The 48,216-nt window shown below is 41.0% G+C and carries 58 protein-coding genes, 1 rRNA gene, 2 pseudogenes and 2 other annotated features (1 of these 63 only partly in view); all 61 genes and pseudogenes read left to right on the top strand.

The window, feature by feature from the left end; translation table 11 throughout:
* Positions 1–104 (top strand): 5S ribosomal RNA (rrf, locus tag ACQKKK_RS22595); the annotation flags it as partial.
* 298 nt (positions 105–402) lie between these two features.
* On the top strand, positions 403–864 hold the full coding sequence (locus ACQKKK_RS22600) for a CtsR family transcriptional regulator (protein WP_061440355.1): 462 nt from the start codon (positions 403–405) through the stop codon (positions 862–864).
* Positions 865–885: 21 nt separating this feature from the next.
* Positions 886–1,434 (top strand): UvrB/UvrC motif-containing protein, encoded by a 549-nt coding sequence (locus ACQKKK_RS22605; RefSeq protein ID WP_427619288.1) that lies wholly within the window; start codon positions 886–888, stop codon positions 1,432–1,434.
* Positions 1,431–2,507: a protein arginine kinase gene (locus tag ACQKKK_RS22610; RefSeq protein ID WP_427619290.1), complete on the top strand. Its 1,077-nt coding sequence runs from the start codon at positions 1,431–1,433 to the stop codon at positions 2,505–2,507. The genes ACQKKK_RS22605 and ACQKKK_RS22610 overlap by 4 nt, the downstream gene beginning before the upstream one ends.
* Before the next feature lie 129 nt (positions 2,508–2,636).
* Positions 2,637–5,078 carry an ATP-dependent protease ATP-binding subunit ClpC gene (gene clpC / locus ACQKKK_RS22615; RefSeq protein ID WP_427619292.1) on the top strand — a complete coding sequence of 814 codons (2,442 nt, stop codon included), beginning with the start codon at positions 2,637–2,639 and terminating at the stop codon, positions 5,076–5,078.
* A 199-nt stretch (positions 5,079–5,277) separates the two neighbouring features.
* Positions 5,278–6,660 (top strand): DNA repair protein RadA, encoded by a 1,383-nt coding sequence (gene radA / locus ACQKKK_RS22620; protein WP_427619293.1) that lies wholly within the window; start codon positions 5,278–5,280, stop codon positions 6,658–6,660.
* Between the two features lie 2 nt (positions 6,661–6,662).
* Complete coding sequence (disA, locus tag ACQKKK_RS22625) at positions 6,663–7,736, top strand: DNA integrity scanning diadenylate cyclase DisA (protein ID WP_427619295.1); 1,074 nt, start codon at positions 6,663–6,665, stop codon at positions 7,734–7,736.
* Positions 7,737–7,961: 225 nt separating this feature from the next.
* Entirely contained in the window at positions 7,962–9,041 is a 1,080-nt protein-coding gene (locus tag ACQKKK_RS22630; protein ID WP_427619297.1) for a PIN/TRAM domain-containing protein, read from the top strand.
* Positions 9,042–9,062: 21 nt separating this feature from the next.
* The gene (gene ispD, locus ACQKKK_RS22635; protein ID WP_427619299.1) at positions 9,063–9,749 is read left to right on the top strand and encodes a 2-C-methyl-D-erythritol 4-phosphate cytidylyltransferase; all 687 of its coding nucleotides are present in this window, start codon (positions 9,063–9,065) and stop codon (positions 9,747–9,749) included.
* Positions 9,750–9,763: 14 nt separating this feature from the next.
* Positions 9,764–10,243, top strand: coding sequence for a 2-C-methyl-D-erythritol 2,4-cyclodiphosphate synthase (gene ispF, locus ACQKKK_RS22640; RefSeq protein ID WP_427619301.1), 480 nt, complete (start codon positions 9,764–9,766; stop codon positions 10,241–10,243).
* Between the two features lie 91 nt (positions 10,244–10,334).
* Positions 10,335–11,792 (top strand): glutamate--tRNA ligase, encoded by a 1,458-nt coding sequence (gene gltX, locus ACQKKK_RS22645; protein ID WP_427619303.1) that lies wholly within the window; start codon positions 10,335–10,337, stop codon positions 11,790–11,792.
* 42 nt (positions 11,793–11,834) lie between these two features.
* Positions 11,835–12,083: a binding site (T-box leader), on the top strand.
* A gap of 81 nt (positions 12,084–12,164) precedes the next feature.
* Positions 12,165–12,815: a serine O-acetyltransferase gene (gene cysE, locus ACQKKK_RS22650; RefSeq protein ID WP_427619305.1), complete on the top strand. Its 651-nt coding sequence runs from the start codon at positions 12,165–12,167 to the stop codon at positions 12,813–12,815.
* Between the two features lies 1 nt (position 12,816).
* Positions 12,817–14,214: a cysteine--tRNA ligase gene (gene cysS, locus ACQKKK_RS22655; RefSeq protein ID WP_427619306.1), complete on the top strand. Its 1,398-nt coding sequence runs from the start codon at positions 12,817–12,819 to the stop codon at positions 14,212–14,214.
* Between the two features lie 3 nt (positions 14,215–14,217).
* On the top strand, positions 14,218–14,640 hold the full coding sequence (locus tag ACQKKK_RS22660; RefSeq protein ID WP_427619308.1) for a Mini-ribonuclease 3: 423 nt from the start codon (positions 14,218–14,220) through the stop codon (positions 14,638–14,640).
* A complete protein-coding gene (gene rlmB, locus ACQKKK_RS22665) occupies positions 14,637–15,380 on the top strand; it encodes a 23S rRNA (guanosine(2251)-2'-O)-methyltransferase RlmB (protein ID WP_427619310.1) in 744 nt (247 codons plus the stop codon). The genes ACQKKK_RS22660 and rlmB overlap by 4 nt, the downstream gene beginning before the upstream one ends.
* Before the next feature lie 4 nt (positions 15,381–15,384).
* Positions 15,385–15,894 (top strand): NYN domain-containing protein, encoded by a 510-nt coding sequence (locus ACQKKK_RS22670; protein ID WP_427619311.1) that lies wholly within the window; start codon positions 15,385–15,387, stop codon positions 15,892–15,894.
* Positions 15,895–15,979: 85 nt separating this feature from the next.
* Positions 15,980–16,612, top strand: a complete 633-nt coding sequence (sigH, locus tag ACQKKK_RS22675; protein ID WP_094246690.1) for an RNA polymerase sporulation sigma factor SigH — start codon at positions 15,980–15,982, stop codon at positions 16,610–16,612.
* A gap of 186 nt (positions 16,613–16,798) precedes the next feature.
* Entirely contained in the window at positions 16,799–16,948 is a 150-nt protein-coding gene (gene rpmG / locus ACQKKK_RS22680; RefSeq protein WP_081108654.1) for a 50S ribosomal protein L33, read from the top strand.
* A 50-nt stretch (positions 16,949–16,998) separates the two neighbouring features.
* The gene (secE, locus tag ACQKKK_RS22685; protein ID WP_061440373.1) at positions 16,999–17,181 is read left to right on the top strand and encodes a preprotein translocase subunit SecE; all 183 of its coding nucleotides are present in this window, start codon (positions 16,999–17,001) and stop codon (positions 17,179–17,181) included.
* Between the two features lie 258 nt (positions 17,182–17,439).
* Complete coding sequence (gene nusG, locus ACQKKK_RS22690) at positions 17,440–17,973, top strand: transcription termination/antitermination protein NusG (protein WP_427619312.1); 534 nt, start codon at positions 17,440–17,442, stop codon at positions 17,971–17,973.
* Positions 17,974–18,147: 174 nt separating this feature from the next.
* Entirely contained in the window at positions 18,148–18,573 is a 426-nt protein-coding gene (rplK, locus tag ACQKKK_RS22695) for a 50S ribosomal protein L11 (RefSeq protein WP_053349074.1), read from the top strand.
* A gap of 104 nt (positions 18,574–18,677) precedes the next feature.
* Positions 18,678–19,373, top strand: a complete 696-nt coding sequence (rplA, locus tag ACQKKK_RS22700) for a 50S ribosomal protein L1 (RefSeq protein WP_061440375.1) — start codon at positions 18,678–18,680, stop codon at positions 19,371–19,373.
* A 46-nt stretch (positions 19,374–19,419) separates the two neighbouring features.
* Positions 19,420–19,570 (top strand) — a sequence feature (ribosomal protein L10 leader region).
* A 39-nt stretch (positions 19,571–19,609) separates the two neighbouring features.
* Entirely contained in the window at positions 19,610–20,110 is a 501-nt protein-coding gene (rplJ, locus tag ACQKKK_RS22705; RefSeq protein WP_427619314.1) for a 50S ribosomal protein L10, read from the top strand.
* A 63-nt stretch (positions 20,111–20,173) separates the two neighbouring features.
* On the top strand, positions 20,174–20,533 hold the full coding sequence (rplL, locus tag ACQKKK_RS22710) for a 50S ribosomal protein L7/L12 (protein WP_427590306.1): 360 nt from the start codon (positions 20,174–20,176) through the stop codon (positions 20,531–20,533).
* A 195-nt stretch (positions 20,534–20,728) separates the two neighbouring features.
* The gene (locus tag ACQKKK_RS22715; protein ID WP_427619361.1) at positions 20,729–21,334 is read left to right on the top strand and encodes a class I SAM-dependent methyltransferase; all 606 of its coding nucleotides are present in this window, start codon (positions 20,729–20,731) and stop codon (positions 21,332–21,334) included.
* A gap of 238 nt (positions 21,335–21,572) precedes the next feature.
* Positions 21,573–25,142, top strand: coding sequence for a DNA-directed RNA polymerase subunit beta (gene rpoB / locus ACQKKK_RS22720; RefSeq protein ID WP_427619315.1), 3,570 nt, complete (start codon positions 21,573–21,575; stop codon positions 25,140–25,142).
* A 184-nt stretch (positions 25,143–25,326) separates the two neighbouring features.
* Positions 25,327–28,926: a DNA-directed RNA polymerase subunit beta' gene (gene rpoC, locus ACQKKK_RS22725; protein WP_427619317.1), complete on the top strand. Its 3,600-nt coding sequence runs from the start codon at positions 25,327–25,329 to the stop codon at positions 28,924–28,926.
* Between the two features lie 286 nt (positions 28,927–29,212).
* Positions 29,213–29,461: a 50S ribosomal protein L7ae-like protein gene (locus tag ACQKKK_RS22730; RefSeq protein ID WP_034305040.1), complete on the top strand. Its 249-nt coding sequence runs from the start codon at positions 29,213–29,215 to the stop codon at positions 29,459–29,461.
* Positions 29,462–29,565: 104 nt separating this feature from the next.
* Entirely contained in the window at positions 29,566–29,988 is a 423-nt protein-coding gene (gene rpsL / locus ACQKKK_RS22735; protein ID WP_061440379.1) for a 30S ribosomal protein S12, read from the top strand.
* A 41-nt stretch (positions 29,989–30,029) separates the two neighbouring features.
* Positions 30,030–30,500: a 30S ribosomal protein S7 gene (gene rpsG / locus ACQKKK_RS22740; RefSeq protein ID WP_048677878.1), complete on the top strand. Its 471-nt coding sequence runs from the start codon at positions 30,030–30,032 to the stop codon at positions 30,498–30,500.
* 44 nt (positions 30,501–30,544) lie between these two features.
* Positions 30,545–32,623, top strand: coding sequence for an elongation factor G (gene fusA / locus ACQKKK_RS22745; protein WP_427619320.1), 2,079 nt, complete (start codon positions 30,545–30,547; stop codon positions 32,621–32,623).
* 121 nt (positions 32,624–32,744) lie between these two features.
* On the top strand, positions 32,745–33,932 hold the full coding sequence (tuf, locus tag ACQKKK_RS22750) for an elongation factor Tu (RefSeq protein ID WP_427619322.1): 1,188 nt from the start codon (positions 32,745–32,747) through the stop codon (positions 33,930–33,932).
* 418 nt (positions 33,933–34,350) lie between these two features.
* On the top strand, positions 34,351–34,659 hold the full coding sequence (rpsJ, locus tag ACQKKK_RS22755) for a 30S ribosomal protein S10 (RefSeq protein ID WP_019244375.1): 309 nt from the start codon (positions 34,351–34,353) through the stop codon (positions 34,657–34,659).
* Between the two features lie 40 nt (positions 34,660–34,699).
* Entirely contained in the window at positions 34,700–35,329 is a 630-nt protein-coding gene (gene rplC, locus ACQKKK_RS22760; RefSeq protein ID WP_061440382.1) for a 50S ribosomal protein L3, read from the top strand.
* 25 nt (positions 35,330–35,354) lie between these two features.
* On the top strand, positions 35,355–35,978 hold the full coding sequence (rplD, locus tag ACQKKK_RS22765; RefSeq protein WP_061141104.1) for a 50S ribosomal protein L4: 624 nt from the start codon (positions 35,355–35,357) through the stop codon (positions 35,976–35,978).
* Positions 35,978–36,262 (top strand): 50S ribosomal protein L23, encoded by a 285-nt coding sequence (gene rplW, locus ACQKKK_RS22770; protein WP_034305023.1) that lies wholly within the window; start codon positions 35,978–35,980, stop codon positions 36,260–36,262. The genes rplD and rplW overlap by 1 nt, the downstream gene beginning before the upstream one ends.
* Before the next feature lie 26 nt (positions 36,263–36,288).
* Entirely contained in the window at positions 36,289–37,119 is an 831-nt protein-coding gene (gene rplB, locus ACQKKK_RS22775) for a 50S ribosomal protein L2 (protein WP_061440383.1), read from the top strand.
* Between the two features lie 60 nt (positions 37,120–37,179).
* A complete protein-coding gene (gene rpsS / locus ACQKKK_RS22780) occupies positions 37,180–37,458 on the top strand; it encodes a 30S ribosomal protein S19 (protein WP_034305018.1) in 279 nt (92 codons plus the stop codon).
* A gap of 17 nt (positions 37,459–37,475) precedes the next feature.
* Positions 37,476–37,817, top strand: a complete 342-nt coding sequence (gene rplV, locus ACQKKK_RS22785) for a 50S ribosomal protein L22 (protein WP_061440384.1) — start codon at positions 37,476–37,478, stop codon at positions 37,815–37,817.
* A 3-nt stretch (positions 37,818–37,820) separates the two neighbouring features.
* The gene (gene rpsC, locus ACQKKK_RS22790) at positions 37,821–38,477 is read left to right on the top strand and encodes a 30S ribosomal protein S3 (RefSeq protein ID WP_427619325.1); all 657 of its coding nucleotides are present in this window, start codon (positions 37,821–37,823) and stop codon (positions 38,475–38,477) included.
* A gap of 1 nt (position 38,478) precedes the next feature.
* Positions 38,479–38,913 (top strand): 50S ribosomal protein L16, encoded by a 435-nt coding sequence (gene rplP, locus ACQKKK_RS22795; RefSeq protein ID WP_053349061.1) that lies wholly within the window; start codon positions 38,479–38,481, stop codon positions 38,911–38,913.
* Positions 38,903–39,106 carry a 50S ribosomal protein L29 gene (gene rpmC, locus ACQKKK_RS22800; protein ID WP_034305010.1) on the top strand — a complete coding sequence of 68 codons (204 nt, stop codon included), beginning with the start codon at positions 38,903–38,905 and terminating at the stop codon, positions 39,104–39,106. Before rplP ends, rpmC begins: the two co-directional genes overlap by 11 nt.
* Before the next feature lie 18 nt (positions 39,107–39,124).
* Complete coding sequence (rpsQ, locus tag ACQKKK_RS22805; protein ID WP_034305007.1) at positions 39,125–39,388, top strand: 30S ribosomal protein S17; 264 nt, start codon at positions 39,125–39,127, stop codon at positions 39,386–39,388.
* A gap of 41 nt (positions 39,389–39,429) precedes the next feature.
* Positions 39,430–39,798, top strand: coding sequence for a 50S ribosomal protein L14 (gene rplN / locus ACQKKK_RS22810; RefSeq protein WP_061440386.1), 369 nt, complete (start codon positions 39,430–39,432; stop codon positions 39,796–39,798).
* A gap of 43 nt (positions 39,799–39,841) precedes the next feature.
* Positions 39,842–40,153, top strand: a complete 312-nt coding sequence (rplX, locus tag ACQKKK_RS22815; RefSeq protein ID WP_061440387.1) for a 50S ribosomal protein L24 — start codon at positions 39,842–39,844, stop codon at positions 40,151–40,153.
* 29 nt (positions 40,154–40,182) lie between these two features.
* Entirely contained in the window at positions 40,183–40,722 is a 540-nt protein-coding gene (gene rplE, locus ACQKKK_RS22820; RefSeq protein ID WP_427619327.1) for a 50S ribosomal protein L5, read from the top strand.
* 25 nt (positions 40,723–40,747) lie between these two features.
* Positions 40,748–40,933: a type Z 30S ribosomal protein S14 gene (locus ACQKKK_RS22825; protein ID WP_034304998.1), complete on the top strand. Its 186-nt coding sequence runs from the start codon at positions 40,748–40,750 to the stop codon at positions 40,931–40,933.
* A 30-nt stretch (positions 40,934–40,963) separates the two neighbouring features.
* Positions 40,964–41,362 carry a 30S ribosomal protein S8 gene (rpsH, locus tag ACQKKK_RS22830; protein WP_427619328.1) on the top strand — a complete coding sequence of 133 codons (399 nt, stop codon included), beginning with the start codon at positions 40,964–40,966 and terminating at the stop codon, positions 41,360–41,362.
* Between the two features lie 30 nt (positions 41,363–41,392).
* Positions 41,393–41,929, top strand: coding sequence for a 50S ribosomal protein L6 (gene rplF, locus ACQKKK_RS22835; RefSeq protein ID WP_427619330.1), 537 nt, complete (start codon positions 41,393–41,395; stop codon positions 41,927–41,929).
* 32 nt (positions 41,930–41,961) lie between these two features.
* Entirely contained in the window at positions 41,962–42,324 is a 363-nt protein-coding gene (gene rplR / locus ACQKKK_RS22840; protein ID WP_061440390.1) for a 50S ribosomal protein L18, read from the top strand.
* Positions 42,325–42,346: 22 nt separating this feature from the next.
* Positions 42,347–42,847 (top strand): 30S ribosomal protein S5, encoded by a 501-nt coding sequence (gene rpsE / locus ACQKKK_RS22845; protein ID WP_034304987.1) that lies wholly within the window; start codon positions 42,347–42,349, stop codon positions 42,845–42,847.
* Positions 42,848–42,863: 16 nt separating this feature from the next.
* Positions 42,864–43,046 (top strand): 50S ribosomal protein L30, encoded by a 183-nt coding sequence (gene rpmD / locus ACQKKK_RS22850; protein ID WP_057915223.1) that lies wholly within the window; start codon positions 42,864–42,866, stop codon positions 43,044–43,046.
* 32 nt (positions 43,047–43,078) lie between these two features.
* Positions 43,079–43,519: a 50S ribosomal protein L15 gene (rplO, locus tag ACQKKK_RS22855; RefSeq protein ID WP_034304982.1), complete on the top strand. Its 441-nt coding sequence runs from the start codon at positions 43,079–43,081 to the stop codon at positions 43,517–43,519.
* A complete protein-coding gene (gene secY, locus ACQKKK_RS22860) occupies positions 43,519–44,814 on the top strand; it encodes a preprotein translocase subunit SecY (RefSeq protein WP_427619333.1) in 1,296 nt (431 codons plus the stop codon). Before rplO ends, secY begins: the two co-directional genes overlap by 1 nt.
* A gap of 58 nt (positions 44,815–44,872) precedes the next feature.
* Positions 44,873–45,526, top strand: a complete 654-nt coding sequence (locus tag ACQKKK_RS22865; RefSeq protein ID WP_427619335.1) for an adenylate kinase — start codon at positions 44,873–44,875, stop codon at positions 45,524–45,526.
* 71 nt (positions 45,527–45,597) lie between these two features.
* Positions 45,598–46,049: pseudogene (locus ACQKKK_RS22870) on the top strand (M24 family metallopeptidase); the annotation flags it as partial.
* Between the two features lie 42 nt (positions 46,050–46,091).
* Positions 46,092–46,310, top strand: coding sequence for a translation initiation factor IF-1 (infA, locus tag ACQKKK_RS22875; RefSeq protein ID WP_028390440.1), 219 nt, complete (start codon positions 46,092–46,094; stop codon positions 46,308–46,310).
* 40 nt (positions 46,311–46,350) lie between these two features.
* Positions 46,351–46,464: a 50S ribosomal protein L36 gene (rpmJ, locus tag ACQKKK_RS22880; protein WP_003156543.1), complete on the top strand. Its 114-nt coding sequence runs from the start codon at positions 46,351–46,353 to the stop codon at positions 46,462–46,464.
* Positions 46,465–46,486: 22 nt separating this feature from the next.
* The gene (gene rpsM, locus ACQKKK_RS22885; RefSeq protein WP_057915228.1) at positions 46,487–46,852 is read left to right on the top strand and encodes a 30S ribosomal protein S13; all 366 of its coding nucleotides are present in this window, start codon (positions 46,487–46,489) and stop codon (positions 46,850–46,852) included.
* A 22-nt stretch (positions 46,853–46,874) separates the two neighbouring features.
* Positions 46,875–47,264 carry a 30S ribosomal protein S11 gene (gene rpsK / locus ACQKKK_RS22890; RefSeq protein ID WP_028390438.1) on the top strand — a complete coding sequence of 130 codons (390 nt, stop codon included), beginning with the start codon at positions 46,875–46,877 and terminating at the stop codon, positions 47,262–47,264.
* Positions 47,265–47,441: 177 nt separating this feature from the next.
* Positions 47,442–48,216 (top strand): annotated as a pseudogene (locus tag ACQKKK_RS22895) (DNA-directed RNA polymerase subunit alpha); its annotated part runs 14 nt beyond the window's last position; the annotation flags it as partial.

Consider the following 48,216-nt stretch of genomic DNA (forward strand, 5'->3'; position numbering starts at 1 on the left):
AGCGAAGAGGTCACACCCGTTCCCATTCCGAACACGGCAGTTAAGCTCTTCAGCGCCGATGGTAGTTGGGGGTTTCCCCCTGTGAGAGTAGGACGCCGCCAAGCCATTTACAAGATCAGCCATTCGGCTGGTCTTTTTTGTATTGCTTGAAATATGAATTGATGAAATAAGCTGATTTTGAGTGAAGAAGCCTTAAGGGTTGAAAAAATTGCAGGTTTTGTACTTATCTTTTTAGGGTATTTATGTAAGATATTTCAACTTTAATGTTCAATGGGGTATGTAACTACATATAATTTGGAGAAAATGGATATTACAGAAAGAAAGTGCGTTTAAGTTGCAAAATGCATTTTTCCTTGTATAATAATAGTCAAATATAGTCAAAGTCAGATTGGAGGAGGCTGAGTGAGAAACATATCTGATGTTATCGAAACTTATTTGAAGCAAGTACTGGAAATAAGTCAAAAAGATATCTTAGAAATTAAAAGAAGTGAAATAGCAGATAAATTTCAGTGTGTTCCTTCTCAAATCAATTACGTAATCAATACCAGGTTTACAATCGAGAGAGGTTATGTTGTAGAGAGTAAGCGTGGTGGCGGTGGTTATATACGCATCATGAAAGTGGAATCACAGGATTCCGTGCAACTTATTAACCAATTATTATCGCTTATTGGTTCTAGGGTAACCCAATCAATGGCTGAAGGAGTAATTTCCCGGCTGATGAATGAGGAAGTAATCAATGAAAGAGAAGCAAAGATTATGATGAGTGTCATAGATAGATCGGTTATTTATATCGACCTACCTGACCGCGATGAGCTTAGGTCAAGAATTTTAACTGCGATGCTTACGACTTTAAAATATAAATGAAACTGGCAGAGGTGATGAACGTTGATTTGCCAAGAATGTCATCAGAGGCCTGCTACCCTACAATTCACCAAAATCATCAATGGAAAAAAGACTGAAGTAATGATTTGTGAGAAATGTGCTCAGGAAAAAGGTGAGATGTTCATGGATGCAGGTGGACCTGGTTTTTCAATAAATAATTTATTAGCAGGATTGTTGAATATGGAGTCGAATATTCAGACAAAGGCAAATGCATTTCCGAAAACGGAAGAGACACGTTGCCCGCATTGTCATCGATCTTATAAAGAATTTGTCCATATTGGTAAGTTTGGCTGTGCCGAATGTTATAAAACATTCAATGAACAGTTAAACCCTATTTTAAAGAGGGTTCATAGCGGCAATACAGCACATATAGGGAAAATTCCAAAAAGGATTGGCGGCACCATACATCTTCGAAAGCAAATTTTGGATTTGAAAGAAGTCTTAAAGAATCACATTAATGAAGAGGAGTTTGAGAAAGCGGCAGAGGTAAGAGATAAGGTACGTTCCCTTGAAAAAAGGTATGAAGCACAAGAGGGAGGCGAGGAATTATGAGCTTGGAAAAGTTTGTAGAAAACGCCTTGAGTTCCTGGATGAGTGCCGAAGGGCCGGAGATGGATATTGTATTGAGTTCCAGGATTCGGTTAGCTAGGAATTTCAAAGACTTTACCTTCCCAACCTCCTTTTCTAACGAAGAAGCTAAAAAAATCATTGAATTGGTCAAAAAAAGAATTGAACAGGAAGTAACTCCGGAAATTGGAAAACTGGAACTTTTAGAGATTGACCAATTACAGCCACTGGAAAAGCGCGTTCTCGTTGAAAAACATTTAATCAGTCCTCATTTAGTTGAAGATTCAGAAAAAAGCGCGTGTCTCCTTTCGGAAAATGAGGAAATAAGTATCATGATAAACGAAGAGGATCATCTCCGTATTCAGTGTTTAATGTCGGGGTTGCAGTTAAAGCAAACCTTAAAGATTGCAAATGTTCTTGACGATTGGATTGAAGAATCCATAGACTATGCATATGATGAAGAAAGAGGATACCTAACTAGTTGTCCAACTAATGTGGGGACAGGATTAAGGGCTTCAGTCATGATGCATCTGCCCGGTCTAATCCTTACACAGCAGATGAATAATATCATACCGGCAATCAATCAATTGGGGTTGGTGGTTCGAGGGATTTATGGAGAGGGCAGTCAAGCGTTGGGGAATATCTTTCAAATCTCTAATCAAATCACTCTTGGAAAGTCGGAGAGGGATATCGTTGAAGATCTAACGAGTGTAGTGCAACAAATCATAGCTCAGGAACGCTCAGCGAGGGATGCATTAGTGAGGACTTCCCACATACAATTAGAGGATAGGGTTTTCCGTTCATATGGGATATTGTCCAATGCTCGAATCATTGAGACCAAGGAAGCAGCTACCTGTATCTCCGATGTTAGGCTAGGTATAGATCTTGGGTATATAAAAAATATTTCTAAAAGCATTCTTAATGAGTTGATGATTTTGACACAGTCGGGATTTTTACAAAAGTACGCAGGTGGCCCTTTAAGATCCCATGAAAGGGATATCCGCAGAGCAGCACTCATTCGAGAACGCTTGAATTTAACGGAATCTACCTCCTCATAGAGGTCATTAACCTCTGAGTGAGTGCCATTATTCATGTAATAGATTTGGGGCAAGAAGAAGCTTCTGCCATTACTTATAGAATTGTCAGCAACTTTATTCAAAACGAAAATTCTTAAGGAGGAATTCCCTATGATGTTTGGTCGTTTTACTGAAAGAGCCCAGAAAGTATTAGCATTAGCCCAAGAAGAGGCAATCCGTTTAGGTCATAATAATATTGGCACGGAACATATTTTACTGGGCCTTGTCCGAGAAGGTGATGGCATTGCAGCCAAAGCGTTATATGCACTTGGATTGGGTCCGGATAAGATACAGAAAGAAGTGGAAAATTTAATTGGCCGTGGACAGGATACGGCTCAAACGATACATTATACCCCAAGAGCTAAGAAAGTCATTGAGCTTTCCATGGATGAGGCAAGAAAATTAGGTCACTCATATGTTGGGACAGAGCATGTACTTCTAGGTTTGATACGAGAAGGGGAAGGTGTAGCTGCCCGCGTGTTGAATAATCTTGGAGTTAGCTTAAATAAAGCTCGACAACAGGTATTACAACTTTTGGGTAGCAATGAATCAGGTGGTCATCAAGGTTCAGCTGCCTCAAATGCAAGCACACCGACTTTGGATGGTCTTGCCCGTGATTTGACGGCAATTGCCCGGGAAGGAAGCTTGGATCCCGTTATCGGAAGAAGTAAGGAAATACAGCGTGTCATTGAAGTATTAAGCCGCCGTACAAAAAATAACCCAGTATTGATCGGTGAACCTGGGGTAGGTAAAACAGCCATTGCTGAAGGCCTTGCCCAACAGATCATCAATAATGAGGTACCTGAAATATTACGTGATAAACGCGTAATGACACTTGATATGGGTACTGTCGTGGCTGGTACAAAATACCGTGGTGAATTTGAGGACCGATTGAAGAAAGTAATGGATGAAATTCGTCAAGCGGGTAATATCATCTTATTCATCGATGAATTGCACACATTGATTGGTGCAGGCGGTGCAGAAGGTGCCATCGATGCTTCCAATATCCTTAAACCATCATTGGCCCGTGGCGAATTACAATGTATCGGTGCTACTACTTTGGATGAGTACCGAAAGTATATCGAAAAAGATGCTGCGCTTGAACGTCGTTTCCAGCCAATCCAAGTCGATGAACCAACTATGGAAGAGTCCATTCAAATTCTCAAGGGTTTGCGTGACCGTTATGAAGCCCATCACCGTGTATCGATTACGGATGAAGCGATTGATGCCGCAGTCAAATTATCCGACCGTTATATTTCCGATCGCTTTTTACCGGATAAAGCGATTGACTTGATTGATGAAGCTGGATCCAAGGTTCGGTTGCGCTCATACACAACGCCGCCAAACTTAAAGGAACTTGAAGTGAAGCTAGATGATGTCCGTAAGGAAAAGGATGCTTCCGTTCAAAGCCAGGAATTTGAAAAAGCTGCTTCGCTTCGCGATACAGAACAACGCTTAAGAGAACAATTGGAAGAAACGAAAAAGACTTGGAAAGAAAAACAAGGGCAAGAGAACAGTGAAGTTACTGTGGATGATATTGCACACGTCGTATCCAGCTGGACGGGAGTTCCAGTCACTAAACTGGCGCAAACAGAGTCAGATAAACTGCTTAATATGGAATCAATCCTCCACGATCGCGTAATCGGGCAGGAAGAGGCCGTCATTGCGGTTTCTAAAGCAGTACGGCGTGCAAGAGCAGGTTTGAAAGATCCTAAACGTCCAATTGGTTCATTCATCTTCCTGGGACCTACAGGGGTCGGTAAAACTGAGCTAGCCCGAGCTTTAGCTGAATCCATTTTTGGTGATGAAGATGCTATGATCCGCATTGATATGTCCGAATATATGGAGAAACATTCGACTTCACGTCTTGTTGGATCCCCTCCAGGATATGTTGGATATGAAGAAGGCGGGCAGTTAACGGAAAAGGTGCGGAGGAAACCATATTCCGTGGTTCTGCTTGATGAAATAGAAAAGGCACATCCCGATGTCTTCAATATTCTTCTGCAAGTATTGGAAGACGGAAGACTGACGGATTCCAAAGGGCGTACTGTAGATTTCAGGAATACCATTCTGATTATGACATCGAATGTAGGGGCGTCTGCCTTAAAAACTGATAAGTATGTCGGCTTTAACATCCAAGATACTGGCCAGGACTACAAAAATATGAAAGGGAAAGTGATGGAAGAACTCAAACGTGCATTCCGTCCGGAATTCCTGAATCGTATTGACGAAACTATCGTTTTCCACTCATTAGAGAAGGACCATTTGAAACAAATCGTTACACTAATGTCAAATCAACTTACTACCCGATTGAAAGAACAGGAAATATACTTGGAGCTGACAGATGCGGCTAGAGAAAAAATTGCTACGGAAGGGTTTGATCCTGAATATGGGGCACGACCAATCCGCAGGGCACTTCAGAAGCATGTAGAAGATTACCTCTCCGAAGAGTTGCTTAAAGGTAACGTGAAAAAAGGGCAAACGGTCGTGATGGATGTCGTGAATAATGAGTTTGCAATCCGACAAGGCGAGCCTGTCAATATAAGTGAATAACCTGATTCTAAACTTCGAGGTACACGCAGATTTTTTTGCAGTGTACCTCTGTTTTTTATCCGTAGGTAGAAATGAGTATAAGTCGGACAAGGTAGAGTAGTTATTTTTTTAAAAAAACTTAGCCTTAAGAAGGTTTAAATAAAACAGAGGTATAATATCCTTAATATAGGTATTTTTTATAAAGAAAGAGGAGTAATTTATGGCTGTAAAAAAGAAAACCAAATTTATGTGTCAGTCTTGTGGATATGAGTCCGCGAAATGGATGGGGAAATGCCCAGGATGCGGTGAATGGAACAAAATGGTCGAGGAAACTGAAATCGTTAAACCTGCTAGAAAAGGTGCTTTTACCCATTCAGAGGTCAGGGGAGAACGGGAGAAGGCAGCACCCATAACTACTATTCAATCAGAAAAAGAACCCCGGATTAAGACGGATTTAATGGAATTGAATCGTGCTCTTGGGGGCGGGATCGTACAGGGATCTCTTGTGTTGATTGGAGGGGATCCGGGTATCGGTAAATCGACCCTACTTTTGCAGGTATCTTCCCAATTGGCCCATAAACAGAAAAAAGTGCTTTATATATCAGGCGAAGAATCAGTCAAGCAGACCAAGTTGAGAGCGGACCGGCTTGGGACCATGTCAGAAAATCTATTTGTTTATTCTGAAACCGATATGGATTATATCCAACAGGCGATTACAGAGGTGAAACCGGATTTAGTCATTATTGACTCCATTCAAACGGTGTACCATTCGGAGGTTACATCTGCTCCGGGAAGCGTTTCACAAGTGAGGGAGTGCACAGCTTCACTCATGCGCATTGCTAAAACGAATGGGATTGCGATCTTTATTGTCGGGCATGTTACAAAGGAAGGTGCCATTGCAGGGCCTCGGCTGCTTGAGCATATGGTAGACACCGTTTTATATTTCGAAGGAGAAAGACACCATACATATCGAATTATACGTGCGGTCAAGAACCGCTTTGGTTCGACGAATGAGATGGGTATTTTTGAAATGAAAGAACATGGTTTGGAAGAGGTTGCAAATCCATCGGAAATTTTCCTTGAAGAACGGTCGCAAGGAGCTTCTGGTTCTACAGTCGTCGCATCCATGGAAGGAACAAGGCCAGTGCTTGTCGAAATTCAAGCATTGATTTCACCTACGAGTTTTGGCAATCCTAGGCGGATGGCCACAGGGCTTGACCACAATCGGGTTTCGCTCTTAATGGCTGTTCTGGAAAAAAGGGTGGGACTGCTGCTCCAAAACCAAGATGCGTATTTAAAGGTCGCTGGTGGTGTCAAGCTGGATGAACCGGCAATCGATCTCGCTGTCGCAATCAGCATTGCCTCGAGCTTCCGTGATAAGCCAACAAACCCTGCCGATTGCATCATTGGTGAAGTGGGGCTGACTGGGGAGGTAAGAAGGGTTTCACGAATTGAACAAAGAGTGCAGGAAGCAGCAAAACTAGGGTTTAAGCGGGTTATAATACCGGCTAATAATATAGGGGGATGGACTGCGCCAAAAGGGATTAAGATCGTTGGTGTTTCATCGGTTTCAGAGGCTCTTCAACAAGTGTTAGGGGGTTAAGTATGACAGATAAAAAAGGGTATGAGAAAACAAAACTGGAGATTCTGCAAATTGTAGCTCCGGGTACCCCGCTTCGGGAGGGTATTGAAAATGTCCTGAGGGCAAATACTGGTGGTTTGATAGTGGTCGGATATAACGAGAAGGTTCGGACGATTGTAGATGGCGGCTTCGAAATTAACTGTAACTGTACTCCAAGTACATTGTATGAGTTAGCGAAGATGGACGGGGCCATCATTTTAAATGAAAAGGCCGATACGATCATTTTCGCAAATGCACAATTAGTGCCGGATAATAGTACACCTTCCACTGAAACGGGAATGCGGCATCGGACAGCTGAACGTGTAGCAAGGGAGACCAAGTCGTTGGTCATTGCAATCTCACAACGTCGGAATGTCATAACTTTATATCAAGGCAATTTCCGGTACGCCCTCAAAGATATAGGAGTCATACTCGCCAAGGCTAATTTAGCCATTCAAACCTTGGAAAAATACAAGGTGGTTCTACAGCAGAGCATATCGGTATTGGGTGCACTGGAGTTTGAGGAAATCGTGACCTATGCCGACCTTTTGCAGGTATTTCACCGTTATGTAATGGTACTCAGAATCAAGGCGGAGCTATTAACGTATCTTAATGAGCTTGGTACGGAAGGAAGATTGATCCGTCTGCAGATGAATGAGATCCTGGCGGATATTGAAACGGAAGGGAAGTGGCTTATCAAGGATTATACCTCCAGCAATGATGAAAAACCTGAGGAAATCATTTCTCGGCTTCAAGAGTTGGCGATGCAGGAAAAACTGGATGAAAGCATACTTCTAAAGGTGCTGGGCTATAACGGATACATACATCTTGATGAGTCAGTACACCCCCGTGGTTACCGTATTCTAAATAAAATCCCACGCTTGCCGGGTTTGATCATCGAAAATTTAGTGAAACAGTTCGGAAGCTTTAGTGAAGTCAATAAAGCTACGGTTGAAAGCCTTGACGATGTAGAGGGTATTGGAGAAGTCCGTGCCAATAAAATTAAAGAGGGACTCCGTATTTTAAAAAATCAACTGGTTACAAATAGAAGGATGTAAGGTGCAGCTTGCCATCAAAAATTTCCTGAATTAGCTTGAAATGAATAGTGTTTATTTTTGACACTCAAAACTCAGGGTGCTAGGCTAATATTACGAAAAAGAGAAGAAGTCATATTTGTAAATCCACTAATTCCTTAGGTGAATTTCACGTATATAATGAAAACGAATTTTCGAAGGTTTCATTTTATTTTATTGGTCAATAATGAGTAGAGGGAGGTGAAAGGGATGTTAAAACGCATTATACAAGCATGCTTCTTAATAGTCGGCGGAACACTTGGTATGATACTTATTCCAGAATTATTAATTGTTTTACATGCAGATGATATTGCTTTAATAAACAATCCTTATGTAAGTGTACTGTTGGGTGCCATTATCTTTTATCTTATTACTTTTTGGGCAGTAGATCATGTGATCTATTTTATGAAGTGGCTGGAGGAACAGCTTGTTAAGATACCAATTACGGACATAATCTTTGGCAGCGTCGGTCTTTTAGTGGGACTGCTTGCGGCTTTCCTGGTTGGCTCCGCCTTCAGTGCCATCAAGGTGGTTCCGATCATCCTTACGCTTTTATTCGGTTATCTTGGTTTCCAGGTGGGCTTTAAAAAACGTGATGAACTATTGAATTTATTCACGAAAAATAATAAGAAAAAGAATTCTGATGGTGAAGCAAGTGAAGAGGATGAAGAAGGTTATAGCAAGCGGCTGAAGATTCTCGATACAAGCGTCATCATTGACGGAAGAATTGCGGATATCTGTCAGACAGGTTTTCTAGAGGGGACCATAGTCATCCCTCAATTCGTATTAAACGAACTACAGCACATTGCTGATTCATCTGATGCCTTGAAAAGGAATCGTGGAAGACGTGGTTTGGATATCCTTAATCGGATTCAAAAAGACCTTCCGATTAAAGTGGAGATGTATGAGGGAGATTTTGAAGATATTCAGGAAGTGGACAGTAAACTTGTGAAGCTAGCCAAAATATCGGGCGGAATGGTCGTTACCAATGATTTCAACTTAAATAAAGTATGTGAGTTTCAAAGTGTGGCGGTCCTTAATATTAATGACCTGGCCAATGCCGTTAAACCTGTTGTACTTCCAGGGGAAGAGATGAATGTACAGGTCATTAAGGACGGGAAAGAGCAGAACCAGGGCATCGCTTATTTAGACGATGGTACAATGATCGTTGTTGAGGGCGGCCGTGACCATATTGGAAAACGTATCGATGTACTTGTCACAAGTGTACTGCAAACCTCTGCAGGTCGTATGATATTCGCTAAACCGAAACTATTAGAAAAAGCATTATAAAGAAGAGTAGGAGAAACCGTCATGTTTTATGAAGTAGTGATACCTGCAGCTGGACAAGGAAAAAGAATGAAGGCGGGCAAGAATAAACTTTTTATTGAACTATCGGGTATCCCGATTATTGTTTATACACTACGTGTCTTCGAAGAAGACCCAGACTGTCGGGGGATTATCCTTTCGATAAACCCGGCGGAAAAGGATTATTTCAGTCAATTGATATCAACGTATGGGCTTAAAAAGGTCAGGAAACTCGTCATGGGCGGCAAGGAGCGCCAACAAAGCGTTTATAATGGGCTGCAACATGCAGGAGAAGAAATCATCCTGGTCCATGACGGAGCTCGCCCTTTTATCGATTTAGGACAAATTAGTGAATTGACTACCGCCGCTTCCCTTCATGGAGGTGCCGTTATTGCAGTGCCCGTTAAGGATACGATTAAAAAAGCGGCAAACAAAAAGGTGTTGGAAACGGTGGAACGATCAAGCTTGTGGGCGGTACAAACTCCACAGGCTTTTCGTGTATCTATATTAAAAAGGGCGTATGAAGCGGCAGAGGCTGAAGCATTTTTAGGGACGGACGATGCAAGTTTGCTAGAACGGATCAATGAACAGGTAGTTATTATTGAGGGCAATTATGATAATATTAAAATTACGACTCAGGAAGACCTTTATTTTGCAGAAGCGATTTTACATAAAAATTATGGAAAACGATGATTGGGGAGAATGATATGTTTCGAATTGGACAAGGATATGACGTTCATCAGCTTGTTGAGGGAAGACCTTTGATTATTGGCGGAATTACTATTCCGCATGAGAAAGGTTTGCTAGGTCATTCTGATGCGGATGTCCTTCTGCATACTGTTGCTGATGCTTGCTTGGGGGCAATTGGTGCAGGGGATATCGGAAAGCACTTTCCGGATACGGATCCTGAATTTAAAGATGCCGATTCGGCAAAACTGCTGCAGTATATTTGGGCGATTGTAAAAAAAGAAGGATACACCCTAGGCAATGCGGATTGTACAATCATTGCACAAAGCCCGAAAATGGCACCATATATTGAAGCGATGCGAGGCAGGATTGCAGAACTTTTAGATGCCTCGATAGATCAAATTAATGTAAAGGCGACCACTACTGAGAAACTTGGGTTTACAGGCAGAAGCGAAGGAATCGCGGCACAGGCTGTTGTCTTATTGGTTAAATCAAACTAAATTCATTTTTAGAGTGGATGCCTTTAATCCAATGTATATAAATGATAAAATACTACAATAGAAAAGAACGACTGGGAGGTCTATATATATCATGAGCAGCGATATTCGAGTTCGCTATGCACCGAGTCCAACTGGACATTTACATATAGGTAATGCACGGACGGCTTTATTTAATTATTTATACGCACGAAATAAAGGCGGGAAATTCATCATCCGCATTGAAGATACCGACCAAAAGAGGAATATTGAAGGCGGCGAGGAAAGTCAGCTTAAATATTTGAAATGGCTTGGAATGGACTGGGATGAAGGTGTTGATGTTGGCGGTGAATACGGTCCATATCGTCAATCCGAAAGGAACGACATTTATCAGGAATTATATCAAGAACTTTTAGGTAAGGGTTTGGCTTATAAATGCTATTGTACGGAAGAAGAGCTTGAAGCAGAGCGAGAAGGACAGGTCGAACGGAACGAAACGCCAAAATATTCAGGGAAGTGCAAGCATTTAACTGAAGAAGAGCAAGCAGAGCTAGTGGCTGAAGGAAGAAAACCAAGCATTCGCTTTGCTGTTCCAGCCGGGAAAGTCCTTACTTTCAAAGATATGGTTAAGGATGACGTTTCGTTTGAAACAGATGGTTTTGGTGACTTTGTTATCGTTAAAAAAGATGGCATCCCAACCTATAACTTTGCAGTGGCAGTCGATGATCACTTGATGAAGATTTCCCATGTCCTGCGTGGTGATGACCATATCTCCAATACTCCAAAACAATTGATGGTTTATGAAGCATTCGGATGGGAACCGCCGGTTTTCGGACATATGACGCTGATTGTAAACGAAAGCAGGAAGAAACTAAGTAAACGTGATGAGTCGATCATTCAATTCATTGAGCAATATGAAGAGCTTGGTTATGTACCTGAAGCTTTATTCAATTTCATTACGTTACTAGGATGGTCTCCGGTTGGGGAGGAAGAGATTTTCACGAAAGAAGAGTTCATTAATCTTTTCGATGCAGATCGATTGTCTAAATCACCTGCACTTTTCGATAAGCAAAAGCTTACATGGATGAATAACCAATACGTGAAGCAATTGGACGGCGATCGTGCAGTGGAATTGTCAATGCCTCACTTAATTAAAGCTGGGAAGGTTTCAGAGACAATAACGGCTGAAGAAGAAGAGTGGGTACACGGCTTAGTTTCCCTTTTTCAAGAGCAGATGAGCTATGGAGCGGAAATAGTTGAGCTATCTGAACTGTTTTTCAAGGATGAGGTCGAGTTCGAGCCAGAAGCTAAGGAAGTGTTGGCTGAAGAACAGGTACCTGAAGTCATGAAAGCTTTCCTTCAGGAAATCGAGGGGCTTGAAGAATTTAGAGCGGACGAAATCAAGAAGTCGATTAAAGCTGTACAAAAAAGCACAGGGCATAAAGGGAAAAAATTATTCATGCCGATAAGGGCGGCCGTCACGGGTCAAACACATGGCCCTGACTTGCCTAAGGCAATTTCATTATTGGGCAAAGAAAAAATTAAACAGCGTATTCAGAGTATTTTATATTAACAATTTGTCGAAAATGTAATATAGTATTTAATAATCTTACAAAAGAACGCGTAGATGGGGAGAAGTAAGCAAACGAAGCTTTTTAGAGAGAACCATAACCTGCTGAAAGTGGTTCAGGCCTCTCGTTTTCTGAAATGCACCCTTGAGTCCTTTGCTGAACTAACCTATAGTAGGCACAGGCGGAATGTCCTCCGTTACAGGGATTAAAGTTGGGGATGAAAAAAACAGGGAAAGCTTTACCTGCTTCGTACATCCCAAACAGAGTGGAACCGCGCTTAAAGCGTCTCTGTCTATTTGGACAGAGACGCTTTTTTATATGCTTTAAAAGCTTCAAAAGGGGATGTTGGAAAAGGGACATAGGGGGGAATCATTTTGTTAAAGATGTTTAAAGAGGATATCGAAGTGGTTTTTGATCAAGATCCTGCTGCGCGCAGTTATTTGGAAGTCATTTTGACGTATGCGGGTTTACATTCTATTTGGAGCCATAGGGTGGCTCACGCACTATTTAAGAAGAAATTCTTTTTCCTGGCGAGAAGTATATCTCAAATCAGTCGGTTTTTTACCGGAATTGAAATCCACCCAGGAGCCACCATTGGACGTCGTTTCTTCATTGACCATGGAATGGGGATCGTCATTGGCGAAACTTGTGAAATTGGTGATAATGTGTCTGTCTTTCAAGGTGTAACCCTTGGGGGGACGGGAAAGGAAAAGGGAAAACGTCATCCTACGATAAAGGATAATGTGTTGATTGCAACAGGAGCAAAAGTGCTGGGTTCCATTACTGTTGGTGAAAACTCCAAAATCGGTGCAGGATCAGTCGTTTTAAAGGAAGTGCCACCTAACTCTACAGTGGTGGGCATTCCAGGCAAAGTGGTCATTCAAGATGGTATCAAAATCAACAAAGACCTAAATCATTGTGATCTTCCTGATCCAATCAATGATCGCTTTAAGGAATTGGATAGCGAGATCAGGTCCTTAAGAGCGAAGCTAGCTGAACAGAAGCAGGAAGAAAGGAGTCTATAATATGGCGATTAAAATATATAACACAGCTACAAGAAAAAAGGAAACCTTCGTCCCGATTGAAGAGGGAAAGGTGAAGATGTACGTATGCGGACCCACTGTCTATAATTACATTCATATTGGGAATGCAAGACCGGCAATCGTGTTTGATACCGTTCGCAGGTATTTGGATTACCGTGGATATGATGTGCAATTCGTTTCGAACTTTACGGATGTGGATGATAAGCTGATTCGTGCGGCAAAAGAATTGGGGGAAGATGTCCCAAGCATATCAGAGCGATTCATCAAGGCTTATTTTGAAGACGTTTCGGCATTGGGCTGCAAAAAAGCGGATGCCCACCCAACCGTAATGGAGAACATGGATGCAATCATTGAATTCATCTCGGCATTAATTGAAAAAGGATTCGCTTATGAATCTGAAGGGGATGTGTACTACCGTACTCGTAAGTTTGATGGGTATGGAAAACTTTCACATCAGTCCATCGATGAGTTGCGAGTGGGGGCACGTATTGAAATTGGGGAGAAAAAACAAGATGCCCTTGATTTTGCCCTTTGGAAAGCGGCCAAGGATGATGAAATATCGTGGGAGAGCCCATGGGGGAAAGGGCGTCCTGGCTGGCATATCGAGTGCTCCGCAATGGTCAAAAAGTATTTGGGGGATACAATCGATATTCATGCTGGAGGTCAAGATCTAGCTTTCCCGCATCATGAAAATGAAATTGCACAATCCGAAGCATTAACAGGCAAGACCTTCGCGAATTATTGGATGCATAACGGGTATATAAATATTGAGAATGAAAAAATGTCTAAGTCCTTAGGCAATTTCGTGCTTGTTCATGACATCATTCAGAAGCATGATCCACAAGTGTTACGCTTCTTCATGTTATCCGTTCATTACCGTCATCCCATCAATTATAGTGAAGAAGTGCTTGAAAATGTAAAAGCGTCTCTTGATCGGTTACGGACATCTTATCAAAACTTAAAGCATCGTCTTCAGGTAAGCGACGGATTAACTGAGAATAATGATGTTTGGTTGGAGAAGCTTAATGAATTACATGAACAATTCACTAAGGAAATGGACGATGATTTCAACACTGCTAATGCAATTTCCATACTCTTTGAACTTTCCAGACAGGCAAATTATTACTTGATGGAGAAAAATACAGACAAGGAAGTCATTGATGCGTTCCTTGAAAAATTCAATATCTTATTTTCTGTCCTAGGTTTGTCCCTTGAAGAAGAGGGGCTTTTGGATGAAGAAATTGAAGGCTTGATCCAGCAGAGGATTCAAGCGCGGAAAGACCGCAATTTTGGGTTATCTGATGAAATTCGTGATCGTTTGAAAAACATGAACATCATATTAGAGGATACCCCTCAAGGTACAAGATGGAAAAGAGGGTAATTAATGCTTCATTACGATAGTAAGGTAGATGCTAAAATGCTGAACAGTCTTGCTTTAGCTTATATAGGTGATGCCGTATACGAAACGTATATCCGGCATCATCTCATACAAAAAGGAGCGGTCAAGCCCAATCTTCTTCACAAAAAAGCTACATCTTTTGTAGCGGCTAAGGCTCAAAATAAAATTATCCATTTTTTCCTGGATTCAGATTGGTTATCGGAAGAGGAATCCGCCGTCGTTCGGCGCGGCCGAAATGCAAAATCCGGTACGGTTCCGAAGAATACAGATGTGCAAACGTATCGTTACAGTACAGCCTTTGAGGCACTAATGGGATTTTTGTATTTATCCGGTCGGATAGAAAGAATGGAAGAACTCATCAAAAAATCTATTGAATACATTGAAGAAGAAAAGGGGAGTAACCCATGAGCGAAGAATATATCATTGGCAGAAACCCCGTATTGGAAGCTCTTCGCTCCGAACGGGAAATTAATAAAATTTGGATAGCAGAGGGCTCACAAAAAGGCTCGATGCAGCCACTCATCGGTCTGGCGAAGGAAAAGAAGGTATTCGTGCAAATCGTACCGAAGAAAAAAATTGACCAAATGGCAGAAGGCATCCATCAAGGCGTTGTCGCACAAGTGGCTGCATATGAATATGCGGAATTGGATGACCTATTCGCAAAAGCGGCTGAACGGGATGAAGCACCTTTTTTCATGATTCTTGATGAAGTTGAAGACCCGCATAATTTAGGTTCGATCATGAGGACCGCTGATGCAGTAGGGGCCCATGGAATCATCATTCCGAAAAGAAGAGCGGTGGGCTTGACGGCAACTGTGGCCAAAGCTTCGACGGGTGCAATCGAATATATTCCGGTAGCTCGCGTTACAAATTTGGCAAGGGCAGTCGAAGAGTTGAAAGAGCGTGGAGTATGGATAGTCGGTACCGATGCGAAAGGCAGCGATGATTACCGTAACATGGATGGAAAGATGCCTATCGGACTTGTTATCGGTAGCGAAGGAAAAGGTATGGCCCGGTTAATGAAGGAAAAATGTGATTTTCTCATCCGTCTCCCTATGGCAGGACAAGTAACATCGTTAAATGCATCGGTAGCAGCCGGTTTATTGATGTATGAGGTTTATAGAAAAAGAAATCCCCTAGGGCAATGATGGGATGAATATTCTGTTGGTGGACGGTTATAACATTATAGGAGCCTGGCCGGAACTGAGAGAATTAAAAGAAAGGGATCTTGCTGCTGCAAGAGACCGGTTGATTGAAATGATGGCGGAATATCAAGCATTTACCGGATACCGTGTAATTATCGTATTTGATGCTCAATACGTTCAGGGAATTGCCCGTATATTCAAAAATCACAAAGTTGACGTAATTTTTACAAAAGAAAATGAGACTGCCGATGAAAGAATAGAAAAGATGGCCATTCAACTGAATAACGTCAAAACGCAAATTCAAGTAGCAACCTCTGACTTCACAGAACAGTGGGTGATCTTTGGCCAAGGGGCTCTAAGGAAATCTGCTCGTGAATTGCTTATTGAAATGGAAGAAATTCAAGGGGAAATCAAGAAAGATGTAAGAAAAACAACGACGATAAAACCTGCAGCTAAAATTCCTTTGAGTGAAGAAGTGGCAGAAATTTTCGAAAAGTGGCGCCGGGGTAAAATTTGAACCATTGACGGGTAAATTTTACCTGCTGTATAATATTTCTATCTGAGTCAGGTCAGGGGGATATAATGTGGGTCTCAAATTCGGAATGAAACTGAACGAAAAGTATCTGCAGTTTGAGGATGATGAATTGATAGGGTTGGTACACACTGGAGACAGTGAAGCGCTGGATTATTTGATCCAAAAGTATCGTAATTTTGTTAGAGCAAAGGCAAGGACTTATTTCTTAATTGGTGCAGATAAGGAAGACATCGTGCAAGAAGGTATGATTGGTTTATATAAAGCCGTCCGTGATTTTAAAGGGGATAAGTTATCTTCCTTTAAAGCATTTGCAGAACTGTGCATTACGAGGCAAATCATTACAGCTATCAAAACAGCAACACGTCAAAAACATATTCCGCTCAATTCCTATGTTTCCCTGGACAAACCCATTTATGATGAGGAATCGGACCGAACTCTAATGGATATAATATCGGGTACGAAAGTTTTGGACCCGGAAGAACTGATCATCAACCAAGAAGAGTTTGACGATATCGAATTAAAGATGGCTGAGCTCCTGAGTGATCTTGAGAGAAAAGTGTTAGCTCTTTACCTGGATGGACAAACCTACCAAGAAATTTCGGAAGAGTTGAACCGGCATGTTAAGTCAATCGACAACGCCCTTCAGCGGGTGAAAAGAAAGCTCGAGCGCTATCTGGAAGTAAGGGAAATCAGTTTATAATCCCTCCGCTTTTTCCGCTTAATTTCATCTGTCCCTTCTCCGCATGGTAGTTTATTATTCACTATGTTAAGAAACCGATATTTTGATTTCCGGTATCCATAATGGGCTAAATCTGCTTTGATATTGACAATAAAAGACAGCCGTGATAAGGTTTTATGGATATAGTAGATAGGATAGGTGTATCTAATGCGAAAAAAAATAGTTCTTGCCTGCATTGATTGCGGTTCAAGAAATTATAGTTATGAGAGCAAACAATCGACAAGCGGCGAACGCCTGGAAATCAAGAAATTTTGCAGTACGTGCAATTCACACTCGATTCATAAAGAAACGAAATAACTGTTTTATAAATAGATTGACAGAAGCTTCTAATGCTTGGAGGTACATTCATGAAACGTTTTACCGAATTTTTCAGCGGTGTCGCTCGCGAAATGCAAAAAGTAAGCTGGCCGAAACGCAAGGAGCTTACCAAATATACAATCGTGGTAGTAACGACTGTATTGTTTATGGCTTTTTTCTTTACAGTGGTCGATTTGGGCATTTCCGAATTAATTCGCTTAGTTATTGAATAAGAGATTCGAAAATAAGGTATAATAGTGATAGAATAATATGTGTCAGCAGAAAAGCCCGGAAACGGGTTTTTTAATTTGTCTTTTTTAAGAAGTGAAGAAGTTCCAAATCGAGCACTGCTGTAATATGAATCATCACAATATATTCTAGTTAAGCCGGGATAACGCTGGAATTGGCTTTTTGGCTAAAACGTTCAAAGATAAAGATTAATAAAGAAAATGATTGATTGCAGGGAGGGAAGGACTTTAAAGTCCTAACACATGGAAAAGAATTGGTATGTAGTTCACACCTATTCAGGTTACGAGAACAAAGTTAAGGCTAACTTGGAAAAACGTGTTGAAACTATGGGGATGGAAGATAAGATCTTTCGCGTTGTAGTTCCAGAAGAAGAAGAAACGGAAATTAAAGATGGCAAAAAGAAAGTGACCAAAAAGAAAGTATTTCCAGGTTATGTATTAGTTGAGATCATCATGACTGATGATTCTTGGTATGTAGTCCGGAATACACCTGGTGTAACAGGTTTCGTAGGTTCATCTGGAGCTGGGTCAAAACCGACTGCGTTGCTACCGGAAGAAATTGAAGTCGTTCTTAAACGAATGGGCGTAGATGAAAGTAAATTCGAAGTTGATTTTGAAATCGGCGATACCGTTCAAGTTAAAGAAGGACCTTTTGCAACATTTGCAGGACCGATTGAAGAACTTGATAAAGATAAAGGTAAAGTAAGGGTCCTAGTCAATATGTTTGGCCGTGATACACCGGTTGAACTTGATTTTAATCAAGTGGAAAAATTATAAACGGAAAAAAACTTGAAATTGCCTTTTGAAAGTGGTAAAATTTCAAAGGTCAGTATGTTTCAATTTTTAGGCCTCAACGATACAAGCATTCTTTATTAATATATAAAGAATTCAAGATGAGTGGGAGGGTATACCCCTATTACCACATCACGGACTTATAAGGAGGTGTGTCTCGTGGCTAAAAAAGTAATTAAAATGGTTAAATTGCAAATTCCTGCTGGTAAAGCGAATCCGGCACCGCCAGTCGGTCCTGCATTAGGTCAAGCTGGTGTAAACATCATGGGATTCTGTAAGGAGTTCAACGCTCGTACAGCAGATCAAGCTGGTCTAATTATTCCTGTTGAAATCACGGTATTTGAAGACCGTTCATTTACATTCATTACAAAAACTCCACCGGCTGCAGTATTGCTTAAGAAAGTAGCTGGTATCGAGTCTGGTTCTGGTGAACCTAACCGTAAAAAAGTTGCTACAGTCAAGCGTGATCAAGTGCGCGAGATTGCTGAAACTAAAATGCCTGACCTAAACGCTGCAAACGTTGAAGCTGCAATGCGTATGGTTGAAGGTACTGCTCGCAGCATGGGGATTGTCATCGAAGACTGATCCATGTAATTGCTATTTGTTTCTACGGGGTTGCGATTGATACTCGCAACCTTTATTCGTGGGAGGTTATTCCGTTAAAACCACAATTTAGGAGGATTTATATCATGGCGAAAAAAGGTAAAAAGTATCTTGAAGCAGCTAAGCTTGTAGAAGTTTCTAAGGCTTATGCTGTAACTGAAGCAATCGAAGTTGCTAAAAAGGCTAACTTCGCAAAATTCGATGCAACTGTTGAAGTGGCTTTCCGTTTAGGCGTAGACCCTAAGAAAGCTGACCAACAAATTCGTGGAGCAGTTGTTCTACCGAATGGTACTGGTAAAACTCAACGCGTATTAGTATTCGCTAAAGGCGAAAAAGCAAAAGAAGCGGAAGCTGCTGGTGCTGACTACGTTGGCGAATCTGACTTCATCAACAAAATCCAACAAGGATGGTTCGAATTCGATGTAATCGTTGCGACTCCAGACATGATGGGTGAAGTTGGTAAACTTGGCCGTGTGTTAGGACCTAAAGGTTTAATGCCTAACCCTAAAACTGGCACAGTAACATTCGACGTAACAAAAGCTGTTAATGAAATCAAGGCTGGTAAAGTTGAATACCGCGTAGATAAAGCTGGAAACATCCATGCTCCAATCGGTAAAGTATCTTTCGAGGATGCTAAACTAGTGGAAAACTTCACTACTATCTATGATACATTAATGAAAGTTAAACCTGCGGCTGCTAAAGGAACTTACATGAAAAACGTTTCTGTAACAACTACAATGGGCCCTGGCGTGAAAGTTGATCCTTCTACTTTCAATAAATAATTGACATTCCAAAACTATTATTGTTATAATAAGTTTTGTTGTGAATAAATGAATATCATTTGTACCGTAGACAGTAGGTGCTCCATGCGAGCTTAATTCCCTGCCGAGGTAATTCGATAATAATAGTCCTTGACTATGACTTTTGAAATTACTGCCTTCATGTCTGCAATAGAGATGAAGGCTTTTTCTTTGAAACGGTATAAATGTTTTCAAGCAAATCTACAGGAGGTGTAAGGATGAACGCAATTATTGAACAAAAGCAAAAAATCGTTGCTGAGATTACTGATAAATTAACTGCAAGCCAATCAACAGTAGTTGTTGACTACCGTGGATTGACTGTTGCTGAATTAACAGAACTTCGTAAGCAACTTCGTGATGCTGGCGTTGAGTTTAAAGTTTACAAGAACTCTATGACTCGCCGTGCTGCGGAAAGTGCTGAACTTAGCGCTTTGAACGAATCATTAACAGGACCAAACGCAATTGCATTCTCAACTGAAGATGTTATTGCGCCAGCAAAAATCCTTAACGATTTTGCGAAAAAACATGAAGCGTTAGAAATCAAAGCTGGAGTTATCGAAGGAAATGTTGCAACTGCTGAAGAAATTAAAGCTCTTGCAGAACTACCTTCACGCGAAGGCCTACTTTCAATGCTACTCAGCGTGCTACAAGCACCTATGCGCGGACTTGCTCTTGCTACAAAAGCTGTTGCAGAGCAAAAAGAAGAACAAGGCGCGTAAGCTAACCGCTTATATAGCCTGCTGATTCAAAAAAAAACCAACCATTTCGAGGAGGAAATAATAATGACTAAAGATCAAATCATTGAAGCAGTTAAAAATATGACTGTTTTAGAATTAAACGACCTTGTAAAAGCAATCGAAGAAGAATTTGGCGTAACTGCTGCTGCACCTGTAGCTGTAGCTGCTGCTGGTGGCGCTGCTGCTGAAGAAAAAACTGAGTTTGATGTAATCCTTACATCTGCTGGAGATCAAAAAATCAAAGTTATCAAAGCTGTACGTGAAGTTACAGGTCTTGGACTTAAAGAAGCAAAAGAACTTGTTGACAACACTCCAAAAGCAATCAAAGAAGGCGCTTCTAAAGAAGAAGCTGAAGAAGTTAAAGCTAAACTTGAAGAAGTTGGAGCTGGCGTTGAAGTTAAGTAATCTTGCATAAACAAAAAGCTCGCTATCACTGGCGGGCTTTTTTCTCTTCATTTTAAAGAAATGATGGAAATTTGCCGTTAATGGTTTGATTAAAAAGGTTTCGTAATTCAAACATTCCGGCATGCAAGTATCCATTCTTCAAATCTCTTCTCTCAATAAATCTTCAATATTCCTTTCTGATAGGGGGAGATGACTCTGACAGAGCATTACTACTCACATAAACCGGATGTCGTAAGCAATCCGAAATTTTGGGATTTTACATTAAAGGGACGTACCTTTCGCTTCAAAAGTGATAATGGTGTTTTTTCGAAAAAAGAAGTTGATTTCGGTTCGCGTCTTTTGGTTGAGAGTTTTAACCTTGATGAAGCTGTGGAAGGAGATATTCTTGATGTTGGTTGCGGTTATGGACCAATCGGAATATCGATTGCGGCAGCTTATCCCGATAGAACGATAGAAATGATTGATATAAATAGCCGGGCAGTTGAATTGTCAAAAGAGAATGCCGCTTCTAATGGGATTGCAAATGTGAAGATTTACGAAAGTGATCGTTTTGACAAAGTTGGCTCCAATCAATTCGCGGCAATTCTTACGAACCCTCCCATTCGCGCAGGCAAAAGTGTAGTCCACGAAATTTTAGAAGAAGGCTATCGCAGTTTGGTAGCTGGTGGAGAATTATGGGTTGTCATTCAAAAAAAACAAGGAGCTCCATCCGCTATGGATAAAATGGAGCAATTATTTGGAAATATTGAAGTGCCCGTTAAGAAAAAAGGTTACTATATACTATTATCCAAAAAGGTTTGACTCTAAATTTTCGCTATGTTAGTATTATAAAATGCATATATATAATTCCGTAACTATGCAATTTTTATACCATTGGTGTATAACCAATGGATAATATGGGAAAAATATATAAATAATAGTTCGTTTTATGAGAAATAGTGGTTTTTAAAATAAAAACCATTTTCTTTTTGTCTATGGAAATGATTCCTTTTCCGAGGCAATTGGATCCTTATAACGCTTGATTTAAGGGGTGAATCAGTTGACAGGTCAACTTGTTCAGTATGGACGACACCGCCAACGTAGAAGTTATGCAAGAATCAGTGAGGTTTTGGATCTTCCGAATCTGATTGAAATTCAAACAGCTTCTTATCAATGGTTTCTAGATGTAGGTTTAAAGGAAATGTTCCAGGATATTTCTCCTATTGAGGATTTTACAGGTAATTTATCGTTAGAATTCATCGATTACAGCTTAGCTGAGCCGAAGTATTCTGTAGAAGAAACAAAAGAACGCGATGTTACGTATTCTGCACCACTTCGAGTGAAAGTGCGCCTTGTTAACAAAGAAACAGGGGAAGTGAAAGACCAGGATGTATTTATGGGCGACTTCCCGCTGATGACTGAAACAGGTACATTTGTAATCAATGGTGCTGAACGGGTAATTGTATCCCAATTAGTGCGCTCACCGAGTGTTTACTACAATGGTAAAATGGATAAAAACGGTAAGCTTGGATTCTCTGCGACCGTTATTCCTAACCGTGGTGCATGGCTTGAGTATGAAACAGACGCCAAGGATGTTGTGTATGTTCGAATCGATCGCACTAGGAAATTGCCTATCACGGTATTGATGCGTGCCCTTGGATTCGGAACAGATCAAGAAATCATTGATTTGATTGGTGACAACGAATACCTTCGCAACACTCTTGAAAAGGATAACACTGAGAGTGTAGAAAAAGCATTGCTAGAAATCTATGAGCGTCTGCGCCCAGGTGAACCACCTACTGTCGATAACGCGAAAAGTCTTTTAGTATCCCGCTTTTTTGATCCAAAACGTTATGATTTAGCAAATGTAGGTCGTTATAAAATAAACAAAAAACTGCATATTAAGAACCGTTTATTCGGTCAGCGTATTGCAGAGACCTTGATTGATCCTGAAACAGGAGAAATCATCGTGGAAAAAGGCACAATGCTTGATCGTCGGACTCTTGATAGGATTCTGCCTCATATCGAAGCTGGAATCGGATTCAAAACATTCCATCCATCAGGTGGTGTAGTAGAAGAAGAAACTCTTCTTCAACCTATTAAAGTGTTTGCACCAAACGATGCTGAAGGCGAAAAAGTGATCAATATCATCGGTAATGCCTATGTGACCGACCAGGTCAAAAACATTACACCGGCTGATATCATTTCTTCTATTAGTTATTTCTTTAATTTACTGCATGGTGTGGGAATCACGGATGACATTGACCATTTAGGTAACCGTCGTCTGCGTTCTGTTGGTGAATTGCTGCAAAACCAATTCAGAATTGGTTTATCTCGTATGGAGCGTGTCGTTCGTGAAAGAATGTCAATTCAGGATACGAATACAATCACTCCGCAGCAACTAATTAACATTCGCCCGGTCATTGCATCCATTAAAGAGTTCTTTGGAAGCTCACAGCTTTCTCAATTCATGGATCAAACGAACCCGTTGGCTGAATTGACGCATAAACGTCGTCTATCTGCATTAGGGCCTGGTGGTTTGACACGTGAGCGTGCTGGATTTGAAGTGCGTGACGTTCATTATTCCCACTATGGCCGTATGTGTCCGATTGAAACGCCAGAGGGACCGAATATTGGTTTGATTAACTCATTATCCAGTTTTGCAAAAGTGAACCCATATGGCTTCATTGAAACACCGTATCGTCGTGTGGACCCTGAAACTGGTCGAATTACAAGCCAAATCGATTACTTAACAGCTGATGAGGAAGATAACTATGTAGTTGCCCAAGCGAATGTACGTCTATCAGATGACGGATCATTCCTTGACAATGATGTTGTTGCACGTTTCCGCGGTGAAAATACCGTTGTTCCGCGTGACCGCGTTGACTACATGGATGTATCTCCTAAACAAGTTGTATCTGCTGCGACAGCATGTATTCCTTTCTTGGAAAATGATGACTCCAACCGTGCACTTATGGGAGCGAACATGCAACGTCAAGCAGTGCCTTTGCTACAACCGGAAGCTCCTCGTGTCGGAACGGGCATGGAATATGTTTCAGCGAAAGACTCCGGTGCTGCTGTCATCTGTAAACACCCAGGTATTGTAGAACACGTGGAATCACGTGAAGTATGGGTACGCAGGGTAAGTGAAGTTGACGGACAGCAAGTAAAAGGAAATCTTGATAAATACCGTCTATTAAAATTCATTCGTTCTAACCAAGGGACGTGCTATAATCAACGCCCTATCGTCAGTGTTGGCGACAACGTTGTCAAAGGTGAGATTCTTGCTGATGGTCCTTCAATGGAAAAAGGTGAGTTAGCACTTGGACGTAACGTATTGGTTGCCTTCATGACATGGGATGGATATAACTATGAGGATGCCATCATCATGAGCGAACGATTGGTTAAAGATGATGTGTACACTTCTATTCATATTGAAGAATATGAATCTGAATCACGCGATACAAAATTAGGGCCTGAAGAAATCACTCGTGATATCCCTAATGTAGGGGAAGATGCGCTTCGTAATCTTGATGAGCGCGGAATTATCCGTGTTGGTGCAGAAGTAAAAGACGGAGACCTTCTAGTTGGTAAAGTCACGCCTAAAGGTGTAACGGAATTGACTGCTGAGGAACGTTTATTACATGCAATCTTCGGTGAAAAAGCACGTGAAGTAAGAGATACATCACTTCGTGTACCTCACGGCGGCGGTGGAATCGTTCTTGATGTTAAAGTATTTAACAGAGAAGATGGCGATGAACTTCCTCCTGGTGTAAACCAACTTGCACGTGTATATATTGTACAAAAACGTAAAATCCATGAAGGCGATAAAATGGCTGGACGACATGGTAACAAAGGGGTAATCTCCAGGATCCTTCCTGAGGAAGATATGCCTTATTTACCAGATGGCACTCCAGTCGACATCATGTTAAACCCATTGGGTGTACCTTCACGTATGAACATCGGTCAGGTGTTGGAGCTTCACTTAGGTATGGCTGCACGCGCACTTGGCATTCATGTAGCATCTCCTGTATTTGATGGTGCTACTGAGGAAGATGTTTGGAGTACGATTGAAGAAGCCGGGATGTCCCGTGATGCAAAAACCGTCCTTTACGATGGCCGTTCAGGTGAAGCATTCGATAACCGTGTATCCGTTGGTGTCATGTATATGATCAAACTGGCACATATGGTCGATGATAAACTTCATGCACGTTCAACTGGACCTTACTCCCTTGTTACGCAGCAACCACTTGGTGGTAAAGCGCAATTTGGTGGACAGCGTTTTGGTGAGATGGAAGTATGGGCACTTGAAGCTTATGGTGCTGCTTATACATTACAAGAAATCTTAACCGTTAAATCAGATGATGTCGTAGGTCGTGTTAAAACGTACGAAGCGATTGTCAAAGGTGAAAATGTCCCTGAACCAGGTGTTCCTGAGTCCTTCAAAGTATTGATTAAGGAACTTCAAAGTTTAGGATTGGATGTTAAAATTCTTAATGCCGAAGATCGTGAAATCGAAATGCGAGATTTGGAAGATGAAGAAGAAGCCAACCAAGCAGACAAATTAAGCCTTGATTCAGAAACTAAAGATATGGTTGCTTCCGAAGTAGGAGCACCTGTCAAAGAATAAAATTAAATATAAACATATCTAGTTATATATTACCCGCTCTGACTGGCAGCAAGATGTTTCTTTGAAGATCATGCTGCCTTGTTAGAGCCTTATTGATTCAATCAACCATCATCCGGTGTATGATTGCCTGATACTTGACGGCAATCAAGGGTTAAACCTGGAGATTAAAAGGGAGGTAGGCCCCTTGTTAGACGTTAATAATTTTGAGTATATGAAAATTGGTCTTGCTTCACCAGACAAGATTCGTTCTTGGTCCCATGGAGAAGTTAAAAAACCAGAAACAATCAACTATCGTACGTTAAAGCCAGAAAAAGACGGTTTATTCTGTGAGAGAATTTTTGGTCCTCAAAAGGACTGGGAATGTCATTGCGGAAAATATAAACGTGTTCGTTATAAAGGCGTAGTCTGTGACCGTTGTGGCGTTGAAGTCACTCGCGCTAAGGTACGTCGTGAGCGTATGGGTCATATTGAGCTGGCAGCTCCAGTTTCACACATATGGTATTTCAAAGGAATCCCTAGCCGTATGGGACTTGTTCTTGACATGTCTCCACGGGCATTGGAAGAAGTTATTTACTTTGCATCTTACGTAGTAACTGAAACGGGCGATACAACTTTAGAAAAGAAACAGCTTCTTTCTGAAAAGGAATATCGTACATACCGTGAAAAATACGGTAAGAAGTTCCAAGCTGCCATGGGTGCGGAAGCTATTAAAAAACTTTTACAAGATATTGATACGGAAAAGGAAGTAGAGTCGTTGAAAGAGGAGCTTAAAACAGCTCAAGGACAACGCAGAACCCGTGCAATCAAACGCTTGGAAGTGCTTGAAGCATTCCGTAACTCCGGAAATGAGCCATCATGGATGATCCTTGACGTGCTTCCGGTCATTCCACCGGAACTTCGTCCTATGGTTCAACTTGATGGTGGACGTTTTGCCACATCTGATTTAAATGATTTATATCGCCGTGTTATCAACCGTAATAATCGTTTGAAAAGATTACTGGACCTTGGAGCGCCAAGCATTATCGTTCAAAACGAGAAGCGTATGCTGCAAGAAGCTGTCGATGCTCTTATCGATAATGGCCGTCGCGGCCGTCCGGTAACTGGACCTGGTAACCGTCCGTTAAAATCTTTATCTCACATGCTAAAAGGTAAACAAGGTCGTTTCCGTCAAAATCTTCTTGGTAAACGTGTTGATTATTCTGGCCGTTCCGTTATCGTAGTAGGACCAAACTTAAAGATGTACCAATGCGGTCTTCCGAAAGAAATGGCGATTGAATTATTCAAGCCATTCGTTATGAAGGAGCTTGTTCAAAGAGGTTTAGCGCATAACATCAAGTCTGCTAAACGTAAAATTGAACGTTTATCTCCTGAAATATGGGATGTGCTAGAAGAAGTAATTAGAGAACATCCAGTACTATTGAACCGTGCACCGACTCTTCATAGACTTGGTATCCAAGCTTTTGAACCAACGTTGGTTGAAGGTCGCGCAATTCGTTTGCATCCGCTCGTGTGTACAGCTTACAACGCTGACTTTGACGGTGACCAAATGGCGGTCCACGTTCCTTTATCTTCTGAAGCCCAAGCTGAAGCACGTATGCTTATGCTTGCAGCACAGAACATTTTGAACCCTAAAGATGGTAAACCTGTCGTTACACCTTCTCAAGATATGGTATTAGGTAACTATTACTTAACATTGGAAAGAGAAGGCGCAATCGGTGAGGGTATGATCTTTAAAGATACAAGTGAAGCATTACTTGCATACCAAAACGGATATGTACACTTGCATTCCCGTTGTGCCGTACATGCATCTTCACTAAATAATGAAACATTCACTGAAGAGCAAAACAGCCAACTTCTAATTACCACTGTCGGTAAATTGATCTTCAATGAAATTTTACCAAAATCATTCCCGTATATTAACGAACCAACACGATATAATCTGGAAACCAAAACTCCAGAGAAATATTTTGTGGAAAAGGGCGCTAATATCCCTGAATTGATTAAGGCTCAACCTGCTATTGATCCATTCAAGAAAAAAATTCTTGGAAATATCATTGCGGAAGTCTTTAAACGTTTTAAAATTACCGAAACATCCAAAATGCTTGACCGGATGAAAGATCTTGGATTCAAATATTCGACAAAAGCTGGTATTACCGTTGGTGTGGCTGATATTGTCGTTTTAAAAGAAAAACAAGAAATCATCACTGAGGCTCAAACAAAAGTGGATAACGTCTTAAAACAATTCAGACGTGGTCTAATCACTGAAGATGAGCGTTATGATCGTGTTATCTCAATTTGGAGTGCTGCTAAGGATACCATCCAGTCCAAACTAATGGACTCACTGGACCGACGCAACCCGATCTTCATGATGAGTGACTCCGGTGCCCGTGGTAATGCTTCCAACTTTACGCAGCTTGCTGGTATGCGTGGTTTGATGGCCAACCCGGCTGGACGTATCATTGAATTACCGATCAAATCAAGTTTCCGTGAAGGTTTAACAGTGTTGGAGTATTTCATCTCCACGCATGGTGCACGTAAAGGTCTTGCCGATACAGCACTTAAAACAGCCGATTCCGGTTACCTTACTCGTCGACTTGTTGACGTTGCCCAAGATGTCATCATCCGTGATGACGATTGTGGAACGGATCGCGGCTTGAAAATTTCAGCCTTGAGAGAGGGTACTGAAATAATTGAGCATCTTGAAGAGCGCCTAGTAGGCCGTTATGCAAGAAAAGCGATTAGAAATCCAGAAACAAACGAAGTGATCGTACCTGAAAATGGCCTTATCACTGAGGATCTTGCTAATTATATTGAATCACTTGGAATTGAAACAGCATGGATTCGTTCTGCCTTTACATGTAACACCAGCCATGGTGTATGTAAAAAATGTTATGGACGCAACCTGGCTACTGGTCAAGAAGTTGAAGTGGGCGAAGCAGTCGGTATTATCGCCGCTCAATCAATCGGTGAACCTGGTACACAGTTAACGATGCGTACATTCCATACTGGTGGGGTTGCTGGGGACGATATCACTCAAGGTCTTCCTCGTATCCAAGAAATATTTGAAGCGAGAAACCCTAAAGGTCAAGCTGTCATTTCCGAAATCGAAGGAACGATCGTTTCGATTAACGAAATTCGTGATAAACAACAGGAAATCGTTGTACAAGGAGCAGTTGAATCACGCACATATACTGCACCGTACACAGCGCGCTTAAGAGTAACTGTTGATACTCCTGTCCGTCGCGGTGAAGAGCTGACAGAGGGTTCTATCGATCCGAAAGAGTTGCTGAAGGTTACAGATGTACTTACTGTGCAGGAATACCTGCTTCATGAAGTTCAAAAGGTATACCGGATGCAAGGGGTTGAAATCGGTGATAAACACATCGAGGTAATGGTTAGACAAATGATGCGTAAAGTCCGTGTACTTGATGCAGGTGAAACTGAAGTGCTTCCAGGGACATTATTGGATGTTAACCAGTTTACTACAGCAAACACAGATGCATTGCTGACTAACAAATTACCAGCTACAGGACGCCCTGTACTACTAGGTATCACAAAAGCATCACTAGAAACTGATTCCTTCTTGTCCGCCGCTTCATTCCAAGAAACGACTAGAGTCTTGACTGATGCAGCAATAAAAGGAAAACGTGATGAATTGCTTGGACTTAAAGAGAATGTCATCATCGGTAAACTTGTCCCTGCAGGAACAGGAATGCTTCGATACAGAAAAGCAAACCCTGTCGTTGTCAGTGACGAAAGTGCCGATACAGTAACAGTGGATTAAAAGATAAAGGACCAGCTCAATAAGTAAAACTGAAAACCGCACTCCAGGGTTCTTGGAGCTGAAGGCTCAGAATTTATTGAGCTGGTCTCTCTTATTACTCATGGCTGACTGAAGCCGTATGAGAACCGATATATTCCCTTTAGGCAAAGTGAAAATATAATGGAATTATGTAAGGAAAACCTTTTGCTAGAATTATTTTTTGAAAGAAGTTGACAGTATCCGACTAATAATGATACTATAGCAAAGGTGCTCCTATGTTACCCTGTAACTTTGGAGGATATGGACCATGTCTTATGAAAAAGTAATACAGGCAAAGTCAGTGATTATAGGGACGAAACAAGCAGTTAGAGCTCTTAAAAACAATTTAATTCAAGAAGTTATCATCGCTGATGATGCAGATATATACTTGACTGGGCGTGTCGTTGAGACCGCTAAAGAATTGGATGTTCCTATCACATATGTTGATTCGATGAGAATGCTTGGCAAAGCATGTGGTATTGATGTCGGAGCAGCAACTGTTGCCATTAAAAAGTAAAAATGTTTTTGCAATTATTTTTGCAAAGACTTTGTTTTTACCCATTTATGAACCACCTGGATGTGTGGTACTAGAAATGAAAACGTGAAGGGAGGAAAAATGTAATGCCTACTATTAATCAATTAGTGCGTAAAGGACGCGAGTCTAAAGAGGTTAAATCAAAATCTCCAGCACTTAACAAAGGCTACAACAGCTTTAAAAAAGCTCAAACTAACGTATCATCTCCGCAAAAACGTGGTGTTTGCACTCGTGTGGGTACTATGACACCGAAAAAACCAAACTCCGCGTTACGTAAATATGCGCGTGTACGTTTAACAAACGGTATCGAGGTAACAGCTTATATCCCAGGTATCGGTCACAACCTACAAGAACACAGCGTGGTTCTTATCCGTGGCGGTCGTGTAAAAGATTTACCAGGTGTACGTTATCATATCGTACGTGGTGCTCTTGATACTGCTGGAGTTAACAATCGTATGCAAGGCCGTTCTAAATACGGTACTAAGCGTCCGAAAGCAGCAAAAAAATAATCTTAAACAAAAATTAAACTTTCTTGAAAGGAGGAAATATAATGCCTCGTAAAGGACCTGTAACGAAAAGAGACGTATTACCAGATCCGATTTATAATTCAAAACTTGTGACTCGCTTAATCAACAAATTAATGGTTGATGGACAAAGAGGTAAATCACAAAAAATTCTTTACTCTGCATTTGATTTAATCAAAGAACGTACTGGCAATGAGCCGATCGAAGTTTTCGATCAAGCACTTAAAAACATCATGCCTGTATTAGAAGTAAAAGCACGCCGTGTGGGTGGAGCTAACTACCAAGTACCAGTTGAGGTGCGTCCAGACCGTAAATCGACTCTAGGACTTCGTTGGTTAGTAAACTACTCTCGCCTTCGTGGAGAAAAAACGATGGAAGAGCGTTTAGCTTATGAAATCATGGATGCTGCTAACAATACTGGAGCAGCAGTTAAGAAACGTGAAGATACACACAAAATGGCTGAAGCTAACAAAGCATTCGCTCATTATCGTTGGTAAAATCAAACACTATAAAATCCTTATAGAAGGAAGGAGAAAGACAAATGGCAAGAGAGTTCTCCTTAGCAAACACTCGTAATATCGGTATCATGGCTCACATCGATGCTGGTAAAACGACAACAACAGAACGTGTTCTTTATTACACTGGTAAAATCCACAAAATTGGTGAAACGCATGAAGGTGCTTCACAAATGGACTGGATGGAACAGGAACAAGAACGCGGAATCACGATCACATCCGCTGCAACAACTGCACAGTGGAAAGGTCACCGTGTAAACATCATCGATACGCCAGGACACGTAGACTTCACAGTTGAAGTTGAACGTTCTTTGCGTGTACTTGATGGAGCTGTAGCTGTACTTGATGCCCAATCAGGTGTTGAGCCTCAAACTGAAACAGTTTGGCGCCAAGCTACAACTTACGGTGTACCACGTGTCGTATTCGTAAATAAAATGGACAAAATCGGTGCTGACTTCCTTTACTCAGTTGGAACTATCATCGACCGTCTACAAGCTAATGCTCACCCAGTTCAGTTACCAATCGGCGCTGAAGATCAATTCTCTGCAATCATCGACCTTATTGAAATGAAAACTCATTTCTATGGTAATGACCTAGGAACTGATATCAGTGTTGGTGAAATTCCTGAAGAACACCGTGAATTAGCTGAAGAATACCGTGAAAAGCTTATTGAAGCAGTAGCGGAAGTTAATGAAGACTTAATGGAAAAATACCTTGGCGGCGAAGAAATCAGCATTGCTGAATTGAAAGCAGCTATTCGTACAGCAACCGTTAACGTTGAATTCTTCCCAGTTATCTGTGGATCTGCGTTCAAAAACAAAGGTGTTCAATTAATGCTTGATAACGTTATCGACTTCCTTCCATCTCCATTGGACGTACCAGCTATTAAAGGTACTCTTCCGGATTCAGAAGAAGAAGTAGAGCGTCATTCAGATGATGCTGAACCGTTCTCGGCTTTAGCGTTTAAAGTTATGACTGACCCTTACGTTGGTAAACTTACATTCTTCCGTGTATACTCAGGTACATTAGAATCAGGATCATATGTAATCAATTCAACTAAAGGTAAACGTGAACGTATTGGACGTATCCTTCAAATGCACGCAAACAGCCGTGAAGAAATATCAACTGTATACGCAGGGGATATCGCTGCTGCTGTTGGATTGAAAGATACTACAACTGGAGATACACTATGTGATGACAAGAACCAAGTAATTCTTGAATCCATGGTATTCCCAGAGCCAGTTATTTCACTTTCAGTTGAACCGAAATCAAAAGCAGACCAAGACAAAATGTCTCAAGCTTTACAAAAGCTACAAGATGAAGATCCAACATTCCGTGCGCATACTGACCAAGAAACTGGTCAAACGATCATCGCTGGTATGGGTGAACTTCATTTGGACATCCTTGTTGACCGTATGCGTCGCGAATTCAAAGTGGAAGCAAACGTTGGTGCTCCTCAAGTAGCATACCGTGAAACTTTCCGTGGTTCAGCTAAGGTTGAAGGTAAATTCGTTCGCCAATCAGGTGGTCGTGGACAATTTGGACACGTATGGATCGAATTTGGTCCAAACGAAGAAGGTAAAGGATTCGAATTTGAAAATGCTATCGTCGGTGGTGTAGTACCACGTGAATATATCCCTGCTGTACAAGCTGGATTAGTTGATTCACTTGACCGTGGTGTACTTGCTGGTTACCCGCTAGTCGACATCAAAGCGAAATTATTTGACGGTTCTTACCATGACGTTGACTCCAACGAAATGGCATTTAAAATTGCTGCATCAATGGCACTTAAAAATGCAGCTTCTAAATGTAAACCGGTTATCCTTGAGCCAATCATGAAGGTAGAAGTAGTTATTCCTGAAGATTATCTAGGCGACATCATGGGAGATATCACATCTCGTCGTGGTCGTGTAGAAGGTATGGAAGCTCGCGGTAACACGCAAATGGTTAAAGCGATGGTTCCACTATCTGAAATGTTCGGATATGCTACGTCTCTACGTTCTAACACACAAGGACGCGGAACGTTCTCTATGCACTTCGATCATTATGAAGAAGTACCTAAGAGCATTTCTGAAGAAATCATCAAAAAAAATAAAGGTGAATAATTGATTTTCATCTCTTATTAAAGTATAACTATCTTATGTAAGCTGTGATGGAAGAATTAGTCTTCTTTCACAGCCCTTATATACTTAATCTTTTATTTATAATTTTAAGGAGGAATTCCTAATGGGAAAAGCTAAATTTGATCGTTCAAAACCGCACGTTAACGTTGGAACAATTGGTCACGTTGACCATGGTAAAACAACTCTAACTGCTGCAATCACAACTGTACTTGCTAAATCTGGTGGAGCAGAAGCTCGCGCTTATGACCAAATCGATGGTGCTCCAGAAGAAAGAGAACGTGGTATCACAATCTCTACTGCACACGTTGAGTACGAAACAGCTACTCGTCACTATGCACACGTTGACTGCCCAGGACATGCTGACTATGTTAAAAACATGATCACTGGTGCTGCACAAATGGACGGCGGGATCTTAGTAGTATCTGCTGCTGATGGCCCAATGCCACAAACTCGTGAGCACATCCTTCTTTCTCGTCAAGTAGGTGTACCATACCTAGTAGTATTCATGAACAAATGCGACATGGTTGATGACGAAGAACTTCTTGAATTAGTAGAAATGGAAATCCGTGATCTTCTATCTGAATACGAATTCCCTGGCGATGACATTCCAGTTATCAAAGGTTCTGCTCTAAAAGCTCTTCAAGGAGAAGCTGATTGGGAAGAAAAAATTCATGAATTAATGACAGCTGTTGACGAGTATATCCCAGAACCTACTCGTGACACTGAAAAACCATTCATGATGCCAGTTGAGGATGTATTCTCTATCACTGGTCGTGGAACAGTTGCTACTGGCCGTGTTGAGCGTGGACAAGTTAAAGTCGGTGACGTTGTTGACATCATCGGTTTCAACGAAGAGTCTAAACCAACAACTGTAACAGGTGTTGAAATGTTCCGTAAACTTCTTGACTATGCTGAAGCTGGTGACAACATCGGTGCACTTCTTCGTGGTGTATCCCGTGAAGATATCCAACGTGGACAAGTACTTGCTAAACCAGGTACAATCACTCCACACACAAAGTTCAAAGCTGAAGTTTATGTTCTTTCTAAAGAAGAAGGTGGACGTCACACTCCATTCTTTACAAACTACCGTCCTCAGTTCTACTTCCGTACAACTGACGTAACTGGTATTTGTAACCTTCCTGAAGGCGTAGAAATGGTTATGCCTGGAGACAACATCGAAATGACTGTAGAACTTATCGCTCCAATCGCTATCGAAGAAGGTACTAAATTCTCTATCCGTGAGGGTGGACGTACTGTAGGCGCTGGCGTAGTTGCTACAATCCAAGAATAATTGATTGATAAAACAATATTGGAAGGGACGCCTTCCGGAAGAAGCAGATGGGACGCCATCTGCTTCTTTTCTATTTACTGGACTTTATTTTTTTCTTCTATAATATCCGTTGGAAATTGAGTACATTCCAAAGGAATTGATGGTGAATTACAAAATGAAGAAAATGGATATGAAAGACCGTGTAGAATGTACTTGAAAATACTTGAGATAGTATGTATAATAATAAAAGTGTGTTGCACAAGAAAGTCTAAGTTTAACTTGCATTCTACTTGTGCATTATGTATAATAGACAATGTTGGTCTTTGACTGCGATGATATGGAAGGTTGCTGACACACCCGGCCGCTTTGCCATGGCGAGTGTGTGGGAAATTTCCATTGAGAAGGTCTATTTCAAAATAGGCGAAAAGGAGGGAAAATTATGGCAAAACAAAAAATTCGTATCCGTTTAAAAGCATATGATCACAGAATTCTTGATCAATCTGCTGAGAAAATTGTTGAAACTGCAAAACGTTCTGGTGCGGCTGTATCTGGTCCAATTCCATTACCTACTGAAAGATCGGTATACACGATCCTTCGTGCGGTTCATAAATACAAAGATTCTCGTGAACAATTCGAAATGCGTACGCATAAACGTCTAATCGACATCGTAAATCCAACTCCACAAACAGTTGATTCATTGATGCGTTTAGATTTACCATCAGGCGTTGACATTGAAATCAAATTATAATTCATATAAATATGAACAATTACTCTAGGAGGTGTGACTTATGACCAAAGGAATCTTAGGAAGAAAAATCGGTATGACTCAAGTTTTTGCTGAAAACGGCGAACTTATCCCTGTAACAGTTATCGAGGCTGCTAATAACGTGGTTCTTCAAAAGAAAACTGTTGAAACTGATGGGTATGAAGCAGTTCAAGTTGGTTTTGAAAACAAACGTGAAAAGCTTTCTAACAAACCTGAAAAGGGACATGTTGAAAAAGCAAATACTACTCCTAAGCGCTTCATTCGCGAATTCCGCGGAACGGATCTTACTGAATATGAGATCGGTCAAGAAGTCAATGTTAGTATTTTCGCAGAAGGCGATTTAGTAGATGTATCAGGAATTTCAAAAGGTAAAGGTTTCCAAGGCGCTATCAAACGTCACGGACAATCTCGCGGACCGATGACTCATGGTTCTCGTTACCACCGTCGCCCAGGTTCAATGGGTCCTGTAGCTCCAAACCGCGTATTCAAAGGTAAATTATTACCAGGACGTATGGGTGGGGAACAAATTACTGTTCAAAACTTAGCTATCGTTAAAGTTGATGTTGAACGTAACCTACTATTGATCAAAGGTAATGTACCTGGTGCTAGAAAAGCATTGATCAAAGTTAAAACTGCTGTTAAAGCAAAGTAATTTCTGAGAAAGGAGGAGCAATAGAATGCCAAAAGTTACATTGTTCAACCAAACAGGTTCACAAGTTGGCGACATCGAACTAAATGAATCCATCTTTGGAATCGAACCTAATAATCATGTATTATTTGAAGCAATCATTATGCAACGAGCTTCCTTACGTCAAGGAACTCATAAAGTTAAAAACCGTTCTGAAGTTGCAGGCGGTGGACGTAAACCTTGGAAACAAAAAGGAACTGGACGTGCGCGTCAAGGTTCTATCCGTTCTCCACAATGGCGTGGCGGTGGCGTTGTTTTTGGACCAACTCCAAGATCTTACGCTTACAAGCTACCTAAAAAGGTACGTCGTTTAGCTATTAAATCTGCATTGTCTGCAAAGGCATTGGAAGAGAACATTTTGGTACTTGAAAGCTTGTCTTTCGAAGCTCCAAAAACAAAAGAATTTGTAGCAGTACTTAAAAACCTTTCTGTTGATACTAAAACGTTGATCGTTACTGACGGGTTAGATGAGAAAGTTGCTCTTTCTGCACGTAACATCCCTGGTGTTACTGTAGTTGAAGCTGTTGGTCTTAATGTTCTTGATGTTGTATCACACAACAAATTGATCTTGACTAAATCAGCTGTCGAAAAAGTAGAGGAGGTGCTTGCATAATGGATGCACGCGATATCATTAAGCGCCCCGTAATCACTGAACGCTCTTCAGACATAATGGCTGAAAAAAAATATACTTTTGAAGTTGATGTTAGAGCTAACAAAACTCAAGTTAAAGATGCTGTTCAAGAAATTTTCGGCGTTAAAGTTGAGAAAGTAAACATCATGAACTACAAAGGTAAATTCAAACGTATGGGCAAACACGCAGGCTATACTAACAAGCGCCGTAAAGCAATTGTTAAATTAACTGCTGACAGCAAAGAAATCGAGCTATTCGAGGCTTAATTCATTAGAGAAGGAGGGAAATACAAATGGCGATTAAGAAGTATAAACCTACCTCTAACGGTCGACGTAATATGACAACTTCCGATTTTGCTGAGATCACTACAGACAAACCGGAAAAATCATTACTTGCTCCTTTACACAGCAAAGGCGGCCGTAATAACCAAGGTAAGTTAACAGTTCGTCATCAAGGTGGCGGCCACAAGCGTCAATACCGTATCATCGATTTCAAACGGAATAAAGATGGTATACCAGGACGCGTTGCTACTATTGAGTACGATCCAAATCGTTCTGCAAACATTGCATTAATTAATTACGTTGATGGAGAAAAACGTTATATCCTAGCTCCAAAAAACCTAGAAGTAGGTTTGGAAATCATGTCAGGTCCAGAAGCTGACATTAAAGTGGGTAACGCACTTCCTCTTATTAACATCCCAGTTGGTACAGTAATTCATAACATCGAACTTAAACCAGGAAAAGGTGGACAATTAGTCCGTTCAGCAGGAACATCTGCTCAAGTACTTGGTAAAGAAGGTCGTTATGTACTTGTACGTTTAAACTCAGGTGAGGTTCGTATGATTCTTGCTACTTGCCGTGCTACAATCGGTCAAGTTGGTAATGAACAACATGAACTTATCAACATTGGTAAAGCTGGCCGTAACCGTTGGTTAGGTAAACGCCCAACAGTTCGTGGATCAGTAATGAACCCGAATGATCACCCGCACGGTGGTGGTGAAGGTAAAGCTCCAATCGGACGTAAATCACCAATGTCTCCATGGGGTAAACCAACTCTTGGATTCAAAACTCGTAAGAAGAAAAATAAATCCGATAAATTTATCGTACGTCGTCGTAAAAAATAACGGGATTGACCTACGGTTCATATATAGAACCGTAGAACAGTCACGAAGGGAGGTACTCGCATGGGTCGTAGCTTAAAAAAAGGGCCTTTTGTTGATGATCATTTATTGGTAAAAGTTGAAAAGTTAAATGAAGCTGACAAGAAACAGGTAGTAAAAACTTGGTCTCGTCGCTCAACAATCTTCCCGCAATTCATCGGACATACAATCGCTGTTTATGACGGTCGTAAGCATGTGCCGGTTTATGTAACAGAAGATATGGTAGGTCACAAACTAGGCGAATTCGCGCCTACACGCACTTATAAAGGTCACGCAAGTGATGACAAGAAAACAAGACGTTAATGAGAGGAGGGCATCTCATGCAAGCAAAAGCTGTCGCTAGAACAGTTCGTATTGCTCCTCGTAAAGTGCGTTTAGTCGCAGATTTAATTCGAGGAAAACAAGTAGGTGAAGCAGTAGCGATTCTTCGCTTAACACCAAAATCTGCTTCTCCAGTCGTAGAAAAAATTCTGAAATCTGCTATCGCAAATGCAGAACACAACTACGAAATGGATATTAATAACCTAGTCGTTTCAGAGGCATACGTTAACGAAGGACCAACATTAAAACGTTTCCGTCCTCGCGCTCAAGGTCGTGCGAGTGCAATAAACAAACGTACTAGTCATATTACAATCGTTGTATCAGAAAAGAAGGAGGGGTAATCTGTGGGTCAAAAGGTAAATCCAGTCGGTTTGCGTATCGGGATCATCCGTGATTGGGAATCCAAATGGTACGCTGATAAAGACTACGCAGTTCTTTTGCACGAAGACATTAAAGTTCGTGAGTATATCGCGAAACGTTTAAGTGATGCTTCTGTATCCAAAGTTGAAATCGAACGTGCAGCTAACCGTATCAATGTATCTGTTCACACTGCTAAACCAGGAATGGTTATCGGTAAGGGCGGTACTGAAGTTGAAGCACTTCGTAAGGCTTTGAACCAGTTAACTGGCAAAAGAGTTCATATCAATATCATTGAAATTAAAAGAGCAGATCTTGACGCAAAATTGGTTGCTGAAAACATCGCTCGTCAATTAGAAAACCGTGTTTCATTCCGTCGTGCTCAAAAGCAAGCTATCCAACGCACTATGCGTTCTGGTGCACAAGGAATCAAAACTCAAGTTTCTGGTCGTCTTGGCGGTGCTGATATTGCTCGTGCTGAACATTACAGCGAAGGAACAGTTCCACTTCACACACTTCGTGCTGACATAGATTATGCTCATGCTGAAGCAGATACTACTTACGGTAAGCTAGGCGTGAAAGTTTGGATCTACCGTGGAGAAGTTCTTCCTACTAAGAAGAAATCTGAGGAAGGAGGAAAATAATATGTTATTGCCAAAACGCGTAAAATACCGTCGTGAACATCGCGGTAAGATGAGAGGGATGGCTAAGGGCGGCACTGAAGTTCATTTTGGAGAATTTGGACTTCAAGCTCAAGAAGCTTCCTGGATCACTAACCGCCAAATCGAAGCAGCTCGTATTGCGATGACTCGTTATATGAAACGTGGAGGAAAAGTTTGGATCAAAATTTTCCCAAGCAAACCTTACACAGCTAAGCCGCTTGAAGTTCGGATGGGTTCCGGTAAAGGTGCTCCTGAAGGTTGGGTAGCAGTAGTTAAACCGGGCAAAGTATTGTTTGAAATCTCTGGTGTATCTGAAGAGGTGGCAAGAGAAGCATTGCGCCTTGCAGCACACAAACTTCCAATCAAATGCAAGTTTGTAAAAAGAGAGGAAATTGGTGGTGAAACAAATGAAAGCTAATGAAATCAAAGATCTAACCACTGCTGAAATTGAACAAAAACTAAAATCTCTTAAAGAAGAACTATTTAATCTTCGTTTCCAGTTAGCTACTGGACAACTTGAAAATACAGCTCGCATCCGTGAAGTTCGCAAATCGATTGCTCGTATGAAAACAGTTGTTCGTCAAAGAGAGATCGGTGTCACTAATCGATAATGAATGGAGGTTTGCAGAATGAGCGAACGCAACCAACGCAAAATCTACACTGGCCGCGTAGTATCCGATAAAATGGATAAGACAGTAACAGTTGTTGTAGAAACCTATAAAAAGCATTCTTTATACGGTAAACGCGTGAAATACTCTAAAAAGTTAAAAGCTCATGACGAGCTAAATGAAGCTAAAGCAGGCGACGTAGTACGTATCATGGAAACTCGTCCACTTTCAGCTACAAAACGCTTCCGTCTTGTAGAAGTAGTAGAAAAAGCAGTAATCATTTAATATAGTTCGGATTAAGCTAATTCCGAAGGGAGGTACCGTACATGATTCAACAAGAATCTCGTTTAAAAGTCGCTGACAATTCAGGTGCTCGTGAAGTACTAACAATTAAAGTCCTAGGTGGTTCTGGCCGTAAAACTGCAAACATTGGTGATGTCATCGTTTGTACAGTTAAACAGGCAACACCAGGAGGCGTTGTTAAAAAAGGTGAAGTCGTTAAGGCTGTTGTTGTCCGTACAAAACGTGGTATGCGTCGTCCTGACGGTTCTTACATTCGTTTTGATGAAAACGCATGTGTAATTATCCGTGACGATAAGAGCCCACGTGGAACTCGTATTTTTGGACCTGTTGCTCGTGAATTACGTGACAATAGTTTCATGAAGATCGTTTCTCTAGCTCCAGAAGTTCTATAATGTGTAAAAATTGTATAAAGCCTTTCAAGGAGGTGCCAAGCTAATGCATGTTAAAAAAGGTGACAAAGTCGTAGTCATCTCTGGTAAGGACAAAGGCAAACAAGGAACAATTCTTGAAGCATATCCGAAACAAAATCGTGTGCTTGTTGAAGGAATTAACATCGTGAAAAAGCATTCCAAGCCATCTCAAATTAATCCACAAGGTGGAATTATCAGCAGAGAAGCTGCTATTCACGTATCCAATGTAATGCCACTTGATCCTAAATCAGGTAAACCGACTCGTGTTGGATATAAGATCGAAAATGGTAAAAAAGTACGCGTAGCTAAAATATCAGGTGAATCTTTAGATAAATAAGTCATAAATGAAGGGAGGTATACTAAGCAATGAGCCGCCTTAAAGAAAAATTCAAAAGTGAAATTACACCGTCATTGATGGGTAAATTCAACTATCAATCAGTAATGCAAGTACCAAACATTGAAAAAATCGTTATTAACATGGGTGTGGGTGACGCAGTATCTAACTCAAAAGCTTTAGATACAGCTGTTGAAGAACTTACATTGATCACTGGTCAAAAACCAGTTATAACAAAAGCTAAAAAATCAATCGCAGGCTTCCGTTTGCGTGAAGGTATGCCTATCGGAGCGAAGGTTACATTACGTGGAGAACGTATGTATCAATTCCTTGATAAGCTAGTATCTGTATCTTTACCACGTGTACGTGATTTCCGCGGCGTTTCAAAGAAAGCCTTTGACGGACGTGGGAACTATACATTAGGTGTTAAAGAACAACTTATCTTCCCTGAGATTGATTACGATAAAGTGAGCAAAGTTCGTGGTATGGATATCGTTATCGTAACGACTGCCAACACTGACGAAGAAGCTCGTGAACTACTTACTCAAGTTGGAATGCCGTTCCAAAAGTAATCTCTAAATAAAGGGAGGCGAAATCGTGGCTAAAAAGTCTATGATCGTAAAGCAAAAACGCGAACAAAAGTTTAAAGTACAAGAATATACACGTTGCGAACGTTGCGGACGTCCACATTCTGTATTACGTAAATTTAAACTTTGTCGTATTTGTTTCCGCGAACTTGCATATAAAGGACAAATTCCTGGCGTTAAAAAAGCTAGCTGGTAAAACCCGAGTTTGGGAAGGAGGTAAAATATAATGGTCATGACAGATCCTATTGCAGATATGCTTACTCGCATCCGTAATGCGAATATGGTTCGTCACGAAAAACTAGAAGTTCCTGCTTCAAAGATCAAAAAGGAAATTGCTGAGATCTTAAAGCGTGAAGGCTTCGTACGTGACTTTGAATTAATCGAAGACAACAAACAAGGTATCATCCGTATCTTCTTAAAATACGGTGCAAACAACGAACGTGTTATCACTGGTCTAAAACGTATCAGCAAACCTGGTTTGCGTGTATATGCAAAAACTGGAGAGGTACCACGCGTTCTAAACGGTTTAGGTATCGCAATTGTTTCTACTTCTCAAGGAGTTTTAACAGACAAGGAAGCTCGCTCTAAACAAGCTGGCGGAGAAGTTTTAGCATACGTTTGGTAATACATTTTCACAAGAATGGAGGTGCACAATATGTCTCGTATAGGTAAAAAACCTATTGAAATCCCTACAGGCGTAACAGTTACTGTTAACGGAAGTGAAGTAACTGTTAAAGGTCCTAAAGGTGAATTAACTAGATCATTCAGTCCTGACCTTACAATCGTTGTTGAAGAGAACGTGTTAACTGTTACACGTCCGTCTGACGAGAAGGCTCACCGTTCTTTACACGGAACTACTCGCGCACTTATCTCTAACATGGTTGAAGGTGTATCTAAAGGATTTGAAAAATCACTTGAACTTATTGGGGTTGGGTACCGTGCACAAAAGCAAGGTACTAAGCTTGTCCTTAACGTAGGATATTCCCACCCTGTAGAAATAGAGCCAGAAACTGGCGTTGAAGTCGAAGTTCCTTCTAATACAAAAGTAATCATCAAAGGTGCAAGCAAAGAACGTGTAGGAGCTCTAGCAGCTAATATCCGTGATGTTCGCCCACCTGAACCGTATAAAGGTAAAGGGATTCGTTACGAAGGCGAATTCGTTCGTCGTAAAGAAGGTAAAACTGGTAAGTAATGCCGCATAAGTAAACGAAAGGAGTGACGTAAATGATTACGAAGCTTGATAAAAATGCTACTCGTCAGAAAAGACATGCGCGTGTACGTGCTAAGCTTTCTGGAACAGAAGCTCGTCCTCGTTTAAATGTGTTTCGTTCAAACAAACACATTTACGCACAATTAATTGACGATGCACAAGGCGTAACATTAGCAAGTGCTTCAACTCTTGATAAAGAGATCAGTATCGAAGCTAGTAGCAATGCTGAAGCAGCTCAAAAAGTTGGCGAACTTATTGCGAAACGTGCTGTTGAAAAAGGTTTCAAAGCTGTGGTATTTGACCGCGGTGGTTACCTCTTCCATGGTCGTGTAAAAGCATTGGCTGACGCTGCTCGTGAAAACGGCTTAGAATTTTAATGGATAAGGAGGGACATAACAGATGCGTAGCATTGATCCTAATAAATTAGAACTTGAAGAACGCGTAGTTACAGTAAATCGTGTAGCTAAAGTTGTTAAAGGCGGACGTCGTTTCCGTTTCACTGCACTAGTTGTTGTTGGTGATAAAAATGGTCATGTTGGATTTGGTACTGGTAAGGCTCAAGAAGTTCCGGATGCTATCCGTAAAGCTATTGAGGACGCTAAGAAAAATCTAATTACTGTACCAATGGTTGGAACTACAATTCCTCACCTTGTGAACGGTCGCTATGGCGCAGGTCACATTCTATTGAAACCAGCTTCTGAAGGTACAGGAGTAATTGCTGGTGGTCCTGTTCGTGCAGTACTAGAATTAGGCGGAGTTAGCGATATCTTGTCTAAATCACTAGGTACTAATACACCTATTAATATGGTTCGCGCAACAATTGAAGGATTGAAGCAATTGAAACGTGCTGAAGACGTAGCTAAGTTACGTGGAAAATCAGTACAAGAACTGTTAGGATAAGGAGGGAAATCGAATTATGGCTAATAAATTAGAAATTACCCTCACTCGCAGCTTGATTGGTCGTCCTGAAGATCAACGTGTTACAGTTAACACTTTGGGTTTACGCAAAATGCATCAAACGGTTATTCATGAAGATAACCCTGCGATTCGCGGTATGATTACCAAAGTTGCTCATCTTGTTACTGTAAAAGAACAATAAAATAATTTTTAACTTAACAAGGAGGTGCCAACATGAAACTTCATGAGTTAAAAGCTGCAGAAGGTTCTCGTAAAGAACGTAAACGTAAAGGTCGCGGTATTGGATCTGGTAACGGTAAAACAGCAGGTAAAGGACATAAAGGACAAAACGCTCGCTCCGGCGGCGGTGTGCGTCTTGGATTTGAAGGGGGACAAACTCCTCTATTCAGACGTTTACCTAAACGTGGATTTACCAACATCAACCGTAAAGACTATGCTATCGTGAATCTTGATACGTTAAATCTTTTCGAAGACGGTACTGAAGTAACACCAGCTCTTTTACTTGAGACTGGAGTTGTAAGTAAAGAAAAAGCAGGAATCAAGATTCTTGCAAAAGGAAGCATTGAGAAAAAGCTTACTGTTAAAGCTCACAAATTCTCTTCTACTGCTAAAGAAGCTATCGAAGCTGCTGGCGGTAATACAGAGGTGATCTAATGTTTCGCACGATCTCCAATTTTATGCGCGTGGGTGAAATAAGGAATAAGATTATTTTTACCCTTCTAATGTTAATCGTCTATCGCATCGGTACATTTATACCTGTACCGCATGTGAATGCCGGTTTTCTCGCTGAACAGGACCAGCTGAGCGTCATAGGTCTTTTAAATACCTTTGGCGGCGGTGCACTACAAAACTTTTCCATATTAGCGATGGGTATCATGCCATATATCACGGCATCTATCATCGTTCAACTATTACAGATGGATGTTGTACCTAAGTTCACTGAATGGTCTAAACAAGGGGAAGCAGGGCGTCGTAAATTAGCTCAATTCACTCGTTACTTCACTATTATCCTAGGATTTATCCAAGCTTTGGGCATGTCTTATGGGTTTAATAATATGTCAGGTGGCCAGTTGATTGAAAATCCTGGAATTGCAACATACTTGCTTATTGCCACTGTCTTAACGGCAGGAACAGCTTTTCTTTTGTGGTTAGGGGAGCTGATCACTGCTAAGGGTGTGGGTAATGGGATTTCCATCATAATCTTTGCTGGTATCGTAGCTAGTTTGCCAACAACGGCAAATCAGATATACGCCCAACAATTCGAAAATGCGGGAGATCAATTATTCCTACGAATCATAACGATTATCCTCATTGTTTTAGCAGTATTAGCAATCGTGGTTGCTGTCATCTTCATTCAGCAGGCATTACGTAAAATTCCTATTCAGTATGCCAAACGTGCTGCGGTAGGTCGTACACAAATGGGTGGCCAGTCTACACATTTACCATTGAAAGTAAATGCTGCAGGGGTTATTCCGGTAATCTTTGCAATGGCATTTCTTATTACTCCTACTACAATCGCTTCTTTCTTTGGAAAGAACAGCGTGACTACCTGGATTACAGAAAACCTAACATATACCCATCCTATTGGAATGGTTATATATGTTGCTCTTATTATTGCTTTTGCGTATTTTTATGCATTCATTCAGGTTAACCCTGAACAAATGGCTGAGAATCTGAAAAAGCAAGGTGGCTATGTGCCGGGGATTCGACCAGGGAAGAGTACACAAGAATATTTAACACGTGTTTTATACCGTTTGACGTTTGTAGGCTCTATATTCTTAGCCATCATTGCCGTTTTACCGGTATTTTTCATTAAGATTGCTGATTTACCTCAATCTGCACAGATTGGTGGTACTAGTTTGCTAATCGTAGTGGGGGTTGCCCTTGATACGATGAAACAGCTTGAATCACAACTTGTGAAGAGACACTATAAAGGCTTTATAAAGTAATGAGTTTTGGGAACGCCTTGTTCCCTTTACCCATTATAGAGTTTGAGGGGGAAGAAAATTGAATCTAGTGTTAATGGGTCTGCCTGGTGCTGGTAAGGGCACTCAAGCTGAACAAATCGTAGAAAAATATAATATCCCTCATATTTCTACTGGAGATATGTTCCGAACAGCTATCAAAGATGGAACAGAATTAGGTCTAAAGGCAAAATCATTCATGGACAAAGGCGAATTGGTACCTGATGAAGTTACCATTGGCATTGTACGTGAACGATTAAGCAAGGAAGACTGCCTTAAAGGATTTTTGCTTGATGGTTTTCCACGTACTGTGGCACAGGCAGAGGCACTTGAAAGCATTCTTACTGATTTAGATCGAAAAATGAATTTTGTCATTAATATCGATGTTGATAAAAGCATCTTAATGGATAGATTGACAGGACGTCGTATTTGCAAATCATGTGGTGCGACATATCATCTTGTATTCAATCCTCCCGCTAAAGATGATGTATGCGACCGCTGCGGCGGAGAATTATATCAACGTGCTGATGATAATGAAGAAACGGTTCAAAATCGCTTAGATGTGAATTTGAAACAAACCAAACCACTTCTTGATTTCTACGGAGAAAAAGGATACTTGGTCAACATTAACGGACAGCAAGATATTAATAAGGTATTTGAAGATATTGATGTGTTACTTGGTGCTTTGCAAAATTAATCATTCGTATTGATTTATGAAATTCAAACCATTTTTACAACTTACTAGTTAAACTTGGTGCATTCCTTTAATACAAAGGGTATAATGGATTTCGCGAGAGCATTCGCACATTTATTAATCAGGTTCTTGTACTTGGTATTCCCTGAATTGGGCGATTACTTTCTAAGTGATCTTCATGGACATATCCGGTCGGCAAAATTGATGAAGAAATGCAGTGACTCTATTGGGATTCCTAAAGAGTCGTGATATAGAGGGTTGAAAGAAGCTATGTCAGGCGTGCGCCTTTCAAACATCTCCCATGCTATTCAAACCTATGTCGAGACTAATTGCTTCTCTATTTCGAGAGTATGTCGGTCACGGAATCGGTCAAGACTTACATGAGGACCCATAAAATCCTCATTTCGGTCCAACTGATAAAGGTCCTCAGTTAAAGCCTGGTTCTACAAAATGGTGAATACTTGATGCAGAATTGTAAGACTTATGAGGATAATTGGACTGTAGTAATGTTGACGGAAAGATGTGTACCTTTAATAGGTTCACGCATAGAGAAGGGAGAATCACTTTAATGGCGAAAGATGATGTAATTGAAGTAGAAGGCACAGTACAAGAGACTTTGCCAAATGCAATGTTTAAGGTAGAATTAGAAAATGGTCATACTGTTTTAGCTCATGTATCCGGTAAAATTCGTATGCACTTTATTCGCATTTTGCCTGGAGATAAAGTTACGGTTGAGCTTTCCCCGTATGATCTAACTCGCGGCAGAATCACATACCGGTTCAAATAATCCGGTTACGCTCCGATCTGTATAAGGAGGTTAGATAGCAATGAAAGTCAGACCATCAGTCAAACCAATCTGCGAAAAGTGTAAAGTTATCCGCAGAAAAGGTAAAGTTATGGTTATTTGCGAAAACCCTAAACATAAACAAAAACAAGGCTAAATAGAAGGAGGTGCACTCAAGCATGGCACGTATTGCTGGAGTAGATATTCCCCGTGACAAACGTATTGTTATCTCATTAACATATATATATGGTATTGGAAAACAAACAGCGATGAAAGTTCTTGCAGAAGCAGGCGTTTCTGAAGAAACTCGCGTTCGTGACTTAACGGAAGACGAATTGAATAAAATTCGTGATATCATTGACAAGCTTAAAGTAGAAGGCGACCTTCGTCGTGAAATCTCCCTAAACATCAAACGTTTAATGGAAATCGGTTCTTACCGTGGTTTACGTCACCGTCGTGGTCTTCCTGTTCGCGGTCAAAATACAAAAAACAATGCTCGTACGCGTAAAGGACCTCGTCGTACTGTAGCTAACAAGAAAAAATAATTAGTAAAGGAGGTTACTTTTCATGGCACGTAAAACTAATACACGTAAACGTCGTGTGAAAAAGAATATAGAAACTGGTATTGCACATATTCGTTCAACATTCAATAACACTATCGTTACGATCACTGACTCTCATGGTAATGCTATTTCTTGGTCAAGTGCTGGAGCTCTAGGATTCCGTGGATCTCGTAAATCCACTCCATTTGCTGCACAAATGGCTGCTGAAACAGCTGCTAAAACATCAATTGAACATGGTATGAAAACTCTTGAAGTTACAGTTAAAGGACCTGGTGCTGGACGTGAGGCTGCTATTCGTGCACTTCAAGCTGCTGGCCTAGAAGTAACTGCAATTAAAGATGTAACTCCAGTTCCACATAACGGATGCCGTCCACCAAAACGTCGCCGTGTTTAATTTTTCTGTATAGATTTTGTATTCCTGTCAATAATGGGATATAATACTGAGTTTGCGTTCTTACAGAAGATTAATTTTCAGTTGTTGCGCACAGCGGGAACGTATACATGGGGAATTTCGGTTTAAGTGACTTAGTTTACTTGCCGGGGTTTTGACGTTTTGAAGGAGGGTTTATTGATGATCGAAATAGAAAAACCAAAAATCGAAACGGTTGAAATCAACGACGATACCAAATTCGGTAAATTCGTCGTAGAGCCACTAGAGCGTGGGTATGGTACTACATTGGGTAACTCCTTACGTCGTATCCTTTTATCCTCACTCCCAGGTGCTGCTGTCACAGCTATACAAATTGATGGAGTGCTACATGAGTTCTCAACAATTGAAGGCGTCGTGGAAGATGTAACATCTATCATTCTTAATGTGAAAAAACTAGCTCTTAAGATTTACTCTGATGAAGAGAAGACGCTGGAAATTGACGTTCAAGGTGACGGAGTCATCACGGCTGCTGATATCACTCATGATAGTGATGTAGAAATTCTTAATCCGGATTTATATATTGCTACAATTGGTAAAAACGGTCATATGCGTATGCGTTTATCTGCACGTCGCGGCCGCGGCTACACTCCTGCTGTTCAAAACAAGAGAGAAGACCAGCCAATTGGTGTAATTCCAATCGATGCTCTTTACACTCCGGTTTCACGCGTATCTTTCCAAGTTGAAAATACACGTGTTGGACAGTTGTCTAACTTTGACAAGTTAACGTTCGATGTTTGGACTGATGGCAGTACGGGTCCGCAAGAAGCGGTAGCACTTGGAGCTAAGATTTTAACAGAGCATTTAAATATTTTCGTTGGGTTAACCGATGAAGCTCAAAATGCTGAAATCATGGTTGAAAAAGAAGAAGATCAAAAAGAAAAAGTTCTTGAGATGACGATCGAAGAATTAGACCTTT

It is taken from the genome of Peribacillus sp. NPDC006672, assembly GCF_050274955.1.
Classification (GTDB): Bacteria; Bacillota; Bacilli; order Bacillales; family DSM-1321; genus Peribacillus.

Excerpts from the sequence above, each read along its gene's own strand:
- rplX (WP_061440387.1), top strand. The coding sequence starts at position 39,842 with ATGCATGTTAAAAAAGGTGACAAAGTCGTAGTCATCTCTGGTAAGGAC.
- rplL (WP_427590306.1), top strand. The coding sequence starts at position 20,174 with ATGACTAAAGATCAAATCATTGAAGCAGTTAAAAATATGACTGTTTTA.
- rpsQ (WP_034305007.1), top strand. The coding sequence starts at position 39,125 with ATGAGCGAACGCAACCAACGCAAAATCTACACTGGCCGCGTAGTATCC.
- rplD (WP_061141104.1), top strand. The coding sequence starts at position 35,355 with ATGCCAAAAGTTACATTGTTCAACCAAACAGGTTCACAAGTTGGCGAC.
- rplR (WP_061440390.1), top strand. The coding sequence starts at position 41,962 with ATGATTACGAAGCTTGATAAAAATGCTACTCGTCAGAAAAGACATGCG.
- rpmJ (WP_003156543.1), top strand. The coding sequence starts at position 46,351 with ATGAAAGTCAGACCATCAGTCAAACCAATCTGCGAAAAGTGTAAAGTT.
- gltX (WP_427619303.1), top strand. The coding sequence starts at position 10,335 with ATGAGCAGCGATATTCGAGTTCGCTATGCACCGAGTCCAACTGGACAT.
- rplV (WP_061440384.1), top strand. The coding sequence starts at position 37,476 with ATGCAAGCAAAAGCTGTCGCTAGAACAGTTCGTATTGCTCCTCGTAAA.
- clpC (WP_427619292.1), top strand. The coding sequence starts at position 2,637 with ATGATGTTTGGTCGTTTTACTGAAAGAGCCCAGAAAGTATTAGCATTA.
- secY (WP_427619333.1), top strand. The coding sequence starts at position 43,519 with ATGTTTCGCACGATCTCCAATTTTATGCGCGTGGGTGAAATAAGGAAT.
- cysS (WP_427619306.1), top strand. The coding sequence starts at position 12,817 with ATGGCGATTAAAATATATAACACAGCTACAAGAAAAAAGGAAACCTTC.
- rplP (WP_053349061.1), top strand. The coding sequence starts at position 38,479 with ATGTTATTGCCAAAACGCGTAAAATACCGTCGTGAACATCGCGGTAAG.
- tuf (WP_427619322.1), top strand. The coding sequence starts at position 32,745 with ATGGGAAAAGCTAAATTTGATCGTTCAAAACCGCACGTTAACGTTGGA.
- rpmD (WP_057915223.1), top strand. The coding sequence starts at position 42,864 with ATGGCTAATAAATTAGAAATTACCCTCACTCGCAGCTTGATTGGTCGT.
- nusG (WP_427619312.1), top strand. The coding sequence starts at position 17,440 with ATGGAAAAGAATTGGTATGTAGTTCACACCTATTCAGGTTACGAGAAC.
- rpsS (WP_034305018.1), top strand. The coding sequence starts at position 37,180 with ATGGGTCGTAGCTTAAAAAAAGGGCCTTTTGTTGATGATCATTTATTG.
- rpsK (WP_028390438.1), top strand. The coding sequence starts at position 46,875 with ATGGCACGTAAAACTAATACACGTAAACGTCGTGTGAAAAAGAATATA.
- rpmG (WP_081108654.1), top strand. The coding sequence starts at position 16,799 with ATGCGAAAAAAAATAGTTCTTGCCTGCATTGATTGCGGTTCAAGAAAT.
- ispF (WP_427619301.1), top strand. The coding sequence starts at position 9,764 with ATGTTTCGAATTGGACAAGGATATGACGTTCATCAGCTTGTTGAGGGA.
- rplA (WP_061440375.1), top strand. The coding sequence starts at position 18,678 with ATGGCGAAAAAAGGTAAAAAGTATCTTGAAGCAGCTAAGCTTGTAGAA.
- rplJ (WP_427619314.1), top strand. The coding sequence starts at position 19,610 with ATGAACGCAATTATTGAACAAAAGCAAAAAATCGTTGCTGAGATTACT.
- rplB (WP_061440383.1), top strand. The coding sequence starts at position 36,289 with ATGGCGATTAAGAAGTATAAACCTACCTCTAACGGTCGACGTAATATG.
- rpsJ (WP_019244375.1), top strand. The coding sequence starts at position 34,351 with ATGGCAAAACAAAAAATTCGTATCCGTTTAAAAGCATATGATCACAGA.
- ACQKKK_RS22610 (WP_427619290.1), top strand. The coding sequence starts at position 1,431 with ATGAGCTTGGAAAAGTTTGTAGAAAACGCCTTGAGTTCCTGGATGAGT.
- rplW (WP_034305023.1), top strand. The coding sequence starts at position 35,978 with ATGGATGCACGCGATATCATTAAGCGCCCCGTAATCACTGAACGCTCT.
- rplN (WP_061440386.1), top strand. The coding sequence starts at position 39,430 with ATGATTCAACAAGAATCTCGTTTAAAAGTCGCTGACAATTCAGGTGCT.
- radA (WP_427619293.1), top strand. The coding sequence starts at position 5,278 with ATGGCTGTAAAAAAGAAAACCAAATTTATGTGTCAGTCTTGTGGATAT.
- ACQKKK_RS22660 (WP_427619308.1), top strand. The coding sequence starts at position 14,218 with ATGCTTCATTACGATAGTAAGGTAGATGCTAAAATGCTGAACAGTCTT.
- fusA (WP_427619320.1), top strand. The coding sequence starts at position 30,545 with ATGGCAAGAGAGTTCTCCTTAGCAAACACTCGTAATATCGGTATCATG.
- ACQKKK_RS22630 (WP_427619297.1), top strand. The coding sequence starts at position 7,962 with ATGTTAAAACGCATTATACAAGCATGCTTCTTAATAGTCGGCGGAACA.
- rpsH (WP_427619328.1), top strand. The coding sequence starts at position 40,964 with ATGGTCATGACAGATCCTATTGCAGATATGCTTACTCGCATCCGTAAT.
- infA (WP_028390440.1), top strand. The coding sequence starts at position 46,092 with ATGGCGAAAGATGATGTAATTGAAGTAGAAGGCACAGTACAAGAGACT.
- rpsL (WP_061440379.1), top strand. The coding sequence starts at position 29,566 with ATGCCTACTATTAATCAATTAGTGCGTAAAGGACGCGAGTCTAAAGAG.
- rplE (WP_427619327.1), top strand. The coding sequence starts at position 40,183 with ATGAGCCGCCTTAAAGAAAAATTCAAAAGTGAAATTACACCGTCATTG.
- rplF (WP_427619330.1), top strand. The coding sequence starts at position 41,393 with ATGTCTCGTATAGGTAAAAAACCTATTGAAATCCCTACAGGCGTAACA.
- rpsM (WP_057915228.1), top strand. The coding sequence starts at position 46,487 with ATGGCACGTATTGCTGGAGTAGATATTCCCCGTGACAAACGTATTGTT.
- secE (WP_061440373.1), top strand. The coding sequence starts at position 16,999 with ATGAAACGTTTTACCGAATTTTTCAGCGGTGTCGCTCGCGAAATGCAA.
- sigH (WP_094246690.1), top strand. The coding sequence starts at position 15,980 with ATGAAACTGAACGAAAAGTATCTGCAGTTTGAGGATGATGAATTGATA.
- rpmC (WP_034305010.1), top strand. The coding sequence starts at position 38,903 with ATGAAAGCTAATGAAATCAAAGATCTAACCACTGCTGAAATTGAACAA.
- rplC (WP_061440382.1), top strand. The coding sequence starts at position 34,700 with ATGACCAAAGGAATCTTAGGAAGAAAAATCGGTATGACTCAAGTTTTT.
- rpsG (WP_048677878.1), top strand. The coding sequence starts at position 30,030 with ATGCCTCGTAAAGGACCTGTAACGAAAAGAGACGTATTACCAGATCCG.
- rplO (WP_034304982.1), top strand. The coding sequence starts at position 43,079 with ATGAAACTTCATGAGTTAAAAGCTGCAGAAGGTTCTCGTAAAGAACGT.
- rlmB (WP_427619310.1), top strand. The coding sequence starts at position 14,637 with ATGAGCGAAGAATATATCATTGGCAGAAACCCCGTATTGGAAGCTCTT.
- rpsE (WP_034304987.1), top strand. The coding sequence starts at position 42,347 with ATGCGTAGCATTGATCCTAATAAATTAGAACTTGAAGAACGCGTAGTT.
- ispD (WP_427619299.1), top strand. The coding sequence starts at position 9,063 with ATGTTTTATGAAGTAGTGATACCTGCAGCTGGACAAGGAAAAAGAATG.
- disA (WP_427619295.1), top strand. The coding sequence starts at position 6,663 with ATGACAGATAAAAAAGGGTATGAGAAAACAAAACTGGAGATTCTGCAA.
- ACQKKK_RS22730 (WP_034305040.1), top strand. The coding sequence starts at position 29,213 with ATGTCTTATGAAAAAGTAATACAGGCAAAGTCAGTGATTATAGGGACG.
- ACQKKK_RS22670 (WP_427619311.1), top strand. The coding sequence starts at position 15,385 with ATGAATATTCTGTTGGTGGACGGTTATAACATTATAGGAGCCTGGCCG.